At 72.9% G+C, this 57,671-nt stretch carries 40 protein-coding genes (1 of these 40 running past the window's edge); 5 read left to right on the plus strand and 35 right to left on the minus strand.

Annotated features, from left to right (window positions below; all coding sequences use genetic code 11):
- The 6 genes from AB0M83_RS30460 to AB0M83_RS30485 all read right to left on the minus strand — a co-directional run.
- Positions 1–209, minus strand: a 209-nt coding sequence (locus AB0M83_RS30460) for a hypothetical protein (protein ID WP_364521983.1), incomplete at its 3' end; no start/stop codon positions are given.
- A 35-nt stretch (positions 210–244) separates the two neighbouring features.
- The gene (locus tag AB0M83_RS30465) at positions 245–1,156 is read right to left on the minus strand and encodes an NADP-dependent oxidoreductase (RefSeq protein WP_364521985.1); all 912 of its coding nucleotides are present in this window, start codon (positions 1,154–1,156) and stop codon (positions 245–247) included.
- A 12-nt stretch (positions 1,157–1,168) separates the two neighbouring features.
- Complete coding sequence (locus tag AB0M83_RS30470) at positions 1,169–1,807, minus strand: HD domain-containing protein (protein WP_364521987.1); 639 nt, start codon at positions 1,805–1,807, stop codon at positions 1,169–1,171.
- Positions 1,804–2,526 (minus strand): alpha/beta hydrolase, encoded by a 723-nt coding sequence (locus AB0M83_RS30475; protein WP_364521988.1) that lies wholly within the window; start codon positions 2,524–2,526, stop codon positions 1,804–1,806. Before AB0M83_RS30475 ends, AB0M83_RS30470 begins: the two co-directional genes overlap by 4 nt.
- Before the next feature lie 160 nt (positions 2,527–2,686).
- Entirely contained in the window at positions 2,687–2,932 is a 246-nt protein-coding gene (locus AB0M83_RS30480) for an ATP F0F1 synthase subunit C (protein ID WP_285479013.1), read from the minus strand.
- A 264-nt stretch (positions 2,933–3,196) separates the two neighbouring features.
- Positions 3,197–3,679: a MarR family transcriptional regulator gene (locus AB0M83_RS30485; protein WP_364521990.1), complete on the minus strand. Its 483-nt coding sequence runs from the start codon at positions 3,677–3,679 to the stop codon at positions 3,197–3,199.
- 109 nt (positions 3,680–3,788) lie between these two features.
- On the opposite strand from AB0M83_RS30485, the gene AB0M83_RS30490 reads away from it, so the two are divergent.
- Positions 3,789–4,979: an FAD-dependent monooxygenase gene (locus tag AB0M83_RS30490; RefSeq protein WP_364521992.1), complete on the plus strand. Its 1,191-nt coding sequence runs from the start codon at positions 3,789–3,791 to the stop codon at positions 4,977–4,979.
- Positions 4,980–5,123: 144 nt separating this feature from the next.
- Here AB0M83_RS30490 and AB0M83_RS30495 read toward each other — a convergent pair whose 3' ends face one another.
- The 6 genes from AB0M83_RS30495 to AB0M83_RS30520 form a co-directional block, all read right to left on the minus strand.
- Positions 5,124–5,729: a hypothetical protein gene (locus AB0M83_RS30495; RefSeq protein WP_364521994.1), complete on the minus strand. Its 606-nt coding sequence runs from the start codon at positions 5,727–5,729 to the stop codon at positions 5,124–5,126.
- Between the two features lie 29 nt (positions 5,730–5,758).
- Entirely contained in the window at positions 5,759–6,898 is a 1,140-nt protein-coding gene (locus AB0M83_RS30500) for a hypothetical protein (RefSeq protein WP_364521996.1), read from the minus strand.
- Positions 6,895–7,233, minus strand: a complete 339-nt coding sequence (locus tag AB0M83_RS30505; RefSeq protein ID WP_364521998.1) for a hypothetical protein — start codon at positions 7,231–7,233, stop codon at positions 6,895–6,897. The genes AB0M83_RS30500 and AB0M83_RS30505 overlap by 4 nt, the downstream gene beginning before the upstream one ends.
- A gap of 23 nt (positions 7,234–7,256) precedes the next feature.
- Entirely contained in the window at positions 7,257–7,742 is a 486-nt protein-coding gene (locus AB0M83_RS30510; protein WP_364522000.1) for a YbaB/EbfC family nucleoid-associated protein, read from the minus strand.
- 98 nt (positions 7,743–7,840) lie between these two features.
- A complete protein-coding gene (locus AB0M83_RS30515) occupies positions 7,841–8,800 on the minus strand; it encodes a glycine betaine ABC transporter substrate-binding protein (RefSeq protein WP_364522002.1) in 960 nt (319 codons plus the stop codon).
- A gap of 20 nt (positions 8,801–8,820) precedes the next feature.
- Positions 8,821–11,268: an ABC transporter permease subunit gene (locus AB0M83_RS30520; RefSeq protein ID WP_364522004.1), complete on the minus strand. Its 2,448-nt coding sequence runs from the start codon at positions 11,266–11,268 to the stop codon at positions 8,821–8,823.
- Between the two features lie 115 nt (positions 11,269–11,383).
- On the opposite strand from AB0M83_RS30520, the gene AB0M83_RS30525 reads away from it, so the two are divergent.
- Entirely contained in the window at positions 11,384–13,222 is a 1,839-nt protein-coding gene (locus AB0M83_RS30525) for a cellulase family glycosylhydrolase (protein WP_364522063.1), read from the plus strand.
- Positions 13,223–13,265: 43 nt separating this feature from the next.
- Here AB0M83_RS30525 and AB0M83_RS30530 read toward each other — a convergent pair whose 3' ends face one another.
- Genes AB0M83_RS30530 through AB0M83_RS30540 form a run of 3 tightly spaced genes read right to left on the minus strand, consistent with a single transcriptional unit; the run spans position 13,266 to position 16,575 of the window.
- Positions 13,266–14,021, minus strand: coding sequence for a glucose 1-dehydrogenase (locus tag AB0M83_RS30530; RefSeq protein ID WP_364522006.1), 756 nt, complete (start codon positions 14,019–14,021; stop codon positions 13,266–13,268).
- Positions 14,022–14,032: 11 nt separating this feature from the next.
- Positions 14,033–15,025, minus strand: coding sequence for an LLM class flavin-dependent oxidoreductase (locus AB0M83_RS30535; protein ID WP_364522008.1), 993 nt, complete (start codon positions 15,023–15,025; stop codon positions 14,033–14,035).
- Entirely contained in the window at positions 15,022–16,575 is a 1,554-nt protein-coding gene (locus tag AB0M83_RS30540; protein ID WP_364522010.1) for a long-chain fatty acid--CoA ligase, read from the minus strand. The genes AB0M83_RS30535 and AB0M83_RS30540 overlap by 4 nt, the downstream gene beginning before the upstream one ends.
- Before the next feature lie 116 nt (positions 16,576–16,691).
- Here AB0M83_RS30540 and AB0M83_RS30545 point away from each other — a divergent pair, with 116 nt between their 5' ends.
- Positions 16,692–17,309: a TetR/AcrR family transcriptional regulator gene (locus tag AB0M83_RS30545; RefSeq protein ID WP_364522012.1), complete on the plus strand. Its 618-nt coding sequence runs from the start codon at positions 16,692–16,694 to the stop codon at positions 17,307–17,309.
- Here the strand turns inward: AB0M83_RS30545 and AB0M83_RS30550 are convergent.
- The 4 genes from AB0M83_RS30550 to AB0M83_RS30565 are packed head-to-tail and all read right to left on the minus strand — an operon-like array spanning position 17,302 to position 21,200.
- On the minus strand, positions 17,302–17,625 hold the full coding sequence (locus AB0M83_RS30550; RefSeq protein ID WP_364522014.1) for a DUF4387 domain-containing protein: 324 nt from the start codon (positions 17,623–17,625) through the stop codon (positions 17,302–17,304). The two genes, AB0M83_RS30545 and AB0M83_RS30550, sit on opposite strands and share 8 nt — an antisense overlap.
- On the minus strand, positions 17,618–18,982 hold the full coding sequence (locus AB0M83_RS30555) for an acyclic terpene utilization AtuA family protein (RefSeq protein WP_364522065.1): 1,365 nt from the start codon (positions 18,980–18,982) through the stop codon (positions 17,618–17,620). The genes AB0M83_RS30550 and AB0M83_RS30555 overlap by 8 nt, the downstream gene beginning before the upstream one ends.
- Positions 18,983–18,987: 5 nt before the next feature.
- Positions 18,988–19,938: a phosphoglycerate dehydrogenase gene (locus AB0M83_RS30560; RefSeq protein WP_364522016.1), complete on the minus strand. Its 951-nt coding sequence runs from the start codon at positions 19,936–19,938 to the stop codon at positions 18,988–18,990.
- On the minus strand, positions 19,935–21,200 hold the full coding sequence (locus AB0M83_RS30565; RefSeq protein WP_364522018.1) for an MFS transporter: 1,266 nt from the start codon (positions 21,198–21,200) through the stop codon (positions 19,935–19,937). The genes AB0M83_RS30560 and AB0M83_RS30565 overlap by 4 nt, the downstream gene beginning before the upstream one ends.
- Positions 21,201–21,302: 102 nt before the next feature.
- Here AB0M83_RS30565 and AB0M83_RS30570 point away from each other — a divergent pair, with 102 nt between their 5' ends.
- Positions 21,303–22,004 carry a GntR family transcriptional regulator gene (locus AB0M83_RS30570; protein WP_364522020.1) on the plus strand — a complete coding sequence of 234 codons (702 nt, stop codon included), beginning with the start codon at positions 21,303–21,305 and terminating at the stop codon, positions 22,002–22,004.
- Positions 22,005–22,008: 4 nt separating this feature from the next.
- On the opposite strand, the gene AB0M83_RS30575 is transcribed toward AB0M83_RS30570, so the two are convergent.
- From AB0M83_RS30575 to AB0M83_RS30585, 3 genes are read right to left on the minus strand one after another with little or no spacing between them, the layout of a single operon-like run.
- Complete coding sequence (locus AB0M83_RS30575) at positions 22,009–24,045, minus strand: hydantoinase/oxoprolinase family protein (RefSeq protein ID WP_364522022.1); 2,037 nt, start codon at positions 24,043–24,045, stop codon at positions 22,009–22,011.
- Positions 24,042–25,604, minus strand: coding sequence for a hydantoinase B/oxoprolinase family protein (locus AB0M83_RS30580; RefSeq protein ID WP_364522024.1), 1,563 nt, complete (start codon positions 25,602–25,604; stop codon positions 24,042–24,044). Before AB0M83_RS30580 ends, AB0M83_RS30575 begins: the two co-directional genes overlap by 4 nt.
- A complete protein-coding gene (locus AB0M83_RS30585; RefSeq protein ID WP_364522026.1) occupies positions 25,601–26,695 on the minus strand; it encodes a tartrate dehydrogenase in 1,095 nt (364 codons plus the stop codon). The genes AB0M83_RS30580 and AB0M83_RS30585 overlap by 4 nt, the downstream gene beginning before the upstream one ends.
- 89 nt (positions 26,696–26,784) lie before the next feature.
- Between AB0M83_RS30585 and AB0M83_RS30590 the strand changes: the two genes are divergently transcribed.
- Entirely contained in the window at positions 26,785–27,702 is a 918-nt protein-coding gene (locus AB0M83_RS30590) for a LysR family transcriptional regulator (protein ID WP_364522027.1), read from the plus strand.
- Positions 27,703–27,913: 211 nt separating this feature from the next.
- On the opposite strand, the gene AB0M83_RS30595 is transcribed toward AB0M83_RS30590, so the two are convergent.
- From AB0M83_RS30595 to AB0M83_RS30655, 13 genes are all read right to left on the minus strand, one after another.
- Entirely contained in the window at positions 27,914–28,822 is a 909-nt protein-coding gene (locus AB0M83_RS30595; protein WP_364522029.1) for a PfkB family carbohydrate kinase, read from the minus strand.
- Positions 28,819–30,291: a cytosine permease gene (locus AB0M83_RS30600; protein WP_364522031.1), complete on the minus strand. Its 1,473-nt coding sequence runs from the start codon at positions 30,289–30,291 to the stop codon at positions 28,819–28,821. The genes AB0M83_RS30595 and AB0M83_RS30600 overlap by 4 nt, the downstream gene beginning before the upstream one ends.
- Entirely contained in the window at positions 30,239–31,294 is a 1,056-nt protein-coding gene (locus AB0M83_RS30605) for an ADP-ribosylglycohydrolase family protein (protein WP_364522033.1), read from the minus strand. Before AB0M83_RS30605 ends, AB0M83_RS30600 begins: the two co-directional genes overlap by 53 nt.
- A gap of 50 nt (positions 31,295–31,344) precedes the next feature.
- Positions 31,345–31,947: a DM13 domain-containing protein gene (locus AB0M83_RS30610; protein WP_364522035.1), complete on the minus strand. Its 603-nt coding sequence runs from the start codon at positions 31,945–31,947 to the stop codon at positions 31,345–31,347.
- Positions 31,944–32,528 (minus strand): hypothetical protein, encoded by a 585-nt coding sequence (locus AB0M83_RS30615; RefSeq protein ID WP_364522037.1) that lies wholly within the window; start codon positions 32,526–32,528, stop codon positions 31,944–31,946. Before AB0M83_RS30615 ends, AB0M83_RS30610 begins: the two co-directional genes overlap by 4 nt.
- 94 nt (positions 32,529–32,622) lie before the next feature.
- Complete coding sequence (locus tag AB0M83_RS30620; RefSeq protein WP_364522039.1) at positions 32,623–33,738, minus strand: GntG family PLP-dependent aldolase; 1,116 nt, start codon at positions 33,736–33,738, stop codon at positions 32,623–32,625.
- A gap of 16 nt (positions 33,739–33,754) precedes the next feature.
- Positions 33,755–33,940: an MbtH family NRPS accessory protein gene (locus AB0M83_RS30625; protein ID WP_364522041.1), complete on the minus strand. Its 186-nt coding sequence runs from the start codon at positions 33,938–33,940 to the stop codon at positions 33,755–33,757.
- Positions 33,937–35,493 carry an argininosuccinate lyase gene (locus AB0M83_RS30630; RefSeq protein ID WP_364522043.1) on the minus strand — a complete coding sequence of 519 codons (1,557 nt, stop codon included), beginning with the start codon at positions 35,491–35,493 and terminating at the stop codon, positions 33,937–33,939. Before AB0M83_RS30630 ends, AB0M83_RS30625 begins: the two co-directional genes overlap by 4 nt.
- A 166-nt stretch (positions 35,494–35,659) precedes the next feature.
- Positions 35,660–36,904 carry an ATP-grasp domain-containing protein gene (locus AB0M83_RS30635; RefSeq protein ID WP_364522045.1) on the minus strand — a complete coding sequence of 415 codons (1,245 nt, stop codon included), beginning with the start codon at positions 36,902–36,904 and terminating at the stop codon, positions 35,660–35,662.
- On the minus strand, positions 36,856–37,890 hold the full coding sequence (locus AB0M83_RS30640) for a pyridoxal-phosphate dependent enzyme (RefSeq protein WP_364522047.1): 1,035 nt from the start codon (positions 37,888–37,890) through the stop codon (positions 36,856–36,858). Before AB0M83_RS30640 ends, AB0M83_RS30635 begins: the two co-directional genes overlap by 49 nt.
- A 5-nt stretch (positions 37,891–37,895) precedes the next feature.
- Positions 37,896–38,828, minus strand: coding sequence for a kinase (locus AB0M83_RS30645; RefSeq protein ID WP_364522049.1), 933 nt, complete (start codon positions 38,826–38,828; stop codon positions 37,896–37,898).
- Positions 38,829–38,839: 11 nt separating this feature from the next.
- On the minus strand, positions 38,840–42,826 hold the full coding sequence (locus AB0M83_RS30650) for an amino acid adenylation domain-containing protein (protein ID WP_364522051.1): 3,987 nt from the start codon (positions 42,824–42,826) through the stop codon (positions 38,840–38,842).
- A protein-coding gene (locus AB0M83_RS30655) for a non-ribosomal peptide synthase/polyketide synthase (protein WP_364522067.1) crosses the window boundary here: on the minus strand, positions 42,823–57,671 show its 3' portion. It continues 5,188 nt past the right edge of the window; the window shows 14,849 of its 20,037 coding nt (coding positions 5,189–20,037); the start codon falls outside the window, past its right edge; the stop codon is at positions 42,823–42,825. The genes AB0M83_RS30650 and AB0M83_RS30655 overlap by 4 nt, the downstream gene beginning before the upstream one ends.

Here is a 57,671-nt window from a genome sequence, read left to right on the forward strand (position 1 = left end):
GCGCGTTCGTGCGCGGCCTCCGGCGGCAGGCCACCTTCCCCCGGCGCGGCCCTCGCCTCCGAGGTCTGGTGCCCGGCGCCCGGACCGCGCTGCGCGGGCACACGCTGCGCCGGAGCGCCGCCCGCGCGTTCGTGCGCGGCCTCCGGCGGCAGGCCACCTTCCCCCGGCGCGGCGTTCGCCGTGTTCGAGGTCGTGGCCGGCTGGGGCATCGGCGTGCTCCGCCAGGTGGTCCGGGCGCGGCTCGTCAGTCCGCCGCCACCTGGATGAAGGTCTTGCCGGGGACGCGGCGGGGGCGGGCGAACGCGGCGGGCGCCTCGGCGAGCGGGCACACCTCGCCGACGAGGGGCTTGAGGCGTCCGTCCCGCACCCGTTGCGCCAGGTCCGCGAGCCGCGCGCGGTCGGGCTCGACCACGAAGAAGACGGCGCGCGCGTCCTTCGGGTGCACGGTCGGCGGCTCGGCGATGGTCACCAGGGTGCCGCCGGGGCGCACCAGCGCGGCCGACTTCGCGAGGACATCGCCGCCGAGGACGTCGAAGACCACGTCGGCCTGCTCGCCCGGCTCGGCGTCCGGCTCCTGGAAGACGTGCGCGCCGAGGCCGAGCACGAGGTCGCGGTCGCGGGCCCGGCCGCTCGCGATCACCCGGGCGCCCGCCTCCCGGGCGAGCTGGACGGCGATCGACCCCACGCCGCCGGCGGCGCCGTTGATCAGCACGGTCTGGCCCGTCGTGAGCCCGGCGTGGTCGAACAGTCCCTGCCACGCGGTCAGGCCGGAGATCGGCAGCGTCGCGGCCACGGTGTGGTCGATGTCGGCGGCCAGCGGGGCGAGGTTTCGCGCTTCGACGGCGGTGTACTCGGCCAGGGTGCCGTTGCGCGTCCAGTCGGCGAGGCCGAAGACCCGCTGGCCGACGGTGAGGCCGGTGGTGCCGTAGCCCAGCTCGACGACGACGCCGGACAACTCGTGGCCGGGAACGCTCGGTGTGCGGTCGCGGCCGGCGCGGTCGGTCCAGGTGGCCGGCCAGCCGAGTTCGCCCGGGGTGAAGCCGGCGGCGTGGACCCGCACGATGACGTCGTTTTCGGCGGCGTGCGGGTAGGGCAGTTCGGCGGGGGTCAGCCCGTTGACGCCCGCGTCGCGGTCGCTCACGGTGATGGCTTTCATGACTTCTCCCGTTCAGCTCGGCCAGGCGGAGCCGAGGACGCGTTCGACGGTCGTCGTGCGCCGGAAGCCGGGGATGAAGTGTGCGAGCACGTCGGCGTTCACGGTGCCGTTGGTGGTGTCGGGGCGGTTCTTCTGCCCCTCGAAGTAGGCGGTCAGGAACTCGTTCTTGAAGTCGTCCCGCGGGTGCGCGGCGACGATCTCCGCCACCCGGTCGGTGTCCAGCTCGCCGAGCCCGAACCCGACGACGTCGGTCAGCACGCCGAAGTGCGTGCCGGCGATCTCCGGCCCCATGCGGCCGGGAATGCCCGGCGTCGTGTGCAGCGCGATCGCCGTCCACACGGTTTCCGCGGCGGCGGCGGAGAACCCGTGCTCCAGCAGGAACTTGCGTCCGTGGTCGGCCCCGTCGACCTCGAAGCGCTGCTCCACATCGGAAAACGGCGTCGCGAGGCCGGTGTCGTGGAACATGGCCGCCAGGTAGAGCAGCTCGGGATCCGGTTCCCCGCCGAGCCGCTCGGCGTGGATCCGGCCGAAGAAGTAGACGCGGCGGGAGTGGTGGTAGACGAGCGGGCTGGTCGTCTCCCGGAGGTGCCGGGTCGCTGCGGCGACCGCCGCCGTGTCCGGGACTTCGATGCCCGCGATGACCTCGGTCATGACTTGAGCCTTTCCTCTTCGAGTTTCGCGACGAACACGTCGGGGCGGGTCAGGAACGCCTCGTGGTCTCCGGGGACGCCGATCGGCTCGACCCCGAGCCGAGCGGGGAACCGCGGGCACCAAGCGTATTCCCCCGGTGGCATGGCCAGATCGGCTTCGCCGGCGAGGTAGCTGACGGGCAGCCGAAGCGGCGGCGCGGCCATCGGCTGCTCGAAGTAGTTCATCGGCTGGGGAACGAGCAGGTCGTACAGCAGCTTCCGCGCGGGCTCGGGGGTGTTCTGGGCGAAGGCGTTCTGCCAGATCTCGTAAGGCAGGACCACCGAGTGGTCGGCCGACTCGCGGGCGAGCTGCCGGAACAGGGCCGCGTGCCCGGGCGGCACGTCGTCCACGAGCGCGACGCCGTCTTCCGGCACGAAGGCGCTGTAGAAGACGAGCCTCCGCAGGCGGTGCGGGACCCGGTGGGCCGCCCCGAAGACGGGGTAGCCACCCCAGCTGTGGCCCACCAGGGTGACGTCGGTGAGGTCGTTCCGCTCGAGGAAGCCGGCGACGAAGTCGATGGTGTCGGTGAGCCGGTACCGCCGGGGGTCGTCGCCGTCGGCGAGCCCGGGCAGGGTGAGCGCGAAGACCCGGTGTCCGCGGGCGCGCAGCCGGTGGGCGACGGGGCGCCAGGACCAGGCGCCGTGCCAGGCCCCCGGGACGAGTACGTAGGTCTCCACCATCGAGCGAACCACCTTCCTGTGGCTCCACCGCCGGCGGGCACCATCGCCACCCGGCCTGAGGTCGACGCTAGCCCGACCTTTCGTTACAGTCAAGTCATGTAACGTATCTGACGCGGCCAGTGGCGCCCGCGCGCGGGGGCACCGCACGCAGGCGCCGGCTTCACTTGGTGGACGCGATGAAGTACACGACGATGCCGATCAACGCGAGGACTTCGGTCAGCACGAAGGTCGAATAACCGATCGTCTGCAGTTTTCCTCGCGCTTCCGGCTGGCGCGCGGTACCATTGATGACGGCCGCGAAAATCAGCCCGACTCCGATTCCCGGGCCGATCGCGCCCAGTCCGTAGCCGATGGCGGCGAGACCGGGGTTGATGTTGGTGGTCTGGGCCAGAACAGCGTCGTTCATGGACATTCCCCTTCACATCGGTCCACGCACATGTTCGCGCGGAACAGCGGCTTCTCGTGTCGCAGGCAGCAGAAGAAAGGCGCCGGAAATCGGCGGGCGCGTCAGGTAGCTGGATCTCGCCGGGCAGGAGAATCGACGGGGCGGGATATCACCGGAACCGATGGTTCGAACACGGCAAGGATATCGTCGAAAAGGACGGAATGCCGCTGCACGGAACGCGTTACCGCGGTTCGCTCGCAGCGAAAACACCGGGCACGGCGAAGATCAGTCCTCTTCGGTGGCCGCCGAGAGGAACGCCGCGAGATCGTCGGTGAAGCGCAGCAGCAGGTCGTAGAAAGCCCGGCGGTCCGTCTCGGACCACCCGGACAGCGCCTCCCCGAACCAGCCGAGGATCGTGGTCACGTACCGGTCGGCCAGCTCCGCGCCGTCCGGGGTCAGCTCGACCAGGCGGGCGCGCCGGTCGTCGGGGTCGGCCAGGCCGTGCACGAGCCGCCGCCGTTCGAGCACGTGCAGGTGCCGCGTGACGTGCGGCCCGGCGACCTGCATCCGCTCCGCGATCTCGCCGACGCGCATCGCCTTCCCGGTCATGTGCAGGGCGAGGATGATCGACAGCCCGGGTCGGTCGAGGTCGACTCCGATCCGCTTCATCGCCCGCTCCCCCAGGCCGCTGCGGTTCATCAGGTTGCCCAGCTGCATGAGCCGGGGCAGCACGGAACGCAGCTCGTCGCCGGCGTCGGTGGCGGCCATCACACCCCTTAGATAGCTAACTTAGGTATATAGTTGCCTCATGCCGCGGATCTTCCCGGCATTGTCGCACCCGCCACATAGATACCTAACTTAGCTATCGGGGGTCACCATGAACACCACACCGCGCACCGCCTTGATCTCGGGCGCGAGCATCGCCGGTCCCGCACTGGCCTTCTGGCTGCGGAAGGCCGGTTTCGCCGTGACCGTCGTGGAGAAGTCGGCCACGATCCGGGACGGCGGTTACCCGATCGACGTCCGCGGCACGGCCCTGGACGCCGTCCGGCGGATGGGGATCCTCCCCCGCCTGCGGGACCTGCACATCTCCACCCGCCTGCTGACTTTCCTCGACGCCGACGGCAGCGAGATCGCCGCCCTGGAGCCCAACGCGATCATCGGCGGTGTCGAGAGCGAAGACGTCGAGATCCGCCGGGGCGACCTCACGAACACGCTGTACGACCTCGTGCGCGACGACACCGACTTCCGCTTCGGCGACAGCATCGAGACGCTGACGCAGCACGGCGACGGCGTCGACGTCACCTTCCACAGTGGCCGCCAGGAGACCTACGACCTGGTGTTCGGCGCCGACGGCCTGCACTCGGCCACCCGCGGGCTGGTCTTCGGCGACGAAGAGCGGTTCCACCACTACCTCGGCTACAGCTTCGCCGGGTTCACCATGCCCAACGACTTCGGCCTCCACCGCGAAGGGCTCTCGTGGAGCACCCCGGGCAAGGGCGCGGCGCTCTACGCGGTGCTCGAGAGCAAGGAAGTCCACGGTTTCCTGGTCTTCGCCCGCCCGAACCCGCCGATCGAGGCGTTCCGCAACCCCGACGCCCAGCGTGATCTGGTCGCCGAGACATTCGCCGGCGAAGGCTGGGAAATCCCGCGCATGGTCGAGGCGATGCGCGAGGCGGACGACCTGTTCTTCGACGTCGTCAGCCAGATCCACCTGCCCCGGTGGACGGACGGCCGCGTCGCACTGATCGGCGACGCGGGGTACGCACCGTCGTTCATGACCGGCCAGGGCACGAGCCTCGCCCTCGTCGGCGCGTACGTGCTCGGCCACGCGCTGGCCACGATCCCCGACCACGCGGCGGCCTTCGCGGCGTACGAAAGCCGGTTGCGGAACTTCGTCGAACGCAACCAGGCCCTGGTGACCGAAGGCAAGGCCACGTTGTTCCCGGCCACGGCGGAGGCGCTCGCGGAGCGGAACGCCGCGCTGAGGAAGCTCACGACGGTCCCGGCGCCCACGCCACGGCCCGAGCACTCGGCGCTCACGCTGCCGGACTTCCCGGACTGCTGAGGGCGAGCTCGGCAAAGGCGACACGCGGGGGCGCGGCGGGACCGCTTCCGGGCGACCGCGCCACCGGCGACGAATGCCCCACGGCCTTCAACGGAGCCGCGTCCGTGGGGCGGGGCGCGGGGTCGCCGTGCGGCCGGCCGCCGCTCACTCCGGCCAGCGGACCTCGTCCGGGTACGCATGGAACTGCCGCAGGTGCCGTTCTTCCGTTCGGCCCTGCAGCGGGAACGTGAACCGCGAGCCGTCCGGCCAGGTCAGCGTGCGCTTGCGGAAGCTGACCTCCGGGGCGCTCGTGCCCCGGGCCTCCCAGAGGACCTGCGGCTCGGGTGCGTCGGCCGGGTCCACGTACGTCGACCCCGTCTCGACCAGTGCGACCGACGTCGGCGAGCACACCAGCCACGGGCCCTTCGCCCGCCGGAGGCGGTCGAGCGGCTCGAGGACCTGGGCGTCCGCGGGGCCGGTCACGTGGACCGCGCGCTCGCCCTTGCCGCCGCCGCTGCCCGCCGCGCTCGCCAGGTACGCGACGAACCCCACCGCGGCGCCGATGCCGCGCGCGACGTTCCCGAACGCCCGCAGCACGGGCCGCGAACCCTCGACCGTGCCGTCTTCGCGGCGGCCGGGGACGGCGAACCGCAGGTCCGCGTCACCCAGGCGCAGCACGATCACCGGCTCCCGCCAGCGCTCGCGCATCAGCGCCTCCACGCGCTCCCGGAACCCGGGGCGCACGAGCGCGGCGTCCTTCGCGGACTCCATGCGGTCGCCGAACTCGACGGCCTTCCGGGCTAGATGTCCAAGTTCCGCCGGGTCTCCTCCGGGCTCTGGTCCCCGCCGATCGCGCTCTTGTCGAACCACGGTTCGTCCTCCTCGGGGGTGACCGCTTCCTTGCCTTCGGTGAACGCCGTCTTGCCCGCCGCGATCCCGGCCTTCACGCTCGCGCCCGCGACCAGCGGGCTCGCGCCGACCGACGTGCCGAACATCGTTGAAAGCATCCGGTTCCCGGGCGTGAGCGCCACCCCGGCCGTGTTCTCGAGCGTGTCGAGGCCGAAGCGCGACTCGCCGGCGTACCGGCCGAGCCGGAACTTCCGGGTCATCTCCACGACCTTCGTGGAGTACTTCGCGAGGAACTCGATGAACGTGTCGAGCAGCTTGCCGAACTTGCCGAGGTAGCGGGTGACCTTCTGCAGCACGCTCGCGGCCTTGGCGATCGACGCCGTCATCGCGGCGGCGACCGAGCTGCCGAAGCTGATCACCGACGCGGCCAGGGCCGGCAGCCAGATGGTGATCAGCCAGGACACCAGCTCGGTGATGATCGCCTTGATCACCTCTTCGATGACCTGCATGACCATCGACCACATCTGCAGCACCTCGGCGACCGACCCGGCCGCGGAGCCGACGCCGCGGATGCCGGAGGAAAAGTCGCCGAGCGCCTCCTTGGCCGCCTTGCCGGCTTCGTCGACCCACTCGGCCAGCGCCGTGTCGCCGGTCTGCTCGAAGTCCTCGGCGAGCGCGACGAAGCCGTGCGCGATCGAGGCGAAGTTCTCCGACGCGTGCCCGATGGCCGGCCCGTCGCCGGTGACCGCGTGCAGCGCGTCCTGCAGTGGCTGCACCAGCTCCAGCAGCATGTTCAGCCCGTGGCTCACCAGCCAGCCGATCGGGTCCATCGCGAAGGTGACCATGTCGGTCGCGGCGGCGCCGACGAACGCCGCGCCGTCCCCGACCAGCGCCTTGCCCGCCGAAGCCAGCTCCCCCACGCCGTCCGCCGAAGCCGCCTGCTGAGCGTGCTCGGCGATCGACTTGCCGGACTTGTACACGGTGCCGACGACCGGCGTGGCCTCCGCCGCGCGGTCGAGGTTCGCGCTCATGCTCTCGTCGTACGGCTGGACGTCCAGCGCGTCCGCGATGCTCCTCTTGGGCTCGGTCACTTGCCCTGGCCTCCGATCGCGTCGATCTCCGCCTCGTACCGGCCGAAGGCGATCACGCCCGCCTCTTCGGTCCCGCGGTACATCTCGGCGGCCTTGGTCATCTTGGTGGTGAGCCCGTCGACGCCGTCCTTCAGCTCGCCCAGCAGCGAACGCAGTTCGCCGAGGCGCTCGGTGTAGCCCTGCTTCGCCCAGATCCCGACGACGCCCCAGGCCGTGTCGGTCACGTCGGCGGCGTCGATCTTGGCCACGAACTTGTCCGCCTCCTGCTCGTAGAACGGCAGCTGGCGCGCGTATCCGGAGATCGCGTCGATGTTGGTCTGGATTCCGTCTGACATCGCGGAAGTTCCCTCGGTCGGTTTCAGGAGCGGCGGAGGATCGGGCCCTGGTCGAAGTCGTCGTCGTCCCCGGGCGCGGGACGGCGTCGCGGCCGCGGCGCCTCCTGCTCCGACGCGGGTTCCGGCGCCGCGGTTCCGAACGCTTCCGCCTGGGCCTGCCGGACCTGCCCGCTCACGTCCACGCCGAGCTGGTCCCCGAACGCGTCGTCGACGATGGCGGCCTGCTGCTGGGCGGCTCCGGCCACGGCCTGGCGGAGGGTGGCCATGATCCGCTGGGCGAGCTGGCCCGCTTCCAGGTGCATGGCGCCGGCGGTGAGCCGCAGGTCGGTGACGGTCCCACCGGCCCCCGCGGTGACCGTCACCGTGCCGTCCGGCGAGGTCACCGAGGTGCCGACCTGGGCGATCCGTTCCTGCATGTCGCCGACGCCGGCGAACCGGGCTTCGGCCTGGCGGACCTTCGACTGGAAGGTCTCGAACTGGGCGATCAGCTGGTCCATTTCGGCCGACATCGTCACTTCCTTCGCGGTACGGGGCTTCGCCGGATCATGACAGATCCACTGCGTCGGCGCGGCATTTCGGCGGAATGCGAAGTACCGGGCCGACCCGCTCAGCTGATGAAGCCCGCCGCCTTGAGCCAGTCGTGGGCCACCGTCGCCGGCTTCTGGCCGTCCACGCTCACCTTCTTGTTCAGGTCCGTCAGCGTCGCCGTGTCCAGCTTCGCCGCGATCGGCGTGAAGAGCTGCTCCAGCTGGGGGTACTTGCCCGCGACGCCGGACGCGATCGAGATCGCCGGGTTGTACGTCGGGAAGAAGTGCTTGTCGTCCTCCAGCACCGTCAGCTTCTGGCCGGCCACGCGCCCGTCGGTCGAGGCGACCGAGCCGAAGCCGCACGGGTCGCCCTTGCCGATGCTCGGGTACACCACCGCGTCGTTGAGCAGGTGGACCTGCGGGTCGGGCAGGGTGAACCCGTAGGTCTTGGCCAGGCCCGGGAACCCGTCGTCGCGGCTGCGGAACTCCGGGCCCATGCAGGTCGACGCCGCGGCCGGATCCCGCTTCACCAGCGCCGCGTAGTCCGAGATCGTCTTCACGCCGGTCTTGGCCACCGTCGCCGGGTTGCCCGCGATGGCGTACGTGTCGTTGGCGGGCGAGCGGGCCCACCACGTGACGCCGTTGGCGGCGTCGGCCTGCTTGACCGCGTCGTACTGCGCCTGCGGGTCGGCGATCGGCTGGGTCTGGTGGAGGTAGCTGATCCACGCGGTGCCGGTGTACTCCCAGTACAGGTCGACCGCGCCGCTGGTGAGCGCCTGGCGGACGTTGCTCGAGCCGGTGATGTTGGTCTTGTCCTGCGGGCTCGCCCCGGCCGCCTGCAGCGCGACGAGCGCGATCTGGCCGAGGAGCAGCTGCTCGTCGAACTCCTTGGAGCTGACGCGGATCTGCGCGCCGCTCAGCGCGTCGATCTTCTTGATGGATCCCTCGCCCACCTGGGCGCCGGTCTGGTCCTTGCCGATCGTGCACCCGGCGGCGAGCGCCGTGACGAAGGCGAGAACGACGGCTGTAGTGCGTCGCATGGCTTGTCCTCCTTGGGTTCTCACGTTCCGCGCGGGTGCAGGACCTCCTCCGCGACCAGGCCCAGCCAGTCGGCGAAGAGCGCCAGCGCGGCGACGACGATGCCGAAGGTCAGGCTCAGGATCGGGCGGTACAGCCCGATCCCGGCGACGAGCCCGCCGCCGAGACCGCCGCCGTCGATGAAGGTCGCGAGCGTCGCGCTCGCCACGGTGAGGACCAGCGCCGTGCGGATCCCGGCGAGGATCACCGGGACGGCCAGCGGGAGTTCGATCCGCCACAGGATCGCCGTCGTCGTCATGCCCATGCCGCGCGCGGCGTCGACGAGGGTCGGGTCGACGCCGTCGAGCCCGACCATCGTGTTGCGCAGCACCGGCAGGGTCGCGTAGACGACCAGCGCCGTCACCGCCGTCGCGGTGCCCGTGCCGATCCAGAGGGCGAGCAGCACGACGAGCCCGATCGACGGGATGGCCTGGCCGAGGTTGCCCAGGCCCAGGCCGACCGGCCGGACCCACCGGGCGCCGGGGCGGGTCAGCAGGATGCCGAGCGGGAGGGCGATGGCGAGCGTGCACACCGTCGAGATCAGCGTGAGCCGCAAGTGCGCGCCCAGTTCGGCGAAGATCTCGCCGGCGTTGAGGTAGCGCTGCTCGATCGAGTCGATCGGCTGCGCGCGCACGAGCAGGAAGAGCGCCAGCAGGGCGAGGGCGATGAGCACCGGCCGGACCAGCAGCCCGAGCCGGCGCCGGCGGGGCCGGGACGGCGTCACGCTGTCCGGAGCCGTCGCGGGCGTGCGCGCCGGCGCGGGCACTTCTCCGGCGGGCCGCAGCGCCGCGACCAGGCCGGCGACGTCGCCCACCCCCAGCGCGCGCCCGGTGCCGTCCTCGACCACGACCGCGGTGCGGCCGGTGCGCACCATCGTGTCGAGCGCGTCCCGGAGGGTGGCGCCGTGCGGAACCGACGGCAGCCCGTCCGAACCGGTCACCGGCCGGAGTTCCAGCTCCGACACCGGGATCAGCCCGAGCCGCTTGAGGTTCCGCCGCGAGCCGACGAAGGACGCGACGTAGTCGTCGGCCGGCGCGGCGAGGATCGCCTGCGGGGTGTCGTACTGCGCGATCTCCGAACGCGGGCGCAGCACGGCGATCCGGTCGCCGAGCTTGAGCGCCTCGTCGAAGTCGTGCGTGACGAACACGATCGTCTTGCGCACTTCCCGTTGCAGGCGCAGGAACTCGTCCTGCAGCCGGGCGCGCGTGATCGGGTCGGTGGAGCCGAACGGCTCGTCCATCAGCATGACCGGCGGGTCCGCGGCCATCGCCCGCGCGACGCCGACGCGCTGCTGCTGGCCGCCGGACAGCTCACGCGGGTACCGGAGGCCGTGTTCGCGGGTCAGGCCCACGACGCCGAGCAGTTCCCGCACGCGGGCGGCGACGCGGCGCCGGGTCCAGCCGAGCACGCGCGGCACCACGCCGATGTTGGCGTCCACGCGCAGGTGCGGGAACAGCCCGACCTGCTGGATCACGTACCCGGTGTGGCGCCGGTGCTCGTCGACGTCGAGCGCGGTCACGTCGGTGCCGCCGATCGTGATCGCGCCCGAGGTGGGTTCGACGAGCCGGTTGATCATCCGCATGGTCGTCGTCTTGCCGCACCCCGACTGCCCGGTCAGCACGACGATCTCGCCCGCCGGGATCCGCAGCGTGAGGCGGTCGACCGCGGGCAACGCCTGCCCGGGGTAACGCTTGCTGACCTCACGCAGCTCGATCGTCTCGCCCGCGGTGCCGGTGGTCTCCTCCGGCGCCGTTTCGGGAAGGGGGCGCGGCCGCCGCAGCGTCGTGAGCTTGCCGACCACCACGAAGGCCAGGTCGAACAGCAGCGCCAGCACGACGATCCCCAGCGTGCCGGTCAGCACCTGGTTCAGCGAGTTGACCGCGCCGAACCGGCCGAGCCCGTCGAAGATCTCGTTGCCGAGCCCGGGGCCCTTGACGTACGCGCCGATCGCCGCGATCCCGATCGTGATCTGCGTCGACACGCGGATCCCGGACAGGATCACCGGCCACGCCAGCGGCAGCCGCACGCGCCACAGCACCCGGGCGCGGCCGAGGCCCATGCCGCGCGCCGCGTCCACGACCGCGGGGTCGACGCCGCGCAGGCCGACGATCGTGTTGCGCGTGATCGGCAGCAGCGCGTAGAGCACCAAGGCGACCAGGACGTTCGTCAGCCCGAGTCCGAACGGGCCGATCAGGATGCCCAGCAGCGCGATCGACGGAATGGTCAGGAAGGCCGCGGTCGTGGTGGTCGCCAGCGAGCCGAGCCACCGCCGCCGGTAGGTGAGCAGGCCGATCGTCATCCCGGCCAGCACGGCCAGGGCCACCGCCGCGAGGGTCAGGTCCACGTGGAGGATCGCGTCGTTGACGACGTCGATCCAGTTCTCGCGGAGGTACTCGAACAGGCTCAGGACCGCGCTCCTCGGGCGTCGCAAGGCGGAAAGTCACCCCCAGCCCAACACGTTCGCGTGGTCCTGTCCACCGCCGGGTTGATCCACCTGGCCGTATCCAACTCGTGGGCAAGGTGGTTAACCTCCGGCCGTGAGGTTCCTGGGTGTCGTGCTCACCGTGCTCTCGGCCGCCGGCTTCGTGGCCGTTCCCGCCCCACCGGCGTCGGCCGCGGCCGATCCGCCGGCCTTCGCGGGACCGCTCAGCACCCGCGGGCGCTACATCGTCGACGCGAACGGCGACCGCTTCAAGCTGAAGTCGGCCAACTGGCACGGCGCGAGCGGCACGTGGACCGGGTCGGGCGACGCGGGCGACCCGGCGAACCACCACGCCGGCGAGATCGCCTACCAGACCCCGCTCGGCCTGGACCGCGCCTCGATCGACACCGTCATCGACGGGCTCGCGCAGCTGGGCCTCAACAGCGTCCGGCTGCAGTTCTCGAACGCGATGATCCACGACACGCGGGCGGTGCCGGACCTGCCGGCCAACCCCGGGCTGCACGGGCTGACGCCGTTGCAGGTCTACGACCGCGTCGTCGAGCGGCTCACCGCGCGCGGGTTCGCCGTGATCCTCAACAACCACACGACGACGTCGCGCTGGTGCTGCGGGCTCGACGGGAACGAACGCTGGAACACCGCGCAGACCGAGCAGCAGTGGCAGGACGACTGGCTGTTCATGGCCCGTCGCTACGCCGCGAACAAGCGAGTCGTCGGCGCCGACCTGTACAACGAAGTCCGCCGGAACACCTTCGACGACCCGAACTGGGGCTGGGGCAACGGCACGGACTGGCAGCGCGCGAGCCAGCAGGTCGGCGACCGCATCCTGACCGAAGCCAACCGCGACCTGCTGATCATCGTCGAGGGCATCAACTGGACCGGCCTGCCCATCGACGGCTTCGCGCACGGACGGCCCACCCTGGAACCCGCCCGCACCCTGTCGCACACGCTCGTCGACTCCGGGAAGCTGGTCTATTCCGCGCACTTCTACGCCTACACCGGCCCGAACCACTCCGGCGCGACCGGCATCGGCGAGACCCACGACCCGCGTTACCGCGACCTCTCGCCCCAGGAACTGCGGGACACCCTGTACCGGCAAGCGTTCTTCGTCGAAGCCGAAACCGGCAAGCACTACACAGCACCGCTGTGGATCAGCGAGTTCGGCGAGGGCCGCGGCACCACCGACGCCGCTTCGCGCGCGTGGTTCGAGAATTTCGTGGACTACCTCGCCCGGACCGACACCGACTTCGCCTACTGGCCCGCCGTGGGGTTCCACACGAACGGATCCGGGGACGGGTGGTCGCTGCTCGCCTGGGACGCGGCCGGCCACCGCATCGACGTCCTCGACGGGACCGACTGGCGTGGCCCGGCCTGGCGGCGGCTGGTGACCGCACCGTCGCGCACCGGGCAGGTCCAGCCGGCCGGGCACTGGTCGATGCTCAACCTGGACTACGCCGACTTCCAGGAGTCCCGCACGGTCCGCGGGCGGCCGGACTGGGACCCGGGCGCGCGCAAGGGCGCCTGCCCCGACGGCCAGCGCCTCGCCGGCCTGGCGCACACCGGCGGCCGCGGCCTCTGCACCGGCACGCTGCCGACACCGGCCGCGTACACCGCAGTCCGCGACGAGTCCTTTGTGGACACGGACTGGGCGTCGGGCTACAGCAAGGTGCAGTGCCCGCCCGACCACGCGGTGGTCGGCTACAGCCTCAAGGGCGCGGCGGTGTCCGCGGTGTTGTGCGGCCGCTCCCCCGGCCCTCTCGGCCGAGCGGGCCGCACGGTCTGGTTCGACCGTGGCGACAACCGCCCGGCCGGCGAGCCGGGTGGAGACTTCGCTTCGGGCAACTACAAGGGACAGTGCGCGCCGGGCGAGTACGTCGCCGGTGTGGCCTACACCGGCCGCATCGGTTCGAACCGCACGCCCGACGCGCTGCTCTGCCGCTCCTGAGTGACCACGGCCGGTGGGTCGCGCGGACCCACCGGCCGTTCCGTCACACCAGCGAAGCGGTCAACCCGCCGTCGAGGACGTAGTGGCTGCCCGTGACCCAGCTCGCCCGGTCGGACGCCAGGAACGCCGCGACCTCCGCGATGTCCTGCGGGGTGCCGAGGCGGCCCTGCTTCGCCGCGACGAGGTCGCCGAACGGGACCTGGGTCGCCGCCTCGAAGTCGGGGACGAGGCGCTCGACCATGGCCGTGTCGGCGAAGCCCGGGCAGACCGCGTTGACGCGGATGCCGGCCGGCCGCATCTCCACCGCCGCGACCCGGGTCAGCTGGATGACCGCCGCCTTCGTCGCGCAGTAGGAGCCGAGCAGCGGGCTGCCGCCGATGCCCGCGATCGAGGCGATGTTGACGATGTTCCCCTTCGACTCCACCAGGTGCGGGGTCGCCGCCTTCATCGCCACGAACGTGCCGCGCACGTTGACCGCGAAGATCTTGTCGAAGCTCTCCGTGGACTGCTGCAGCAGGGGCGACGCCACCTCGATCCCGGCGTTGTTGACCAGGACGTCGAGGCCGCCGAGGAGGTCGACCGCCTGCTGGATGGCCGCCTGGACCTGGGCCTCGTCGGTGACGTCGCAGTTGGCGACCCCGGCGGCGCCGATCTCGTCGGCCGCCTGCTTGGCCGCGTCGGCATCTCGGTCGCTGATCACGACCCGGGCGCCGCGTTCGGTGAACAGCGCCGCGATCGCCTTGCCGATGCCCGCGCCGGACCCGGTGACGAAGACGCGCTTTCCCTCGAGTTCGGACATGCTGGTTCCTCTCACATCGCTTCGATCTTGGGCAGGATTTCTTCCTTGATGCGCTTCAGGTCGTCCAGTGTCTTCGCCACCGGCACGCCTTGGAAGGGCGGCCACAGGAACGGCATCGTCAGCCCGGCTTCCCGGTACCGCTTGAGCCGGTCGGTGATCTGCGCCTCGGAGCCGACGAGCAGGTTGGTGCCCTTGCCCAGCGGGCTCTGGTCCACGTCCTGGTCGGTGATGACGAACCAGATCATGCTGGAGATCTCGAGGTCGTCGACCGAGCGCCGGGTGTCGAGCTCGTCGAGTTCGCGCTGGATCTCGGTGCGCCACCGCCGGATGTCGTCGGGCGAGTCCTGGATCCCGATCCAGCCCGACAGGCCGTACTTGGCGATGCGGGCGGCCGAGCGCTTCGGGTCCTTGAGGCCGCTGAAGAAGATCGGCGGGTGCGGCTTCTGCACCGGCTTGGCGCCGAACCCGGCCGGCTCGAAGTCGGCGAACTCGCCGTGGTACTCGAAGACCTCGTTGGTCCAGATGCCCTGCATGATCTCCAGGGTCTCGCGCACGTGCTTGTGCCGCTTGGGAAAGATGTGCGCGGCGCTGGCGGCGGCGAACTCCTCCGGCATCCAGCCGGAGCCGACGGCGACGTTGAGCCTGCCGCCCGAGAGGTGGTCGATGGTGGCCAGCTCCGCGGCGAGCACGCCGGGGGAACGGTACGGCGTGTCGATGATGCTCATGCCGATCCGGACCTTCGAGGTCTTCGCGGCGAGCCACGGGAGCAGCGGCATGCCCTGGAGGAACTCGCCCCGCGAGCTCACCGGGAGCTGCTTGCCCATTTCGTCCAGCATCCCGAAGGGGTACTGCATTTCGCCTCGGTCCGAGGCCTCCGGCACGATGATCCGGTCGAGCGTCCAGACGGAGTCGAAGTCGAGGTCTTCGGCGAGCGCGGTGAGGTCTTCGAGCTCCCGGACGGTCACCTTGTCCCGGAAGTTCGGCAGGTAGAGCGCGAGTTTCATGGTCGGACAGCCTCCTTGCTGGTTTGAGTGAAGGTGGAGCGGATGTCGGCTTTGAGCACCTTGCCGACTCCTGAGCGCGGCAGCTCCGGCCAGATTTCGATCTGCTTCGGCGCCTTGACGCTGCCGATGCGGTCCTTGACGAACGCGATCAGCTCGCCCGGGTCCAGCTCCCGGCCGGGCTGCAGCTGGACGACGGCGGTGACGCGTTCGCCCCACTTGTCGTCGGGCAGCCCGATCACGGCGCAGTCGCGGACGGCGTCGTGGGCCATCACCGCCTGCTCGACCTCGGCGGAGTAGACGTTGAAGCCGCCGGTGATGACCATGTCCTTGGCGCGGTCGACGATGTGGAGAAATCCTTCGTCGTCGAGGAAGCCGATGTCGCCGGTGTGGTGCCAGCCGTGCGCGGACGCCTCCGCGGTGGCTTCGGGGTTGCGGTAGTAGCCGGCCATCACGAGCGAGCCGCGCACGCAGATCTCCCCGCGCTCGCCCTTCGGGACCGGCCGTCCGTCCTCGTCGAGGATCGCTACCGTGACCAGCGGCGAAGGGCGGCCGGCCGACGACAACCGTCCCGTGTGGACGGTGCCGTCGGGTCTGCGGTGGTCGGCGGGCGACATCGTCGAGATCATCATCGGGGCTTCGGACTGGCCGAACAGCTGCGCCATCGGGCCGATGCGGGCGAGGGCTTCGGTGAGGCGGGTCGTCGACATCGGGGCCGCGCCGTACCAGAAGCACTGCAGGGACGAGAGATCCGTGTGCGCGAGCGCGTCGTGGCCGAGCACCATGTAGATCAGCGTCGGCGGCAGGAACGTGTGGGTGACGCGATGCCGCTCGATCAGCTCCAGGAAGCGGCCGACGTCGGGCTTGGCCATGATCACGACTTCCCCGCCGCGGGCGAGGATCGGGAAGCAGAGGACGCCGGCCGCGTGGGTCAGCGGGGCCAGGGCCAGGTACACGGGGCGGCCGTCGAAGGGGTAGCTCATCAGCGTGATCGCCGTCATCGCCTCGAGGTTGCGGCCGGTGAGCATGACGCCCTTGGGGCGCCCGGTGGTGCCGCCGGTGCCGACCAGGGCGACGACGTCCTCGGGTTGCGCGGCTTCGGCCGGCGGATCGTCGCGAGCCGCGTCGAGCCAGTCCGGGAAGCCCGGCGCGAAGTCGTCGCCGTCACCGAGGCGGACGAGCGTGGTCAGCTTGGGGAGTTTCGGGGCGATCTCCCGGACCAGGCCTTCGAAGGCGGGCTGGAAGATCAGGGTGGCGCAGTCGAACAGGTCCAGGAGTTCGGCGTTCTCGCCGGCGGCGTTGCGCGGGTTGATCGGGCACCACACGGCACCCGCGCGGGCGATGCCGAAGACGCAGGTGAAGGCGGTCGGATCGTTGGCCGAAAGGATGCCGACCTTGTCCCCGGGCCGCACGCCGGAGTGCCGCAGGGCGCGGGCCACGGCCTGGGCGAGCTCGACCACTTGGCCGTACGAGACGGAGTTCCCGTCGAGGGTCAGGCACGGCGCGTCCGGGTCCAGGGAGGCGCCTTTTTCCAGGTAGAAGTACAGAGACATCGTCGTCCCTCCCGAGCTCCGTCGGTCGCTGGACACGACCTTGGCCGCCGTTTGGACGAATGTCAAGATTTTCTTGGACGATTGGTCAGAGAACCGCGCGATGGTATCTTCGGCCGGTGACCAGCCCAGCCGCCGTGCGGCGCCGGACCCGGGTCGACAAGTTCGAGGACCGCCGCCGCGAACTCGCCGACGCGGCCCTGCTCGCCCTCGCCGACCTCGGCTACGCCCGCACGAGCCTGCGCACGATCGCCGAGCACACCCAGTTTTCGCACGGGCTGCTGCACTACTACTTCGCCGACAAGGTCGAGCTGATCACGTACTGCGTCCGCCGCTACAAGGAAGCGTGCGTGAAGCGCTACGAGGGCGGAGTGGGCGGGGCGGCCACCCCGTCCGCGCTGGCCGAAGCGTGCGCGGACGGGCTGGCGGCGGCGCTCGAAGAGGCGCCGCTCATGCACCGGCTCTGGTACGACCTGCGGTCGCAGTCCCTGTTCGAGGAAGCGTTCCGCGACGACGTCGCCGAAATCGACGACAGCCTGCAAGAGATGATCTGGCGCAACGTCCGCGCCTACGCCGAGCTGGCGGAGGCCGAGCCGACGTGCACGCCGCCGGAGGCGTACGCCCTCTTCGACGGGCTGTTCCAGCAAGCGTTGCAGCGGCACATCGTCGGCGCCGAGGACGCGCTCGACGACCTCCGGCGCGGCGTTCGCAAGCTGTTCCCCCGCCTCGTCAGCTGACGGCCGGGATCACCATCCGCGCCAGCGGCACGTGGTGCTGCCCCGCGTGCATGTCACGGTCCCGCAGCGAACCCTGGCTCACCGGGCGCGGGAACGAAATCTTCACCACGTTCAGCGACGGGATGCGGAAGATCCGGATCGTCTCCTCGTCGACCCGGTAGAGCGACGCGATCACGCGCTCGTTCAGGAACGTCTCGTCCGCCGCGATCCGGTAGCCGTCCGCGTCCCGCAGGAACAGCTCCATCGTCACCCAGAACGGGCCCGCGTTCTTGGACCGGACCTCGTGGGCCAGCTCAGCCAAAGTCGTGTCAGGCACGGGTCTCCCCCTCGAACTCGATCCGGAACAGCTCCAGCGGCGCGCAGTCGACGACGTGGTTCAGCACGAACTCGTACGCCGCGCCGCGCTCGACCTCCGCCGGGGACGACGGGAACGCGAAGCTCGGCAGGTAGTCCATCGCCGGGGTCGGCAGGTGCAGCATCAGCGGGTTGGCGACCTTCGCCACCGCGGTCGCCGTCGCCTGGTCGGGCGCGTTGATCAGCAGCATCACGCCCACCTCGCGCGGCGGACCGCTCTCGGGTTCGAGGTCGCCCAGGACCGCGTTGTGGCCGTACAGCCGCAGGTCGAACGCGTACTCGTCGCCGGCCAGCCCCAGTGTCTGGCCCACCCGCTGCGTGATCAGCGCGCGCATCAGCGCCGCCCACTCGTCGATGTCGGCGAGCACCAGCGGGTCGCGGATGGCCGAGAACGACATCGTTTCGTACCCGGTGATCCGCGCGCCTTCGAGCTTGATCGTGTGCTGCTCCGCGACGTGGAACCGCGACCCTTCCACCCGGACGATCCGGTCGTCGACGGCGGTGTACACCGCATCCCGGACGTCGAGCGTGCCGTCGGGTTCGCGCATCTCGAAGGGGTCCGCCGTCTCGTAGAGCATGTGGGCGGCCACCAGGATCGGCGTGCACGCAGCACCCGGGTCGAGCGGCTCGATGGTGAAGCCGTCGGCGTCGATCGTGGCCAGGACCCCGCCCGCGCGCGGGTTGTCCGTGCACTGGCCGCCGCACTCGACGATCTTGGCGGCGTGCCACGTCGGCCCGGCCGGCATGCCCTTCATGAGCGGGTAGGCGGCCGCCACCGCCGTGTCGGTGGCGCGGCCGGCCAGCACGACCTGCGCACCCGCGCGCAGCGCTTCGACGATCGGTTCGTGCCCCATCGCGCCGACGATGTGGGTGCAGCTTTCCAGGGTCTCGGCGGCCAGCTCTCCCAGCGGGGGCAACGGATGCACGCGGCCCGCGCCGAGGTGTTCCTTCAGGTCGGCCGCGTCCTGCTCGCTGTAGATCTTCGCGACCTTCAGCTCCAGGCCCTCCTCCGCCAGCACCTCGGCGGCGATCCCGGCGACCCAGTCGACGCCGGCGTCGGTCCCGCTCGTCCCGCACGAGCCCACGATCACCGGGATCCCGGCGCCGGCGGCGGCGGTGAACAGGCTGCGCAGGTCGCGCGCCACGGCCTTGGCGGTCGTCTTGGCCGTCGCCGCGCCGAGGTAGTGGGGGCCGGAGTCCGTGGACCCGCCGTCGATGCTGATGACGTCGGCGCCCAGGGCGATGCCGCGCTCGACGGTCGCGTGGTCCCAGCCCGCGCCGAGCATGCCGCTCGGCGCCAGCACTCGCACCATGTCCATGGTCCTCATTTCTCTCCGTTCACCACGTGCCGGGCCCGGCCTTCGAGGGCCGCGACCAGTTCTTCGGCGCCGCGCAGGCCCGCGGCCCGCCGCGCTTCGGCGGTCTGCCCGGCAAGGTGCGAGTAGACGACGATCCCGTCCACGCCGCGCAGCGGACTGCCGGCGGGCAACGGCTCCTCACGCACCACGTCGAGCGCCGCCCCGGCGATCCGGCCGGAGCGCACGGCCGCCACGAGCGCGTCTTCGTCGACGATCGCGCCCCGGGAAGTGTTGACCAGCACCGCGGTCGGCTTCATCCGGTCGAACGCCGCGGCGTCCAGCAGTCCCCTGGTCCGCTCGGTGAGCGAGGTGTGCACCGAGACGTAGTCCGAAATGGACAGCAGCTCGGCCAGCCCGGTGAACCGGACGTCCGGCCCCCGCAGCCCGGCCGGCACGCCCGTGGTGCAGACGACGGTCATCCCGAACGCGTGGGCCAGCGGCACGATCGCCCGCGCCGCGGAGCCGTACCCGATGAGCCCGAGCGTCGAGCCGCGCAGCTCGTGCCCGTCCTCGCGCGGCCACTTCCCCGCCGCCACACCGGAAGCCGACCGCACGAGCCGCCGCGCTCCGGCGAGCAGCAGCCCGAAGGTGTACTCGGCGACGGCGTTGGCGTTGACGCCCGGCAGGTTGCTCACGCTGATCCCCTGCCGGGCGGCGGCTTCGACGTCGATGGAGTCGTACCCGACGCCGGTCCGGACGATGACGCGCAACTTCGGCGCGCGGGCCAGCACCTCCGCCGTGAGCGGCTCATTGGCCACCAGCGCCGCGTCGATAGCGTCCAGCGCCGCGACCAGCTGCTCGGGAGCCCGCTTGCCGGCCATCGGCGAGTGCACGGTGTCCAGTCCGGCGCCGCGTAGGTACTGGTCGACCTCGTCCCCGGGGCGCAGGTAGTCGGTGGTGACCAGGACGCGGCTCACAGCACCCGCCCGTCGGTCCGGCGCCGCTGCACCACGGCGACCCGGGCCACCAGCAGCACCGCGATCGCCGTGACGAGCCCGACGTCGAGGAGCAGGAACGGCCACCCGGTCACGTCGACCATCCCGCCGACCAGCGCCGGGCCGGCGAAGCCGCCGGCCGACCAGCCGACGGTGTAGAGGCCGGTGTAGGTCCCGAGCACGCGGGCCGAGGGCGCGAGGTTCCACAGGACGACCGCCATGTTGACCATGAACGCCGAGGCGCCCGCGGCCGCCACGCACATCGCGACGACCGTCCCGGTGGGCGTCCGCACGATCGTGCCGAACACCATGGCCGCGCCGAACACGGCCATCCCGATCAGGATCACCCGCAGCCGGCCGAAGCGTTCGGCGAACAGCGCGACCGGGTACGCGGCGGCGATGAACGCGATCCCGCTGGGCAGGGTGATCCCGCCGGCGTCGCCGCGGGACAGGCCCAGGGTTTCGATGCCGTAGTTGGTGATGAGCGAGCGCGACGCGAACCACGCGCCGCCGAAGGCGAAGACGGCCAGGATCACGAGCAGCCGGCTGCGGTCGGCGTCCCGCACGAGGTCGAGCAGGACGTCGCGCATCCGCACCCGGGGCCCGGCGTCCTGTTCGGCGCGATCTTCCTCGAGCGCGGCCTGGTAGGCCGGGGACTTGCTGTCGCGCACCCGCCAGGCGAGCACGCCGACGGACACCAGCATCAGAACGGCCGGGATCGCGAAGGACAGCTTCGGGAAGTCGTCGATCAGGAAGATGCTGATCAGCGCCGCGACGATCACCGTGATACTGGAGGCGATCTTGACCGCCGCGTTGGCCCGGCCGCGCCGCTCGGGGGCGATGAAGTCCGGGAGCAGGGACTCGGCGATCGGCTTGAACGAGTTCGCGACGAGCGCGTAGCCGAACATCACGAGGACGAGCAGCGGCAGCGAAACCGCGGCGTGCGGGATGAGGACGAACAGCAGCGCCGCCACCGGCATGCCGGCCACGAGGTACGGGATCCGGCGGCCCCACGACGTCCGGGTGCCGTCCGACCGGTTGCCCATCCACGGCTGGATGAAGATGCCGAGCAGGTTGTCCATGCCCATCAGCGCGCCGATGAGCGCCGCGCTGCCGACGTGCTCGCGCAGCAGCGGGGGGACCTGCGAGTCGTAGAGGTTCCACGTCGACTCCTGCGCGAAAACCGCCAGAGCCACGAAGAACGTGATGCGTCCCGTCCGGACGCGCGGGGTGGTCAACGTCATCGTCGGCACCTCTCCCTCCATGGTGACCGCCACCGTACTTTTGCTATAGCAAGACGGTCAATAGTTGCAAGCGAGTTTTGCCATCGCCAGTAGGCTGGGCTCATGACGGGTGAGGCAGTGCAGACCGAGACGCTGGCCGACCGCGTGTACCGCGCGCTCCGCGACGCGATCACCACCGGCGAGCTGCGCCCGGGCCAGAAGGTCACCGAACGCGGGTTCGCCGAGCGGCTGTCGGTCAGCCCGACGCCGGTGCGCGAAGCCATCCGGCGGCTGGAACAGGACGGTCTCCTCGAACGGTCCGGCCCGCGGACGGTCAAGGTGGCGATGTTCGGCGGCGTCGCCGTCCAGGACCTCGCCGAGGTCGAAGTCGGCCTGCGCGGCATGGTGGCCCGCTTCGCCGCCCGCCACGCGACGCCCGAGCAGCTCGACGCGCTCGACGCGGTCCTCGACGAGGCCGACGACCTGCTCATCCTCATCAAGCAGCGCCACGAGTCCGGGCAGGACGTGGCCAAGCACGTCGGGCGGCTCTTCGACGCCATGCAGCACTTCAACGGCCTGGTCGAGTCGTGCGCCGGCAACCCGGTGCTCGTCCGCCTGCTCGACCAGACCCGGGTGTTCTCCTACCCGGAGCGGCGCTCCCGGGTGCTCGAACGCGCCAGCGTCGACGACACGTTCGGCCTGGACCGCTACACGACCCACCGCGCACTCGTGCGCGCGCTGCGGGCCGGCGACTCGGCGAAGGCCGAGGCACTGGTGCTCGAAGACGCCCGGGGCGGGCTCGGCGACCTGCTCGCCGGCCGGTGACGGCTCACGCGATGTCCACGAACAGCGTCAGGTCGTCGCCGACGCGGATGCGGCAGTCCGGCCCGAAGGAGCACGAGGACTCCCGTTCCTCGAAGACGGCCGGCCCGGTGAGTTCCGTGCCCGGCCGCAGCCGGTAGCGGTCCCAGACGGTGGCCCGCAGCCGGCTGTGACCGGGGAAGTGCACGTCCCGCTCCCCGCGCCGGGGGTCGCCTTCGGCGGGCGCGCATCCCAGCTCGACGTCGTGGCCGGGCAGCTGGGCGGAAAGACGCCAGCCGACCACCTCCACCGGCCCGTCGAGGGTCCGCCCGAAGGCTGCCCGGTACGCCTCTTCGAAAGCCTCCCGGAGGCGGCCGTCCGCGGGCACTTCGACCTCGATCTCCGAGCCCTGGCCCAGGTAGCGCAGGTCGGCCGAACGCCTCAGCCGGACGCCGTCCGCGGTGCCCAGCACGGCGGTGGCCTGCCCGGCCAGCTCGTCGTACAGGACGTCCACGCCGTCCCAGTCCACTTCGGACAAGGGCGACGGCAGGCTGCGCGACAGGTCCACCGTCGGCGCGGCGACGAGGAACCCGTAGGCGGACATCACCCCGGCGCGCATCGGGACGATCACCCGCCCGATCTTCAGCTGCTTCGCCAGGCCGTAGGCGTGCACCGGGCCCGCACCCCCGAACGCCACCAGCGCGAACCCGGCGGGGTCGCGGCCGTGCTCGGCCAGGTGCATCCGGGCGGCGGCGGCCATGCTCGCGGTGGCCACCTCGACGATGCCCGCGGCCGCGCCGGTCTCGTCCAAGCCCAGCGGGTCACCCACCTCCCGGGCGAGAGCCTTGCGCACCTCGGCGGTGCGCAGCCGCAGTTCGCCGCCGAGGAAGGCGTCCGGGCCGAGGCAGCCGAGCACGAGGTCGGCGTCCGTGACCGTCGGCTGCTCGCCGCCGCGGCCGTAGGCGACCGGCCCGGGCACCGACCCGGCACTGCGCGGGCCGACCTTGAGCAGGCCGAGCGAGTCCGGCGCGGCGATCGAGCCGCCGCCCGAGCCGATCTCGATGAGGTCCACGACGGTCAGCTTCACCGGCAGTCCCGAGCCCGGCTTGAACTTGTCGACGCGGCCCGCTTCGAAGTCGTGCTTGCGCCGCGGTTCGCCGCCGCTCACGAGGGCGATCTTGGCCGTGGTGCCGCCCATGTCGAACGACAGGACGTCCGGTTCGCCGGCCCGGCGGGCCACCGCGGCGGCGGCGATCGCGCCGGCCGCGGGCCCGGATTCGAGCAGGCGGACGGGGAACTCCTTGGCGTCGGCCAGGGTGGTGACGCCGCCGCCGGAAAGCATGACGTGCAGCGGCGCGTCGATCCCCAGCGCGGCCAGGTCGTCCCGCAAGGCGTCGAGGTAGTGCGCCACCAGCGGCTGGACGTAGGCGTTGAGGCACGCCGTGCTCGCGCGCTCGTACTCGCCGAGCACCGGGGTCACCGCGCTGGAGAGCGTCACCGGCAGGTCCGGGTGGGCCCGCGCGAGCAGGTCCCGGACCCGCCGTTCGTGCCGGTCGTCGCGGTAGGAGTGCAGCAAAGCCACAGCCACCGCTTCGACGCGGTGCGTGAGCAGGTCCCGCACCTGGGCCAGCACGGCGTCGTCGTCGAGGGGTGCCAGCTCGGTGCCGTCGGCGGTGAGGCGGCCCGGTACCCCTCGGCACAGGTGCCGCGGGACGAGCGGGGCCGCCGGGCGGGCGTGGAGGTCGGTCGTGTCGAACCGGGTCTCCCGGGCCAGCTCCAGGGTGTCCGCGAACCCTTCGGTGGTGAGCAGCCCGACGACGGCGCCGGTGCGTTCGAGCAGCGTGTTCGTCACGAGTGTCGTGCCGTGCACGACCCCGGCCACCGCGCCCGGCGGCGTGCCGGTCTCCGCGAGGAGCCGGGCGATGCCCGCGGTGATCGCGTCGTGCGGCGCGTGCGGGGTGGTCGGCAGCTTGCCGGGCCAGGTCAGGCCGCGGGCGGGGTCGTGCAGCAGCAGGTCGGTGAACGTGCCCCCGACGTCCACGCCGATCCGGACGGTCCGGCTCATCGGCCCGCCTCCGGTGCGCCGAACCCGCCGCCGCCGGCGAACGAGATGACGACCGAAGCGCCGGGCGCCAGCTGCGAGATCGACTTCAGCGGCACGCGTTCGCCGGTGTCCAGCACGGCCTGGGCCGGCGCCCCGGCGCCGCCGCCCGCGACGCCGAGCGCCGGGTGCCGTTCGCGGTCGCCGTGCAGCACCATCTGCACCGGGCGGCTCGTCGGGTTGTGCACCTCGACGTCCTGCCCGAGGCCGCCCCGCCGTCGTCCCGGGCCGCCCGACCCGGCCCGCAGCTCCTTGCGGACGAACCGCAGGGGCGACGCGGCTTCGAGGGCCTCGACGCTTCCGCTGCCGGAGTTGGTCGGGAACGCCGTCGCCGAGAGGCCGTCCTCGTGCTTCGACGCGCCCATGCCGGCGTTGGCGAAGAGCATCTGCGCGAAGGGACGGCCGGCGTCGTCGACCCCGGCGAACCGGACGCGCAGGGCGGGCGCTCCCCCGCTGTCGGCGATGACGCGGTCCGGCAGCACCGGCGCGAGCGCGCGGTAGATCGCGCAGGACAGCAGGTGCCCGGTCAGGTGCCGCGCGACGACCGGCGCCGGGAACACCGGGTTGACGATCGTGCCCTCGGGCGCGGTCACGGTGATCGCCCGGTAGGAACCCCAGTTGGTGCGCGTGGCCGGGTCGAGCAGGATCTTCAGCGGGTACACCGAGTACGCGCGGGTGTAGTTCAGCGTGGAGTTGGTCGGGAACGGGACCTGCGGGGACGTCCCGGTGTAGTCGATCCCGATGGTGTCGCCGCCGATCGTGACCGCGCACTCGATGTGCGTCGGGTGGCCTTCGACGCCGTCCGCGTCGACCCCCGCCCGGTACACGCCGTCGGGCAGCTCGCGGATCGCCGCGCGCATCGCGCCCTCGGTCATCGCGTGCACCTGGTCGGCGAAGGCCTCGAAGTCCGGCTCGCCGAAGTCCTCGAGGAACTCCCGGGCGCGCCGGCGGCCCACCGCGTGCGCGGCCGCCTGCGCCTCCAGGTCGCCCCACAGCTGGTCGGCGAGGCGGACGTTGGCCAGCAGGAGGTCCCGGACGCCGGGCTCGACCCGGCCGGCGCGGAACAGCCGCAGCGGCGGGATCAGGAGGCCTTCCGACATCAGGTCCGTGGCGCCGAGCGACGGCGTGCCGCCGATGTCGGGCGAGTGCGCGGCGGTGCCGGTGAAGGCGACGAGCTCGCCGCGGTGGAAGACCGGCGCGAGCATCGCGATGTCGGGCAGGTGCCCGGTCGCGATCCACGGGTCGTTGGTGACGACGGCGTCGCCGTCCTCCCACTCCTCGACCGGAAAACGCCGCAGCACCAGGGAAGTCAGGGAGCTCATCAAGGCCGCGAAGCCGGGGATCCCGGCCCGCGACTCGGCCATCGTGCGGCCGCGGCGGTCCATCAGGACGACGGTGTAGTCGTTGGACTCGCGGATGATCGTCGAGAACGCCGTGCGCAGCATCGTCGACGCGGCCTCGTCGGTCGCGGCGGCGAGCCGGTCCCAGCGGACCTCCAGGCCGATCGGGTCGAAGCCGCTCATGTCGGCACCCGCTCCCCGACGGCGATCCGCCCGGCGATCGCCGTGCCGAGGCCCTCGGTCGTCCCCGGGCCGCCGAGGTCGGGGGTGAGCACGGCCGGCTGCTCGTCGAGCACGCTCTCGATCGCGGCGACGATCCGCGCGGCGGCGGCCGGTTCGCCCAGGTGGTCGAGCATCATCGCGCCGCTCCAGATCTGCCCGACGGGGTTGGCGATCCCCCGCCCGGCGATGTCGGGGGCCGATCCGTGGACCGGCTCGAACAGGCTCGGCCAGGTGCGGTCCGGGTTGATGTTGGCGCTCGGGGCGATCCCGATCGTGCCGGTGCACGCGGGCCCGAGGTCGGAGAGGATGTCGCCGAAGAGGTTGCTGGCCACGACGACGTCGTAGTTCCCGGGGCTCAGCACGAACTTGGCCGCCAGGATGTCGATGTGGTCCTTGTCGGCGGTGACGTCCGGGTACCGGGCCGCCATCGCGGCCGCCCGCTCGTCCCAGTAGGGCATCGAAATGGCGATGCCGTTGCTCTTGGTCGCCCACGTCAGGTGCTTGCGCGGCCGCGCGGCGGCGAGGTCGAAGGCGTAGCGCAGCACGCGGTCCACGCCGGTGCGGGTCATCACCGTCTCCTGCAGCACGGTCTCCCGGTCGGTGCCCTCGAAGACGCGGCCGCCGATGCTGGAGTACTCGCCCTCGGTGTTCTCCCGGACGACGAGGAAGTCGATGTCCCCGGGCCCGTGGTCGCGCAGCGGGGCGCGCACGCCGCGCAGCAGCCGGACCGGCCGCAGGTTGACGTACTGGTCGAACCCGCGGCGGACCTTCAGCAGGCTGCCCCACAGCGACACGTGGTCGGGGACGACCTCCGGCCACCCGACCGCGCCGAAGAAGATCGCGTCGAAGCCGGCGAGCACCTCCCGCCAGTCCGGGGGCAGCATTTCGCCGTGCTCCAGCCAATAGCCGGCGGAGGCGAAGCCGAATTCGGTGGTCTCGAGCTCGAAGCCGTGGACGTCGGCCGCGGCGCGCAGGCAGCGCAGTCCTTCCGGGACGACCTCGCGCCCGATGCCGTCGCCGGGGATGACCGCGATGCGGTAGCGGTGCTGCACTGGACGCTCCTCGCAGTGGGGGTCCCTCCACTGTGGGCGGTGGCCGGGCGCCCGGGCAAGATCGCCGGCGGCAACCTATCCTTTCCGCCATGGAAAGACTGGACGACCTCGGCTTCTTCCACGTGGTCGCCGTCAGCGAGACGCTCACGGCCGCCGCGCGCGAGCTGGGCGTCTCGCTGCCGGTGGTCAGCAAGCGCCTGAAGGCACTGGAGCAGCGGCTCGACGTGCGCCTGGTGCACCGCGGCGCGCGCCGGCTCGCGCTCACCTCCGAAGGCCGGCTCTACGCCTCGCGCGTCGAGGCGATCCTGGATCAGGTGCGCGAGCTCGACGACCTGGTCAGCCACCGCTCCGGCGACCTGCGGGGCTCGATCGTCGTCCAGGCGACCCTCGGGCTCGGCCGTGCCCACGTCGCGCCGCTCGTCGGCGAGTTCACCGCGCTGCACCCGCGGGTGCGGATCCGGCTCCACACGTCGGCGCTGCCCCTGCGGCCGCACCGGCGCGAGTTCGACCTGGCCGTGCACGTCGGCGCGCCGCCGGACTCGACGCTGCGGATGCGCCGGCTGGCGCGCAACCGCCGCGTGCCGTGCGCCGCACCGTCCTACCTGGACCGCCGGGGCCGTCCCGAGCGGGTCGAGGACCTGGCCGGCCACGACTGCATCGTGCTGCGGGAGAACGAGGGCGACTTCGCCCTGTGGCGCTTCGGCAGCACCGCGCACCCGCGCCAGGTGCGGGTGCGCGGCAGCCTGTCGAGCGACGACGGCGACATCGTGACGGACTGGGCGCTGCAGGGCCGCGGGATCGTCATGCGCTCGGAATGGCAGGTCCGGGCCCACCTGGACAGCGGCGCCCTGGTGCGGGTGCTCCCCGGCGTGCCGACGCCGCCCGCCGACATCTACGCCCTGCTGGCCGACGACGTCCACGTGCCGCGGCGGACGAACGAGCTGATCGGGCACCTGGCCGCCCGGCTGCCGGAACGGCTCGCTTTCCCGTCGCCGCAAAGTGGTTGACCTCGGGAGCGGCCGGTACCGACCCGTCCGCCCAGACTCCGGCCGCGCCGATGCGGTGAATGACCCGTTCACCTCGCCCGACGACATGGATGACTCATTCCTGTCATCACGCGACCCACCGCCCGTGTCGATCGGCGCGGCGGACCGGATCACCCTGCCAGGCGGCGAAACGCCCGGCGCCGGCGCGGGCCCGCATACCGGCGAAGCGGTGCTACCCGCGGTCACCGAGTTCCTGCCGGCGAGCCGCCAGTAGTGCGCCGACCTCCGCGCGCGACGGGCTCGTCGCCGGGCCGTAGCGCCGGACGGCGATCGCTGCGGCCGCGTTCGCGCGTTCGGCCGCGACGAGGAGCGGCTCCCCGTGCAACAGCTCCGCCGCCAGCACCCCGGTATGGGCGTCCCCCGCGCCGTTGGTGTCCACCGGGTCGACCGGGAACCCCGGGACGCGCACGGTCACCCCGTTCTCCACGACGTCGCAGCCCGCCGCGCCGACGCGCGTGACCCGCACGGGCACGGACCCGACACCGTCCACAGTGGACATCACGGCGGCTTCGGCCGCGTTGCACGAGAGGATGTCGACGTGCGGCAGCACCGCCCGCCAGACACCCGGGGCGACGTCGGCCGCGAGCGGGCCGGGGTCCAGCAGCACCCGGTGGTCCGCCACCGACGGAAGCCAGTCGAGCAGCGCCTCCCGGTTGGACTCCCGGAGGAGGCTGTACCCGCTGACGTACACCAGGTCCTCGGGCGACAGGCGCACCCGGCGCAGGTGCTCGGCCGTGAGCGTCCCCTCGGCGCCGGTCTCGGTGATGAAGGTCCGTTCGCCGGCCGCGTCGACCAGGACGACGCACACGCCCGTGTCCGAGCCGGCCGGGAGCTGGACGAGCTCGATCCCTTCGGCGGCCAGGGCTTCCCGGACCAGGTCGCCGGACCGCCCGGTCCCGTGCTCGCCCGCGTAGACGACGGCCGCGCCGGCGCGGGCCGCGGCGGCCATCACGTTGAACCCGCCGCCCGCGGTGAAGCGGACGTCCGAGGCGAGCACGTCACCGCCCGGGGGCGGCAGCGCCTCGACCCGCATCACGAGGTCGACGACGGCCTGCCCGGTGTGGACGAGCCGGCCGGTCATCGCCGGATCCTCGCACCGCCGAGCGCGGCGTACAACCCGGAGCCCACGGCGAAGGTGACGACCCAGCCGAGGCCGTTGGTGCCGAGCCAGGTACCGGCGAGGGGCCCGGTGAACCAGGCGTCGTCGCCGGTGCCGGCCGTCGTGAACAGGTAGCCCGCGACGATGGCCGCGGCCCAGGCGAGCAGGGCGCGGGGTTCGCAGCCCGCGCGGTACCAGTACGCGCTCGTGCGGTGCACGTCCATCAGCGCCGCCGGGTCGTAGTCCCGCCGGCGCACCATGTCGACGAGGAACACCCCGACCCACGCCGTGATCGGCACCGCCAGCAGGCTGATGAACGCGATGAACGGGCCGTAGAAACCGTCGGCCACGAGCATGAAGTACAGCGAACCGAGGAACGTCACGACGATGTCGACGACCACCGCGTACACGCGCTTGAGCCGAATGCCCAGGGTCAGCGTGGTGAGGCCGGCGGAGTACACGGACAGGTGATTCGAGAGCAGCAGCCCGCCGAACGCGGCGATCAGGTACGGCACCGCCATCCAGCTCGGCAGCAGCTCGCGGATGGCCGCGACCGGGTCACCCGCCGAAGCGAGCGAGGGGTCGTCGGCCGAGACCAGGCTGCCGAGCGAGATGAGCAGTACCAGCGGGATCCCCGCGCCCGCCGCGGCGGAGGCGACGAGCGAGCCCGCCCGCACGGTGGGCGACTGGTAGCGCGACATGTCGGCGGACGCGTTGGCCCAGCCGATCCCCGTCCCGGCGGCGATGGTGCCGACGCCGGCGATCATCGCGCCGACCGGCGCCGGCGACGCGGCGAACACCTGGCCCCAGTGGATCCGGGTGACCAGGCTGACCGCGACGACCACGTTGAGCGCGCCGAAGATCCAGGTCGACCAGCGCTGCACCGCCACCAGGACCGCGTGGCCGAGCCCGGAGACCGTCACCGTGAGCAGGACGAACAGCGCCACGCCGGCGATCGTCAGCGCCGGCGACGCCTTGGCGTCCGCGTTCGCGCCGAACAGGATCGCGCACAGGGAGAGGAACGCGAACGCCGCGGTCGTCGTGTTGACCGTCTCCCAGCCGAGCCGGGACACCAGCGAGACCACGGTCGGCCCGATGTTGCCCCGGACGCCGAACACCGCGCGCGACAACGTGAGCCCGGGCGCGCCACCGCGCCGGCCGGCGATCGAGACGACGCCGACGACCGCGAACGACCCGGCGGCGCCGAGCACCGCGACGATGGCCGCCTGCCAGAACGCCAGGTGCTGCACCGCGACCAGGGTCGCGCCGAGCGGCAGCCCCAGGATGCTGATGTTCGCGGCGAACCACACCCAGAACAGCTGCATCGGGTGCCCGTGGCGCTCGCCCGCGGGCACGGGTTCGATGCCGCGGCTCTCCAGCGCTCCCGTCCGCCGCGCGCTAGTCACCGTGTCCGCGGCGTCCGGGCCGGGGACCTGAGCTGAATCGACCATCGTTACCTCGCACCTGCAGGAGGCCGTCCACGATGACGGCCAGATCGAGCCGGTTGACCGCGCGCACCTTATCGACCAGGCCGGCGGGCAGTCCGGAAATCCCGTGGTGTGCGCCGAGGATCGCCCCGCACACGGCTGCCACGGTGTCGGTGTCGCCGCCGATCCCGGCGGCGAGGGTCAGGGCCGCCACCGGGTCGTCGCCGAGTGCTTCGGCGAGCGCGAACGCGGCGACCACGGATTCCTGCGCGGCGACCGACGTCCCGATGACCCGGGTGAGCGCGTCGGCCAGCGCGGCGCGGTCCAGGCCCCGCACCCAGCCCCGCGCCCAGGCGATGCGGGCCGCGATGTCCCCGCCGGCGATCCAGTGGCCGCGCTGCGCACCCTCGGCGGCGGCGCGTTCGGCTTCCCCGAGGGAAGTCCCGAGGTCGGCACCGTCCACGCCGGACGAGACGGCGGCGGCGACCGCGGCGGCCGCGGCGATCCCCAGGCCGGTGTTGTGCGTGACGCGGCTCGCGGCGACGACGGCGTCGAGGAAGCCTTCGCCCAGCGGAGTGGCGATGCCGATGGGGGTGATCCGCATGGCGGCGCCGTTGGTGGCCCCGTCCCGGCCGGCTTCCTCGGCGGCGGCACCGGCGTCGAGGCGGTCGAGGGCCCGACGCGTCGAGGGACCGAGCAGGTCGAGCGACCCGCGCCGGATCATGTCCGCCTCCCACTCCCGCAGGGCGGTGGCGAAGGCGTGGGCGTCGATCAGGCCACCGCCGTCGATGGCGAGCCGGGCCACGAGGACGGCCTGTTCGGTGTCATCGGTGACCGACCCGGCCGGCATCCCGGGGGCGATCGGCTGCTCGGCGACGGCGTCGACGAACCCGCTGATCGGCCCGTAGGCCCGCGCGATGGCGGCGCGCGACATCGACTGCGTCGGCATGCCGAGGGCGTCGCCGATGGCGAGACCGTAGAAGGCGCCGAGCGCGCGGTCTCGCACGGAGGACGACCAAGTGGACATGTACAAACATGTACAGTCCGGGTGGACGACGTGTCAAGCCTGGTCAGCGTTCAGGCGCGCTCACCGGAGAGAGCGGCCGCGCCGAACGACACGTCGAACCGGTCGCACCAGATGCTCACGCTGGTGTAGCCGGCCAGGTCGGTGCCCGCCGGCAGCAGGTAGTTCTGGTTGCCCTTGTTGCCTTTCAACTTGCCCGCGTCGAGGTACCGGCCGTCGTCGAACAGGGCCCAGCCGTCCTTGCCCGGCTTCACCGGGGCGTCGCTCAGCCAGACGTGCACGTCCGGGCCGCTGCTCGTCACCAGGTTCTCCAGGCGCAGCACGAGCGCCCCGTCGGCGGCGCGCAGGATCCGGACGGTGCCCGCGGTCCGGTGCTCGTGGCTGATCAGCTTCCCGGTCGCGACCTCGGCCGGCGCCGCGGGCGAAGACGACGGTGCGGGCGAAGAAGACGGCGCGGCCGGCTGGGACACCGAAGGCGGGGACACCGGCTGGGACTCGGCGGCCTCGGACACGGGCGCGGCGAGCGGCAGGGACTCCTCGACCGTCTCGTCCACCCAAAGCCGCCACGGCTGGAACCAGTACAGGCCCGCCGCGACCGCGACCAGCCCCGTGACCAGGACACCGGCGACCCGGCGCCGGGTGAGCAGTCGGCTCATGCCGTTCTCCTGCCTTCCGCGGTTCGCTCGCCGGCGAGGTACACCCACGACAGCCCGGCGGCGACACCGAGCATCGTGACGACCCCGCGCGGCCAGAAGATGTGACTGTCCAAGAAGGACACGCTCGCGAGCAGGAGGACCACCCCGCCCGGCAGCGCCCACCACCCCGCGCGCAGGACCGCCGCCACGGCGATCAGGACGCTGGCCACGAGGAAGCAGGCCGCGCCGACGTGGCCCAGCAGGTCGCCGGCCGTGAACACGGCGCCGACGACCGGCGTGGCGCCGTGCTGGGCGTGGACCACCGTGCCGCCGGCGATCCCCGCGACGGCGTCGAGCCCGCCGTAGAACGCCGCGTACCCGAACGCCGCCACCCACCCGGGCCACCGGAGCCACGGCGGTGCGGAGGCCAGCAGGTACCACTGCGCCAATGCCAGCAACGGGAAGACCGGCAACAGGATGATGTGCAGCGTGGTCCACCAGGGCGCCGTGGCCGCGTCGAGCTGGGCGGGGTGCACCACGCCGAACCCGGCGAGCAGCAGCCCCGGGACGGCGACGAGGAAACCCCGCAGTGACTTGGACACCGGGCGACCCTAGCGGCGACCGGCCGGGGAACCGGCGGTCCGGCGGATTAGGAAAACCTTACGGCCGGGGCGGCACACGCCCCGGCCGTGCGGGTCACCGCACCATGGCGTCGTGGCCGAGGAGGTCGCCGAACACCGACACCGCGCGGTCCACCGCGTCGTCGTCGACGCCCGCGTGGGTCACCGCGCGGATGCGGTCGGTGCCCAGCTCCTCCACCCGGATCCCGCGCCGGCGGGCCGCCTCGATCAGCGTCCGGGTCGTGTAGCGGTCGTCGCGGACCTTGAAGAACACCATGTTCGTCAGCGGCGGGCCCGGGTCCAGCCGGACGCCCGGGATGCGCGACAGGCCGCGGGCCAGGCGCGCCGCGCGGGCGTGGTCGTCGGCCAGGCGCTCGGTCATGTCGGTCAGCGCCACGATGCCGCACGCCGCGATCATCCCGGCCTGGCGCATGCCGCCGCCGAGCATCTTGCGCATCCGCCGCGCCGCCGCGATCGTCACGCGGTCGCCCACCAGCACCGAACCGATCGGCGCGCACAACCCCTTCGACAAGCAGATCTGCACCGTGTCCGCGTGCTTGGCCACCTCCGCCGCGCTGACGCCGAGCGCCACCGCCGCGTTGAACAACCGGGCGCCGTCGAGGTGCAGCGCGACGCCGTGCGACCGGATCAGCCGGGACACCTCGCTGAGGTAGTCCAGCTGCAGGGGCAGCCCGCCGCACCGGTTCTGCGGCGTCTCCAGGCTCAGCACCGCCGGGGGCGCGATCTGCGGGTCGCTGCGGTCGACCGCGCACGCCTCGGCGATCGCCGCCGGGTCGATCGTGCCGTCGGGCAGGTTCGGCAGCGGGTCGTAGACGATGCCGCCGCACAGCGACGCGCCACCCGCTTCGTAGACGTACACGTCGGACTCGTGCCCGACGATCGCCTTGCCGCCGCGCGGGCAGTGCGCCAGCAGCGCGGTCAGGTTCGCCATCGTGCCGCTCGGCATCAGGCAGCCGGCCTGCTTGCCGAGCAGCTCGGCGGCGAGCTGCTCCAGCCGGTCCACGGTCGGGTCCTCGCCGTAGACGTCGTCGCCGAGCGGGGCGCGCGCGGCGGCCTCCAGCATCGTGGGCGTCGGCAGGGTGAAGGTGTCGCTGCGCAGCTCGACGTAGGTGTCCTTGGTGGACGGAGTCTCCGGGCGGAGGGTCGCGAGGTCGTCGGCGAAAGTGGTCACGAGGGGCTCCTGAAGGTCAGCGGGTGGCCATGCGCTCGCGGAGGCTCCGCGGGCGCATGTCGGTCCAGACGGTGTCGATGTGCGCGAGGCACTCCTCGCGGCTGCCGGTGACGCCGGCGCTCAGCCAGCCGGGCGGCAGATCCCGCCCGGCGGGCCAGATCGAGTACTGGTCTTCGTCGTTGCGGACGACGGTGAAGGTCACGGGATGCTCCGGGGGTCGATGAGGGATCGGACGGCGTCGTCGAGGCCGGCTTCGGCCTGGCTCCAGCGCCGGCGGCGTTCCTCGGCCGCGGCGCGGATCCGGGCGAACCCCGTCTCGGCCGCGGCGACGGCGGCGAGCACGGACTCGCGCGCCGGGCCGCCGCCGTGAGCCGCGTGCTGGGCGACTTCGGCCGGGTCGAGCGCGGCGAGAACGTGCTCGGGCTGCCCGGCCAGCCGGACGCGGGCGACGTCGTGCAGCTTCACCCCGGCGTCGAGGGCTTCCTTGGCGATGGCGCCGACTTCGTGGTGGGCCTGCCGGAACGGGACCCCGGCGTCGACGAGCCGTTCGGCCAGGTGCGTGGCCGCGGTCTGGCCGTCGACCGCGCGTTCGTACATGCGCTCCGGCACCGGCTCGGCGCCCTCGACGACGAGCCGCAGCAGGACGACGGCGTCGGTCGCGGCTTCGAGCGCCGACCACGCCGGGGCGACGGCTTCGGTGCCGACGGCGATGGCGTTGGTGAAGCGCGCGGTGGCCATCGCGCTCGCCGACGCGGTGAATGCGCCGAGCGGGGCGAGCGCCCGGCCCTGGACGTGTTCGAGCAGGAACGGGTTGCGCTTCTGCGGCATCATCGAGCTGGACCCGACGACGTCGTCGGCCAGCCGCAGCAGCCCGGCCTCGGCGCTGGTCCACGCCTGCAGGTCGTGCGAGACGCGGCAGAGCAGCACGCCGAGGACGGTGGCCGCGGAAAGCTGGCGCAGCACCAGGTCCCGCGACGCGACGGCGTGCAGCGAGTTCGGGATCGGGGTGGCGAAGCCGAGCAGCGCGGTGGTGCGGTGCTGGTCGACCGGCAACGAGGTGCCGCCGACCGCGCCCGCGCCGAGCGGGTTCTGGTCGATCTCCGCGCCGGCCTGCCAGACACCTTCGACGTCGCGGACGAGCGCGCTCGCGACGCCGGCGAGGTAGTGGCCGTAGGTGATCGGGACGGCGGGCTGGTGGTGGGTGTAGGCGGGCATGGTGACGCCGGCCCAGCGCCGGGCCCGGTCGAGCAGGGCGCGGCCGAGGGCGTCGGACTCGGCGAGCAGGCGTTCGTGCGGTTCGCGCAGCCGCAGCCGGACGACGGTCGCGTTGAGGTCGTTGCGCGAGCGTCCACTGTGGAGGATCCCGCCGACCTCGGCGCCGAGGGTGTCGATGAGGTGGGACTCGTAAGCGAGGTAGCGGCCGCGCGGCGCGGGGACGTCGTGCAGCGGCGCGAAGCCTTGCCACCGCAGGCTTTCGATGCCGCGGAGGAGTTCCCCGGCGCGGGCCCGGTCGACGATGCCGCGTTCGGCGAGCATGACGACGTGGGCGCGGTCGACCTGGCTGATGAGCCCGAGTTCGGCGGCGACCGGATCGGGGGCGGGGGCGGTGTCGCGGTCGAAGAGGATCTCCCGGGCCGCGGCGGAGATGGGGCTGCTGAGCCGGCCGGTCCCGCCCGGCGCGGGTGCCGGTCGTGAGTGGCAAGCCGGGTCAGCACCCGACTCGGCACTCAGGACCCCTGGCTGCGCGATGGTCATCGAGGTGCTCCTTCCGGGGTGTCCGGGTGGGGTGGGGTGGCGGGTCCGGACGCAGTGAATGACTCATTCCTTGCGCCGGATGCCGGGAATGGGTCATTCACTGCATCGCGACGGCGGTTTCCGATGAGCCCGGCTTGCGCCACCGTGGTGATGAGGAACCGCAGGGTCATCGGGCTTCTCCCTTCGGGGCGGGGACCAGGGCGGCCCGGAGCCGGTCCAGTCCGGCGGCCGCCGCCGCGCGGGCGCCGCGGGGGCGGTCGGCCACCGCGAGGACGTGCCCGGCCCGGTCGCGGTAGTCGCGGGCCGGGCGGACCACCGTGCCGTCGGGCCGGTACAACCGGCCCTCGGCGACGCCCGGCACCGTCGACGCCTTCGCCACCGCGTCCCCGGCCGCGACCACCGAGGAGGACGTGGCCGTCAGGAAGCGCAGCGACGCACACGCCCGCCGGGAAGCCCGCAGGTCCGGCGGCAGGCCCAGGACCGCCGCCACCTGCGCCGCCACCAGGTCGACGCCCGTCGACGCGCGGACCAGCTCCGGGATCATGCCGCCCGCCGGGCGCGGGTTGACCTCCATCAGCCACGGGCCGGACGGGGTCAGGCGGATCTCGACGTGGGCCGCGCCGAAGCCGAGGCCCAGCGCGGTCACCGCCGCCCGGGCCGTGTCGATCAGCGCCGTCTCGTCCAGCGGCGGCAGCGCGGCCGGGACGTCGTGGCCGACCTCGACGAAGAACGGCGCCGGCCCCAGGTGCTTGCGCACCACCGCGACCACGACGTCGCCGAACAGTTCCACCGAGTACTCCGGCCCGCTGGCGTAGGGCTCCACCAGCACCTGCGCCGGCACCGGCAGCCCGCGTTCGTTGTGCGTCACCGAAAGCAGCGCCGCCGCCTGGGTGGCCACCGCCTCCGGCGTCTCGCACCGGAGCACGCCGACGCTCCCCGACCCCTCGGCCGGCTTGAGCACCACCGGGAACTCGGCTGCCGCCGCGACGGCCTCCGCCACCGAAGTCGCCACCGTGCACGGCGTCCCGAGCACCGCCCGCTGGTGCGCCTTGTTCCGGCACTCCGTGACGGCCAAGGGATCCGGCCCGGGCAGGCCGAGCTTCGCCGCGATCCGGGCCGCCACCGGGATGAAGTACTCCGAGCTGCTGGTCACCCCGGCGACCTCGCCGGTGTCCGAATCCAGCACCGCGCACGCGTCCGACGTGTCGCACCGGACGACGCGGACGCTGTCCTCCGCCGCGTACGGGTACCGCGAAGGGTCGGCCGCGGCCAGCACCGGCTCGTACCCCAGCTCCCGGGCCTGCCGCGCGAACAGCCGCCCGGTGCCGGTGGTGTTGCTCTCGACGAGCAGCAGCGTGCCCTTCACGACGCGTCGGCCAGCGAGCGCCGGCCCCAGTTCAGCCAGGTCCACGACCCACCCGGCTCGGTCGGCGCGACGACCTCGTACGGCTCGGCCGCCCCCGTGTGCGCGAGCCCCTGCGCGCGCAGCCACTCGTCGGAGTACACCGTGTCCTGGTAGCGGTAGCCCTCGTCCGGCAGCAGCGCGACCACGGTGGCGTCCGGGTTCCGGCGCGAGAACCAGTCGGCGACCTTGAAGGACGCGCCGCTGGTCGGGCCCATGAACAGGCAGTGCCGGGCGTACAGGTCCCGCGTCGCGGCGAACGCCTCCGCCGCGCCGATCCAGTGCACCTGGTCGTAGCCGGTGTGCTCGACGTTGGGCGGGACCAGGCTGTTGCCGAGCCCGCGCAGGACGCGGGGGCCGTCGGGCTGGCCGAAGATGGCGCTGCGCTGGGTGTCGACGCCGATGAGCGTCAGGTCCGGGACGAGCATCCGCAGGAACGAGCTCGTGCCCGACGTCGACCCGCCGGAGCCGACCGCGCCGACCAGGCAGTCGGGCACGCCGATCGTCTCGGCGAGCTGCTCGGCCACCAGCGCGTACGACCGCGGGTTGTCCGGATTGCTGTACTGGCCCGGTACCCAGTGGTTCGGGTACTCCGCGCGCAGCTCCTCCAGCCGGTCGAGCCGCGCGCGCTGGAACCCGCCGACCGGGCTCGGCTCCGGGCAGATCTCGACGCGGGCGCCGAGGTGTTCGAGCCGGCGCTTCAACGGCGCGTCGATGGCCGGGTCGCCGACGATCGTGAGCGGGTAGCCGCGCAGCCGGCAGACCATGGCGAGACCGAGGCCGAAGGTGCCCGACGACGTCTCGAGCACGGTGGTGCCGGGGCCCACTTCGCCGCGTTCTTCGGCGCGGTCGAGCATGAACCGGGCGGGCAGCAGCTTCATCAAGCCGAACGCGGCGACGTGGAAGCCGGGCCGGATGCGGATGATCCGGGGCAGCTCGGTCGCTTCCACGACGGACCGGCTGACGGAGTGGCTGACGGGGGCGGCAAGGGTCATCGGACTCACCTCTCGGTTTCGAACTGCCAGGTCTCGGTCACGCCCAGGGCGGCCAGCCGCGCGGCGGCGAACTCCAGCCGGGCCGGGGTTTCGGGGTCGCCCGCGTCGAAGAGCAGGCCGGCGACGTCGCCGCTGTGGGCCACCTGGACGCCGGTGGCCCCGGCCGCGCGGGCGGCGGCGAGCACGTCGTCCAGCCCGGGAATGGGCAGGTGACGCTGGTTGAGCACGGTGCTGGCGGTGGCGACGCGGCCGAGCAGGCCCGCGTCCCCGTCGCGCACGGCCCGCCGCAGCAGGCCGCGCAACGGCCGGAACGCCTCGATCTCCCACGACGTGTAGCGCGCGGGCGGGAGCTCCAGGGTGTCGACGCCGCGCCCGCCGGGGCTGGTACCGAACCCCAGCACGGCCACCGGCATCAGCTCCCCGAGGTCCTCGATGGGCTCGCCTTCGCGGTGCGCGAAGACCACGGCCCGCCCGCCGTACATCAGCGAGTCCGACGCCGTTTCGGCCTCGACGGCCAGCGCGCCGACTTCGGCGGGCGAGAGCCGGCGGCCGGTCGCGGCGAGGACCGCGCCGATCGCCGACGTCACGTCCGCGGTCGAGGAACCGAACCCCCGGCACAGCGGGATGTCACTGGTGATGTCGAGCAGCCCGCCCGGGACCGGGTGCCCGAGCCGCCCCAGGGTGAGGTCGGCGGCGCGGCGGGCCTTGCTGCGCCACGCGGGACGCACGGTGGTGCCGGCATCGTCGGTGGGCAGGAAGGTCGCGCGGGTGCTGTAGAGCGGGCACGGCAGCGTCACCAGGCCGCGGCGGAGCCGGCCGTCGGTGACGAACACCCCTTGCAGGATCTCGCCGTGGTGGGCGTCGACGCGGAAGCTGCCCGCGCGCGGGCTGGCAACGGTGGCGGGGGCCGGTGCGGCGACCGCGAGGTCTTCGGTCATGGCGTTCTCCTTCACTCGTCGGCGGTCACGGCGAGCCCGGCCAGCACGGCCCGGGCCAGCTCCGCCACGTGCGGCGGTTCGACCATGTCCCAGTGGTGTCCCGGCACCGGTGTCACCGTGAGCTCGCCGCGCGTGCGGGCGCGCCAGCTCTCCGGCCGCACCTCCGGGCGGCCCTTCACCGGGTGGGTGCCGGTGGAGGTGATGAGGTGGATGCCGGTGTCGACGACGGCGCGGCAGCGGTAGGCCTCGACGGCGTCCTTGCCGGCGAGGTAGACGCGGGCCATCTGCTCGACGACGGCGTTGCCCGCGACTTCGGAGACCATGCCGCGGTCGCGGGCCTCGGCGAGCATCTCGTCCAAGGTGTCGGTACCCGGTGACAGCTTCAGCACGGCTTCGCCGAACCACGCCAGGGGGTCGCTGGTGTCGACCTCCGGGAGCGGGTTGCCGTAGTCGTCGACGCCGAGGACGGTCGCGTCGATGACGCACAGGTGCTCGACCGCGCGGCCCGCTTTTTCCAGCTGGGCGGCCATTTCGAAGGCCACGGACCCGCCCTGCGACCAGCCGGCCAGCCGGATCGGGCGGTCCCCGGCGACCGGCAGCAGGTCGGCGACGAACGCCGCGGCCAGCTCTTCGATGGTGTGCACCGGGTCCTCGCCGGGCGCGAACCCGGGCGCCTGCAGGCCGAACACCGGCAGCGCCGGGTCGAGTTCGGCCACCAGCTGCAGGTACGGGAACGGGCTCCCGGCGGTCGGCGGCAGCAGGAACAGCGGCACGACCCCCGCGCGGCCCGGTGAGAGCGGCACGACCAGTCCCCCGCCGCTCCCACCGGCGCGGAGGTGGTCGGCCAGCGCCCGGATCGTCGGCGCGCGGAAGACCTCGGCGAGCCCGACGGTCGCGCCCAGCTCGGCCTTGATCCGGTCGACCAGCACGACCGCCAGCAGGGAGTGCCCGCCGACGTCGAAGAAGCCGTCGGTGACGCCGACGCGGCGGCCGAGCAGGTCCTCCCACAGCTTGGCCAGCGCCATCTCCAGCTCGTCACGCGGGAGGACGCCGGACGTCGCGACCGGGGTGGCGTCCGGGGCGGGCAGCGCGACACGGTCGACCTTGCCGTTCGAGGTCAACGGCAGGGTGTCCAAAGTGGTCAGCGTCGACGGGACCATGTACTCCGGCAGCCGCCCGGACAGGTGCGCCCGCAGTGCTTCGGCGTCCACAGTAGACGGTGCGACGTACCCGGCGAGGGCGCCGTCGCGGACTACGGCGACCGCTTCGGTGACGCCGGGGCCGCCGACGAGCGCGGCCTCGATCTCGCCCAGCTCGATGCGGTAGCCGCGCACCTTGACCTGGTGGTCGGTGCGGCCGACGAACTCCAGCCGCCCGTCCGGCAGGTAGCGGGCGAGGTCGCCGCTGCGGTAGAGCCTTCCCGGACCGAAGGGATTCGGGACGTACTTCGCGGCGGTCAGGCCCGGGCTGCCCGCGAAGCCGCGCGCGACTCCCGCGCCACCCGCGTACAGCTCGCCGGTGACGCCGGCCGGGACCGGCCTCAGGTGCTCGTCCAGGAGGTAGACCTCGGTGTTCCAGATCGGCCGGCCGACGGAGATCGGCGTGGTCACGCACTCGGCCGCCGGCAGCAGGTTGATCACGTTGGCCACCGACGTCTCGGTGTGGCCGTACTCGTTGGCCACGACGACGTCCGGGGCGTGCTCGCGCCAGAACTCGAGGGCTTCGGCGGTGAGCTGCTCGCCGCCGACGACCAGGTGCGCGGCCGCGCCCGCCGCCTCGGGCTCGAGGCACCGGCGCAGCGGCTCCAGGTGGGCCGGGGTGAGCTTGACGAAGCTGAACTTGCGGCCGCTCGAAAGCACGTCCGCCAGCCCGGCGACCGGGTGCTCGTCTTCGGGGACCAGCGTCACGGTCGTGCCGCACAGCAGCGGCAGGAACAACCCGGTGACGGTGAGGTCGAAGGCGAGCGACGAGTGCACCGGGGCGCCGTCGCCCTCGTCGGCGCGGTAGGCCTGGCGGCACCAGTCGAGGTAGTGGAGCACGCCGCGGTGGCTGATCATCACGCCCTTGGGCCGGCCGGTCGAGCCGGAGGTGTAGATGACGTAGGCGAGGTTCTCGGGGTCGACGACCGGGTCCTGCCACGGCACGGGGTCGTCGGCGACCGGTTCGTCGGCGAAAACCACGACGCCGCCGAGGTTCTCGTTCGCGTACCGGCGCGTGGTGACGAGCACGCGGGCGCCGGCCTGGCGGAGCATGTACTCCTTGCGGTCCTGCGGATACGCCGGGTCCAGCGGGATGTAGTGGCCGCCCGTCTTGAGGATGGCCAGCAGGACCGGCAGCAGCAGCGGGCCGCGTTCGCACAGCACGCCGACCGGGGTCTCGACGCCGACACCATGGGCCCGCAGCCGCTGGGCCAGCCGGGTCGCGCGGGCTTCGAGGTCGGCGTAGGTCAGCTCGGCGCCGCCGCAGCGGACGGCGATCGCGGCCGGGTCGGACGCGGCCTGTTCGGTGATCCGGCCGTGCAGGGTGCCGCGCAGGTAGGGCTCGGCGGTGGCGTTCCAGGTCTCGAGCAGCAGCTTCCGCTCGTCCGCGCCGAGGACGTCCACTTCGGACAGCCGGACGCCGGGCCTGGCGGCCAGCTCGGTGAAGAGCCGGACGAAGTGCTCGCCCATGCGGTCCATCCGGGCCTGGTCGAAGAGCGCGGTCGCGTACTCGAGGACGCCTTCCACGGACCCGTCGGCCTGGCGGACGAAGGAGATCATCAGGTCGAACTTCGCCGTGCTCGAAGGCAGGTCCACCGGCGAGACGGCCAGATCTCCCAGGGAGGCTTCCCCCGACGAAGAGTCGTAGACCGCGAACATCACCTGGACCACCGGGGTGTGCGCGAGGTCGCGCTCCGGGGCGAGTTCCTGGACGAGGCGTTCGAAGGGCAGGTCTTCGTGGGCCTGGTCGGCGAGCCGGGCCACCTTGACGCGGTCGGCGAGGGTCGCGAAGTCCGGGTCGCCGGAGAGGTCGCCGCGGGCGACGACGGTGTTCACGAAGAACCCGACCATGTGCTCCAGTTCCGCCCGCGAGCGGCCGGCGACCGGGGTGCCGACGGCGATGTCGTCGCGGCCGGTGTGCCGGCCCAGCACGACGTAGGCCGCGGCGAGGAGCGTCACGAACGGGGTCGCCCCGACCGCTTTGCCCTGGTCGAGCACCGCGGAAGCGGCCGGCGCGGGGATCGTGAACCGGACCGAGGCGCCGTGCGGGTCGCGCTGGGCCGGACGCGGCCGGTCGGCGGGCAGCTCCAGGGTCTCGAGCCCGGCGAGCCGGTCCTTCCAGTACGCGAGAGCCGCGTCGTGGGCGTCCACCCGGGACTGTTCCCAGGCCGCGAAGTCCGCATAGGACAGTGCGATCGGCGGGAGTTCGGCGCCGGTGTAGAGCTTGCGCAGGTCGTCGAGGAGGATCGGCAGGGACCAGCCGTCGCAGGCGATGTGGTGGACGTTGAGCGCGAGCACGTGCCGCTGCGGCGCCTCGCGGACCAGCATGGCCCGGAACACCGGCCCGGCGGCGAGGTCGAACGGCCGGCTCACGTACTCCGCCAACACCACCTCCAGGTCGCCTTCGACCACCGGCAGCTCGACCGGACCCGGGGCGCCGATCACCTGGCGCGGCTTGTTGTCCTCCGCGACGTAGGTGGTGCGCAGGATCTCGTGCCGCGCCACCAGGGCGTCGAGGGCGCGCTGGAGTGCGGCGATGTCGAGCGTGCCCTCCAGGCGGAGCAGGAGCGGGACCGCGTACTCGGCGCTGTCCGGGTCGAGCCGGTCGAGGAACCACAGGCGCTGCTGGCCGGCCGAGAGCGGGAGCGGGGCGTCGCGGTCGGCGCGGCCGAAGGTGCGGACCGGTGCGGTGGCCCGGCCGCGCAGCCGCTTCGCGAGCACCGCGGCCCGCAGCCGCGCGGCGCGCTCGGCCTCGGTGGGCACGTCCGGGGCCTCCGGGCGGATGTCGAACGTGGTCATGCGCTGGCCTCCTCGGTGAGGGAGTCGAGGAGCTCCTGCTCGGACATGCCGGCGAGCTCGGCCTCGATCTCGGTGTGGACCACGGCGGCGAGCGCGGCGACCGTGGTGGTCTGGAAGAGCACGGGCAGGGGCAGGTCCACGCCGAACGCGGCCTGCAGCCGCATGCGGACCTTGGCGGCGAGCACGGAGTGCCCGCCCAGTGCGAAGAAGTCGTCGCCGAGGCCGACGCGGGGCACGCCCAGGACCTCGGCCCAGATGTCGGCGATCAGCTGCTCCTCGGGGCTGCGCGGGGCGACGTAGTCCGCCGTCTCTTCGGCCGGTTCCGGCAGCGCGGCGCGGTCGATCTTGCCGCTGGCGTTGACGGGCAGCGCGTCGAGCACCACGAACGCGCTCGGCACCAGGTGCTCCGGCAGGCGCTGCCCGAGGAACGCCCGCAGGTCCGCGGCCGTGACGTCGCCGGCGGCGTAGGCCACCAGGCGTTTCTGCCCGGCCGGGTCGGGCTTGGCGAGCACGACCGCCGCGGTGAGTGCCGGGTGCGCCCGCAGCGCGGACTCGACTTCGCCGAGTTCGATGCGGAAGCCGCGGATCTTGACCTGGTCGTCGGTCCGCCCCAGGAACTCCAGGTCCCCGGCGCGGGTCCGGCGGACGAGGTCGCCGGTGCGGTACATCCGCCCGCCCGCCGGATTCGCCACGAACCGGGTGGCCGTCAGTCCGGGACGGCCGAGGTAGCCGCGGGCCAGGCCCGGGCTCGCGACGTACAGCTCCCCCGCCACGCCCGGCGGCACCGGCTGGAGCCGGTCGTCCAGGACGTAGGCCTGCGTGTGCCGCAGCGCACGGCCGATGGTGACCGCCTCGCCCACCACCAGGGGTGGCGAGACGGTGGACACGACCGTGGCTTCGGTCGGGCCGTACATGTTGAGCATCCGGCGCCCCGGCGCCCACTTCGCGACCAGTTCCGGCGGGCAGACGTCGCCGCCGACCACGACCGTCCGGAAGTCCGGCAGGTCCGGATCTTCGACGGTGGCCAGGGCCGCGGGCGGGATCAGCGCGTGCGTCACGCGCCCTTCCGCGAGGACGTCCCGCAGCTGGTCGCCGAGCAGCGGCCCCGGCGGGGTGACGACCAGCGCGGCGCCCGTCATCAGCGACGCGCACAGTTCGAGGATCGACGCGTCGAAGCTCGGCGACACGTACTGCAGCACGCGGTCGCCCGGGCCGACCTGGTAGGCCTCGATGGTGTTCGCCACCAGCGTGCCGAGGCCGGCGTGGCTGACGACGACCCCCTTCGGCCGTCCCGTGGAGCCCGACGTGTAGATCACGTACGCCGCGTTCTCCGCCTCGACTTCGACGTCCAGCGGACCGTCATCCATTGTGGACACTGGGAGTTCCCTGAGCGTGACCACCGGGTTGGCGTCGTCGAGCATGTAGCGGATGCGCTCCTCCGGGTAGCCCGGGTCGATCGGGAGGAAGGCCGCCCCGGTCTTGACGACCGCCAGCTGCGCGACGACCAGGTCCGCCGAGCGCGGCAGCAGCAGCGCGACCACCTTCTCCGGTCCCGCCCCGCGGCTCCGCAGGATGCGAGCCACGCGGTTGGCCGCCTTGTCCAGCTCGGCGTAGGTGAGCGAGTCCGGTCCGGCGAGCACGGCCGGGGCATCGGGATCGCGCCGCACCTGGGCCTCGATCAACTCGGCGAACGTCCCGCCGGGAGCGTGGTCGCCGAGCGGGGTGAGCTCGGCCGCGTCCAGCATCGGCACGCGGTCCACGGGACGCTGCGGTTCGGCAGCGAACCCGGCCAGGAGCCGGATATACCGCTCGGCGAACCCGGCGACCGTGTCTTCGTCGAACAGCGCGACCGGGTATTCGAGGACGCCGTCGACCGCGCCGGAGGGCTGCTCGCGCAGCACCATGGCGAGGTCGAACTTGGCCGCGCCGGTCTCGACGCCCAGCGGCTCGCAGTCCAGCTCGCCGAGCTCCCAGCCGCCTTCGGACACCGTCTGCAGCGCGAACATCAGCTGCACCAAGGGGTTGCGGCTCGGGTCGCGGTCGGGCCGCAGCTCGGCGACGACCCGGTCGAACGGGACTTCCTGGTGGCTGAAGGAGTTCAGCGCCGTCTCGCGGACGCGCTCCAGCAGCTCGGTGAAGCCGGGCGAGCCGGTCAGGTCGGCCCGCAGGGCGAGGGTGTTGACGAACTGGCCGATCAGCCGCTCGGTGTCCGGGTGGTCCCGGCCGGCGACCGGGCTGCCGACCGCGAACTCGCGCAGCCCGGTGTGGCGGGAGACGAGCACCTGGAACCCGGCGAGCAGCGTCATGAACAGGCTGGCCCGCGCCTCGGCACCCAGCTCGCCGAGCCGGTTCGCCAGCTCCGCCGGGACGCTGAACCCGTACCGCGCGCCACGCGGGTCGCGTATCGGCGGCCGTGGCCGGTCGGCCGGCAGCTGCACGAACTGCGGCACCCCGGCGAGCTGCGTCCGCCAGAACTCGACGTCCGCTTCGGTGGGCTGGGACCAGGTCGCGACGTCGGCGTACTGGACCGGCAACGGCGGCAAGCCGACGCCGGCGTAGAGGTCGCGCAGCTCCTCGGCGAGGAGGCCTTCGGACCAGCCGTCGAGGACGATGTGGTGCGCCGAGAGGACCAGGACGTGGTCGTGCTCGGCCAGCCGTCCGAGCGCCGCGGCGAACACCGGCCCGGTCGCGAGGTCGATGCCCCGCACCTCCAGGAACGGGGTGATCTCCTCGATCTCGGTGACGGGCAGCGGGACCGGCCCGGCCGGGTCGACGACCTGCCTCGGCTCGCCGTCGATCTCGACGAACCGGGTCCGCAGGATTTCGTGCCGCTCGACGAGCTTGGTCAACGCCGCCGCGAGGGCGTCGACGTCGAGGGGCCCGCGGAGGCGGACCGCGTTCGGCACCAGGTACTCCGCGCTGGACGGCGCCATCCGGTCGGCCAGCCACATGCCGACCTGCACCCCGGCCAGCGGCGCGGGGCCGCCGGGCCGCTTCGGGATGGCCTCGAACTCCCGCTTGGTGGCGCGGGCGACGGCGTCGGCGAGTTCCGCGACCGTCGGCGAGTCGAAGATGAGCCGGATCGGGATGTCCGCGGAGAGCCGTTTGCGCAGCTCGGCGACCACCCGCACGCCCAGCAGGGAGTGCCCGCCGAGGTCGAAGAAGTTGTCGTCCGCACCCACTCGCTCGACGCCGAGGACGTTTTGCAGCACTTCGGCGACCAGCTCCGCGACCCGGCCTTCCGGAGCGCGGTACTCGGCTCCCGCGGCGGCAGGCGCGGGCAGCGCCTTGCGGTCGATCTTGCCGCTGGTCGTGGTCGGGAACTCCGGCAGCACGCTGAGCGCCGTCGGCACGAGGTAGACGGGCAGGCGTTCGCGCAGTTGCTCGCGAACCTCGGACTCGGTGAGCGTCACGCCGGCCTGCGCGGTGACGTACCCGGCGAGGCGCTTGTCCCCCGGCGACGGCTGCCACACCGTCACGGCCGCTTCGCGGACACCCGGCAGTTCCAGGAGCACCTGCTCGACCTCGCCGGGCTCGACGCGGATGCCGCGGATCTTGACCTGCGAGTCCTGGCGGCCGAGGAAGGTCAGCGCGCCGTCGGGGGTGCGCAGGCCGCGGTCGCCGGTGCGGTAGAGCCGCTCGCCGGGGTCGAAGGGGCTGGGCAGGAACGCCGTCGCCGTCTTGCCCGGGTCGCCGAGGTAGCCCCGCGCGAGGCCGACGCCGCCGATGAACAGGTCACCGGGGACGCCGACCGGGACCGGCCGGAGGTGCTCGTCGAGGACGTGGATCTGGTTGTTGGCGATCGGCGAGCCGACGCTGACCGAACCCGCGCCGTCGAGGTCGGAGCGGAGGCACTCGCGCATGGTCGAGTCGATCGACACTTCGGTGGCGCCCCACTGGTTGTGCAGCGTGGCGGTTTCGCCCAAGCGGTCGAAGAACAGCTTCAGCAGTTCCGGCTGCAGGGCCTCGCCGCTGGTGATGACGTTGCGCAGCGGCTTGAGCGCGGCCCGGTCGGCCGGCGTCAGCTGCTCCAGGAACAGCGTCAGCATGCTCGGCACGAACTGCAGGTTGACGACCCGGTGCCGGATCGCCCCGGCCAGGATCGCGGCCGGGTCGCGGTGCAGGCCCGGCGGGATCAGCGCGACCCGGCCGCCGACGATGAGCGGCCACAGGCATTCGACGGCGGCGTCGTCGAAGACGAGGGTTGTCTTCTGCAGGACGGCCTCGCCCGGCTGGAGCCGGTAGGTGTCCTGGTGCCAGCGCAGGCGGTTGACCCAGCCGCGGTGGGTGCTCGCGACACCCTTCGGCTTGCCGGTGGAGCCGGAGGTGTAGTAGATGGACACCAGGTTGTCGGGGTGCGTCGTATCGGTCGGACAGGGCACTTCACCGTCCAGATCGGACACTTCGAGGAAGGTGACGTCGCTGCTTTCCGGCGTTGAAGCGCCCGCGTTGACCAGGCAGACAGGCGAGTTCGCGTCGCCGAGGATGCCGAGGACCCGGGGTTCGGGCGCGTCGGTCTCGATCGGGACGAACGCGCCGCCGGCCTTGAGGATCGCGACCAGGCCGACGATCAGGTCGATCGAGCGGTCCATCCGCAGCCCGACCGGGACGTCCGGGCCGACACCGTGTCCGGCCAGCCGCGCGGCGAGGACTCCGGCACGACGGTCCAGCTCGGCGTAGTCGATGTGGTCGTCTTCGTATTCGACGGCGGTCGCGTGCGGGGTTTTCGCTGCTTGCCCGGAGATGAGGTGGTGCAGGCAGACGCTCTCGTCGTAGGCGACCTGGGTGTCGTTGACGCCGTGGACGAGGTGGGCACGCTCGGTTTCGCTCAGCAGGTCCAGCTCACCGACCGGGGTCCCGGGCGCGTCGGCGATCCTCTCGAGCAGTGTCGTGAAGTGGCCGGCGAGGCGCTCGATCGTCGTGCGGTCGAACAGCGCGGTCGGGTACTCGAAGATGCCGGTCAGGGCACCGTCCGTGTCCTGGGCGAGGGCGAGTTCGAGGTCGAACTTGCTGACCCGGGTGTCGACGGCGAGCTTCTCGACGGTCAGGCCTGGCAGCGCCCAGCCGGCCGCGTCGTTGTTCTGCAGGGCGAACACGATCTGCACCAGCGGCGTGCGGGTGAGGTCGCGCTGCGGGCGCAGGAGCTCGACGATCCGGTCGAACGGGACGTCGTCGTGGTCGAACGCGGCCAGGGTGCTCGCGCGGACCCGGCGCAGGAGGTCCGTGAACGCCGGGTCGCCGGTCAGGTCCGCGCGCAGCGGCACGGTGTTGACGAAGTGCCCGACCAGCGGCTCGGTCTGCGGGTGGGCGCGGCCGGACACCGGGGTGCCGACGGCGAAGTCCCGCAGGGCGGTGTACCGGCCGATCAGCACTTCGAAGGCCGCGAGCACGGTCATGAAGAGGCTCGCGCCGTGCTCGGCACCCAGAGCGGCCAGCTTGCCGACTGTCGTCGCGGGCACGTGCACCGGGGTCTTGGCCCCGGCGATGTCCCTCGTCAGGGGACGCGGGCGATCCGCGGGCAGCTCGACGACGTGCGGCATGCCGTCGAGGGCGTGGCGCCAGAAGGCGAGCCCGGCCTCGTCGGAGGCGTTGGCCTGCCACGCGGCGACGTCGCCGAACTGCACCGGCAGCGCGGCGGGCCGGATCCCGGCGTAGTGGTCACGCAGCTCCTGCGCCAGGACGCCCATGGACCACCCATCGGCGACGATGTGGTGCAGGAGCAGCACCAGGACGTGGTCGCGCTCCGACACGCGGGCCAGCGCGGCGCGGAAGACGGGACCGTGCTCGAGGTCGAGCGGAGTGTCCACTTGGGAGCGGACGAAGGCCTCGACGTCGGTCACCTCGGTGGCCGGGAGCGGCACCGGGCGCACCGGGTCGACCACCTGGACCGGTTCGCCGTCCACCTCCACGAAACGGCTGCGCAGCACCTCGTGCCGGGCCGCCACCGCCGACAGCGCGCCGGCCAGGGCCTCCACGTCGAGGTCGCCGCCGATCCGCAGCGCCAGCGGGACCAGGTACTCCGGCGAGCCCGGGGCGAGCCGCTCGGCGAACCAAAGTCCGCGCTGCACCGGCGAAAGCGGCGTGCGGGCCCCGGCTTCGCGGACCGGGATCGGCTCGAAGTCGGCGGTCGACGCGTCCGGCACGAGCCGGGCCAGCGCCGCGATCGTCGGGGCCTCGAACAGCGCCCGCACTCCCAGCCGGACGCCGAACTCGGTGCGCATCCGGCCGGTCACCTTCGCGGCCAGCAGCGAGTGGCCGCCCAGCGCGAAGAAGTTGTCCGCCACGCCCGGTGCGGGAACCCCGAGGACGTCGGCCCAGATCGCGGCGAGCGCGGTCTCCACCGGGGTGCGCGGCTCGACGTGCCCGGCGACGACCCGCTGCGGCGCGGGCAACGCGGCCCGGTCCAGCTTGCCGTTCGCCGTCCGGGGCAGCTCTTCGAGGGGCACGATCACCGACGGCACCAGGTACTCCGGCAGCCGCGCGGCCGCGTGATCGGCCAGCACCGCGGGGTCGGCGGTCCCGACGACGTACGCCACCAGCAGCCCGTCCCGGACCACGACCGCGGCCTGCGTGACGCCGTCGTGCCCGGCGAGCACGGCCTGCACCTCGCCCGGCTCGACGCGGAAGCCGCGGATCTTCACCTGGTCGTCGGCGCGGCCGGCGTACTCGAGGACACCGGAAGCGTTCCACCGCGCGAGGTCGCCGGTGCGGTACATCCGCTCCCCCGCCGCGAACGGCGACGCGACGAACCGCCCGGCGGTCGCCCCGGGCTGCCCGAGGTAGCCGTGCGCCGTGCCGACGCCGGCCAGGTACAGCTCGCCGACCACGCCGGCGGGCACCGGCTGCATGAGGGCGTCGAGGACGTACGCGTGCTTGCCGGTGACCGGCCGCCCGATCGGCACCGGGCCGTCGACCGCCGTGACCGGGTGGAACGTGCTGAAGCCCATGGTCTCGGCCGGGCCGTACCCGTTGACCACCGCGACGTGCGGGTACGACCGCAGCACCTTCGCCAGGTGCGCGGGCGACGCCGCCTCGCCGCCGGTCATCGCGCGGCGGACCGTCGCGAACACCGCCGGGTGCTCGTCGACCAGGAAGTTGAACAAGCTCGCCGAGACGTCCAAGACCGTGACGCCGTGCGTCACGACCAGGTCCTCGATCAGCGCCGGCTCGGGCCGCTGGCCGGGCTGCAGCACGACGGTGCCGCCGCCCAGCAGCGGGCCGAGCAGCTGCGTGCCGAACGCGTCCCACGACACCGGCGCGCACTGCAGCCAGACGTCGTCCGGGCCGAACCCGGCGTAGTCCTGGCCGGTCAGCGTGCCGACGACCGCGCGGTGCGGTGCGGCGACCGCCTTCGGGACGCCGGTGGAGCCGGAGGTGAACATGACCACGGCGAGGTCGTCCGGGCTGCCGCTCAGGCCGAGGACGCCGCCGTCGCGGACGGCGATCGCGGCCGCGTCGGCGACGACGTCGATCCGGCGCCAGGGCAGCTCGCGCCCGTCGGTGAGGACAACCGCTGCCGACGTCCGCCGCAGCGCGCCGAGGAGGCGTTCGGCTGGGAAGTCCGTGTCCAGCACGGTGTAGGCGGCGCCGGCCTTGAGCACGGCGAGCAGTGCGACGGCCAGCCGCGGCGATCGTCCGATGTGGACACCGACCAGGTCGCCCCGGCGGACACCCTCGGCGACCAGGTGCCGGGCGAGCCGGTTGGCCTCGACGTCGAGCTGCCGATAGGTGAGCGAAGTGCCCTCGAAGACCAGCGCGGTCGCGTCGGGAGCCCACTGCGCCTGCCGTTCGACCAGCTCGTGCAGCCGCATCGCCGGGGCGGTGACCTCGGTCGTGCCCTGAGCCCGCAGTGCCGCGCGTTCTTCCGCCGTGAGCAGGTCGAGGTCGGTGACCGGGACGTCCGGGGTGGCGACGGCGGCGGTGAGGAACCGCGCGAACCGCTCGGCGATCGAGGAAGCCGTGGCCGCGTCGAACAGGTCGGCCGCGTACTCCAGCTGACCGGTCAGCCCGGCCGGGGTGCCGTCAGCGGCGTGGTTCTCCTCGATGCCCGCGGTCAGGTCGAACTTGGCGACGTCGCGCCGGACCGTGACGCCCTCGATGGCCAGGCCGGGCAGGCTCAGCCGCGCGGTGGCGTTGTTCTGCAGCACCAGCATCACCTGGAACAGCGGGTGCCGCGCGGCCGAGCGCGCCGGGTTCAGCTCCTCGACGACCCGCTCGAACGGGACGTCGGCGTGCGCCAGCGCGGCCAGCCCGGCGTCGCGGACGCGTTCGAGGAGCTGCCGGAAAGTCGGCCGCCCGGAGACGTCGGTGCGCAGGACCAGGGTGTTGACGAAGAAGCCGGCGAGATCGTCGAGCGCGGTGTCGCCGCGGCCGGCGACGGCGGTGCCCAGCGGGACGTCGTCGCCCGCGCCGAGCCGCGCCAGCAAAGCCGCGAACCCGGCCTGCAGCGCCATGAACAGCGTCCCGCCGCTGCCCCGGGCCAGGCCGGCCAGGGCCGCGTGGACGTCCGCGCCGAGCGCGAACTCCACCGAGCCACCGCGGTGGCTCGCGACGGCCGGGCGGACCCGGTCGGCGGGCAGCACCAGCTCCTCGGGCGCGCCGGCGAGGGTGTCGCGCCAGAACGCGAGCTGGCCGGCGACCTCCGGTTCGCCGAGGACTTCGCGCTGCCACAGCGTGTAGTCCGCGTACTGCACCGGCAACGGCGCCCAGCCCGGAGCCTCGCCGTCGAGGCGGGCGGCGTAGGCGGCGGCCAGGTCGCGCCACAGCGGCGCGGCCGACCAGCCGTCGGACGCGATGTGGTGCAGCACCAGCAGCAGCACGTGGTCGTCGGCGGCGACCTCGACGAGGTGCGCCCGGATCGGCAGCTCGGACCGCAGGTCGAACACGTGCGCCGCGGCCTCCGCGAGAACGTCCGGCAAGGAGTCCTCAGTGGACTCGGCGAGCGTCCACGGCACCTCGAAAGCGGTCAGGATCTCCTGCCACGGCTCGCCTTCATCCGAGGGGAACACCGTGCGCAGCGACTCGTGCCGCTCGACGACGTCGGCCAGCGCCGCTCGCAGCGCGGGCACGTCGAGGGAGCCGCGCAGGCGCAGCGCCCGCGGGACGTCGTAGCCGGCGTTGGCCTCCTCGGCCTGGTCGACGAACCACAGTCGCTGCTGCGCGAACGACAGCGGCAGCCGCTCGGGCCGCTCGCGGCGGGTCACCGGCGGACGGGCCGGGGCCGCGTCGCCGAGGATCTCGGCGAGCCCGGCGACGGCCGGGGTGCGGAACAGGTCGCGGTTGCCCAGCTCGACCCCGAGCACGGAGCGGACGCGGCCGATCAGCCGCGCGGCCAGCAGCGAATGTCCGCCCAGCTCGAAGAAGCCGTCGTCCAGGCCGACCTCGGGCAGCCCGAGGACCTCGGCAAAAAGTCCACAGAGGACGTTCTCGGTCACCGTCCGGGGCCGTCGTCGCGAACCTGCCGCGAAGTCCGGCGCGGGCAGCGCGCGGCGGTCCAGCTTGCCGTTCGCGGTCCGGGGCAGCTCGGTCAGCGGCACGATCGCCGACGGCACCAGGTAGTCGGGCAGCCGGTCGGCCAGGTACGCCCGCAGTGCGGCGGGTTCGGCCGAGCCGACGACGTACCCGATCAGCCGCCCGTCGCGGACGACGACCGCGGCCTGCCCGACCCCGTCGTGGCGGGCCAGCACCGCCCGGACTTCGCCGGGTTCGACGCGGAAGCCGCGGACCTTGACCTGGTCGTCGGCGCGGCCGACGTACTCGAGGACGCCGTCGGCGCGCCACCGGACCAGGTCGCCGGTGCGGTACATCCGCTCCCCCGGCAGATGAGGCGACGCCACGAACCGCTCGGCGGTCGCGCCGGGGAGACCGCGGTAGCCGTCGGCCAGGCCGTGGCCCGCGAGGTACAGCTCGCCCGTGACACCGGGCGCGACCAGAGCGAGGTGCGCGTCGAGGACGTAGGCGCGCTTGCTCGCCACCGGCCGGCCGATCGGGATGGCGACACCGCCGAGGTCGGCTTCGGTGATCGGGTGGAACGTCGTGTAACCCATGCTCTCGGCCGGGCCGTAGCCGTTGATCAGCTGGACGTCCGGGTACTCGCGCAGCGCCTTCGTGACGTGCTCGACGGACGCCGGCTCGCCGCCGGTCATGGCGCGGCGCAAGACCGTGAAGACCTGTGGTTCCTGATCCAGGAGGTAGTTGAACAGGCTCGCCGAAGCGTGCAGGACGGTGACGCCGTGCTCGACGACCAGTGCGGCGATGCGGTCCGGCTCGGGGTTCTGGCCGGGCTGCAGGACCGTCCGGCCGCCGTAGAGCAGCGCGCCGAACAGCTGCAGCGCGAAGCCGTCCCACGACACCGGGGCGCACTGGAGCCACACCTGGTCCGCGTCGAAGGTGGCGTAGTCCTGGCCCATGGTCGCGACGACGCCGCGGTGCGAGGTGGCGACGCCCTTGGGCACGCCGGTGGAGCCGGAGGTGAACATGACGCAGGCCAGGTCGGCCGGGGTCAGCTCGACGTCCGGGTTCGTCGTGTCCGGGTGGTCCGGCACGGCCGTCAGCACTCGCTTCACGCCGGCCTGGTCGGTGACGGCGGCCAGCCGCTCGGGCGGGTAGCTCGGGTCCAGCAGGGTGTAGGCGGCCCCGGACTTGAGCACGCCGAGCACCGCGGCGGCGAAGTCGAAGCCGCGGTCCAGCAGGACCCCCACGACCTCGCCGCGCCGGACGCCGTCGTCCAGGAGGTGGTGGGCGACCTGGTTGGCGCGGGCGTTCAGCTCGCCGTAGGTCAGCGGCTCGCCCTCGAACAGGATCGCGACGGCCTCGGGGTCCTGGCGTTCGACGATCGTGTGCAGGCAGTCCTCGGGGGCGGCGCTCACCCGGACGGCGTTGCCCGCGGTCAGCACGAGGTCGCGTTCGTCGGTGGTGAGCACGTCGTACGCCGTCACCGGCTTCGCGGGTGCGTCGGCGATCTGCCCCAGCAACCGCACGAACGCCGTCGCCAGGCGCTCGGCCGTGGCGGCGTCGAACAGCGCGGTGGCGTACTCGAAGGCACCGGTGATCCCGCCGCCGGTGCCGTGCTCCTCGAGCGCCGCGGTGAGGTCGAACTTGGCGACCGCCCGGGCCACCTCGTACGGCTCGGTGTCCACTCCGGACAGTGCGGGCGTGGCACTGTCCTGCTGCAGCACGAGCATCACCTGGAACAGCGGGTGCCGGGCCGCCGAGCGCGCCGGGTTCAGCTCCTCCACCAGTCGCTCGAACGGGACGTCGTCGTGCTCGAAGGCGCTCAGGTCGGCTTCCCGGACGCGGTCCAGCAGCTCGGTGAACGTCGGCGCGCCGCTGACGTCGGTGCGCAGGACGAGGGTGTTGACGAAGAACCCGACGAGGTCGTCGAGGACCGGGTCGGGCCGGCCGGCGACCGGGGTGCCGATGGGGACGTCGTCCCCCGCGCCGAACCGCGCCAGCAGCGTCGCGAGAGCGGCCTGCAAGACCATGAACAGGGTCGCCCGCTGCCCGGCCGCCAGCTCCAGGAGCCGCGCGTGCAGCTCGGCCGGGATCGCGACGGCGGCCGACCCGCCGGTGTGGTCCGCGGTGGCGGGCCGGACGCGGTCGTAGGGCAGCGCCAGTTCCTCGGGCAGGCCGGCGAGCGCGTCCGTCCAGTAGGCGAGGTCGGTGTCGAGTTCTCGGTGCCACAGCGTGTAGTCCGCGTATTGCACGGGCAGCGGTGTCCACTCCGGAGCGTCGCCGTCGAGCCGGGCCGCGTAGGCGTCGGCGAGGTCGCGCAGCAGGACCGGGATCGACCAGCCGTCCCCGGCGATGTGGTGGGTCAGCACGAGGAGGACGTGCTCGTCGCCCTCGGTGAACAGCCACGACCGCACCGGCGGCGCGGCGGCCAGGTCGAACGGCGTCCGCGCGGCCTCGGCGACCGAGCCGGTGCCGACCTCGAACGGCACCACGAACTCGTCCAGGACCACCTGGTACGGCCCGGACTCGTCCTCGGCGTAGTACGTGCGCAGAGCTTCGTGGCGACCGGCCACATCGGACAGTGCCGCCCCCAGCGCGGGTACGTCGACGTTGCCGCGCAACCGCAGGGCGATCGGCATGTGGTACGCCGTGTCGTCGCGGTCCATCCGCGCCAGGAACCACAGGCGTTCCTGGCCGGGCGCCAGCGGCAGCCGCTCCGGCCGCTCGCGCCGGGTGATCGCCGGGCGAGCCGCGACGGCGTCACCCAGGCTCTCACACAACCCGGCCACGGTCGGGTTCGCGAACAGCGCCCGCACGGTGACGTCGAGGCCCAGCACCGCGCGGATCCGCCCGGCGAGCCGGGTGGCCAGCAGCGAGTGGCCGCCCAGGTCGAAGAACCCGTCGTCGACGCCGACCTCGGGCACGCCGAGGACCTCGGCGAACAGCTCGCACAGCGCGTGCTCTCGGGTCGTCCGAGGGAGGCGGCCGGCGCCGCTTTCGACCGCCGGCGCCGGCAGGGCCTGGCGGTCGAGCTTGCCGTTCGGCGTCCGGGGCAGCTCGCCGAGCAGCACGAACGCCGACGGCACCATGTACCCGGGCAGCGCGGCGGCCAGGTGCCGGCGCAGCTCCTCGACCTCGACCGGCGAGGCGGGCACGACGTAGGCGACCAGGCGCTTGTCACCGGGCCGGTCCTCGCGGACGACGACCGCGCGCAGTGCGACCGCCGGGTGCGCGGCCAGCACGGTCTCGATCTCGCCCAGCTCGATGCGGAAGCCGCGGATCTTGACCTGGTGGTCGACGCGGCCGAGGAAGCGGATTTCGCCGTCCCGGCGGCGGGCGACCAGGTCGCCGGTGCGGTACATCCGCTCCCCCGGCAGATGAGGCGACGCGACGAACCGGTCCGCGGTCAGGTCCGGGCGGCCGAGGTAGCCGCGCACGACGCCGTCCCCGGCGAGGTACAGCTCGCCCGGCACACCCGGCGGCACCGGCCGCAGGGCGCGGTCCAGCACGTGGACCTGCGTGTTCGCGATCGGCGTGCCGATGGTCGGCGCGCCCTCGCCGACGCGGGCGGTGGTCGACCAGATCGTCGTCTCGGTGGGGCCGTACATGTTGGTCACCGACGCGGCCCGTGCCCGCAGCGCGACGGCCAGGTCGTCCGGCAGGGCCTCGCCGCCGACGAGGACGTGCACACTCGAGAGGTCGACGGGTTCGACCAGCAGTGCGTGGAAGAGACTCGGCGTGGCCTGCAGGAACGTGACGCCGTCCTCGGCGAGCGCGGCCAGGGCGCGGGTGTCGCGCACGGCGTCGCGGCTCGCGAGGACGACGGTCGCCCCGGCCAGCAGCGGCGCGAAGATCTCCAGGCCGGCGATGTCGAACCCGACGGTCGTGACCGCCAGGAGCCGGTCGCCGGGGGCGATGCCGAACCGGCCGACCATGTCGAGCAGGAAGTTCAGCAGCGGCCGGCGCGGGACGACGACACCCTTGGGGCGGCCGGTCGACCCGGACGTGAAGATCACATACGCGGGGTTGTCCGGGGACGCGGTGTGCTCCAGGTTTTCGGCCGAACCCTCGAAGACGAGGTCGTCGGGGGTGAGCACCAGGGCCGGGTCGGCGTCCTCCAGCATCATCGCGATGCGGTCGGCCGGGTAGTCCAGGTCGAGGGCGAGGTAGCCGGCGCCGGTCTTGAGCACGGCGAGCAGGGCGACGACCAGGTGCTCGTCGCGGGGCAGGGCGAGGGCGACGTACCGCTCGGGCCCGGCGCCGCGCTCGGCCAGGCGGCGGGCGAGCTGGTTGGCGCGTGCGTTGAGCTCGGCGTAGGTGAGCGTCGTGGCGCCGAACTCCAGCGCGGGCGCGTCCGGCGTGGCCGCGGCCTGGGTCTCGAACAGTTCGATCACCGACGTGTCCGGCAGTGGTCGGGCCGTCTCGGTGTTGGCGGTCTCGATGGCCGTCCGCTCGGCGGCCGACAGCAGGTCCACTGTGGACAGAGCAACATCGGGCGTCGTGACGGCGGTGGTGAGCAGCCGGACGAACCGGTCGGCGAGGTCGGCCGCGGTACCTTCGTCCAGGAGGTCGGTCGCGTACTCCAGGTACCCGCCGATCCCGGCCGGCGTGCCGTCGGTGCCGGTGGTCTCCTCCAGGTTGAGGGTGAGGTCGAACTTCGCCGTCGCGGTGGCCACCGGCACGTCCGCCGCGGCCAGGCCGGGCAGGGCCAGGTTCGCCGCGACGTTGTTCTGCAGGGCCAGCATCACCTGGAACAGCGGGTGCCGCGCGGTCGAGCGGGCCGGGTTCAGCCGCTCGACGACCCGCTCGAACGGGACGTCGGCGTGGTCGAACGCCGCGAGCGAGCGCTCCCGGACCCGGCGCACGAGCTCGGTGAAGCTCGGGTCGCCGCTGAGGTCCGTGCGCAGCACCAGGGTCGTGACGAAGTAGCCGACGAGGTCGTCGAGCGCGGCGTCCGGCCGGCCCGCCGACGGGGTGCCGACGGCGATGTCGTCCCCGGCGCCGACCCGGGACAGCAGGGCCGCGAACCCGGCCTGCAGCACCATGAACAGGGTCGCGTGCTCGCCGCGGGCGAGGCGCAGGAGCCGGGCGTGCAGATCGGCGTCGAGGGTGACCGGGAGGGTCGCGCCCCGGTGGCTCGCGACCGGCGGGCGCGGGTGGTCGAAGGGCAGGGAGATCTCGTCGGGCAGCCCGGCGAGGGTGTCGGCCCAGTAGTCCAGGGAGTCGTCGGTCGAGTCTTGTTGCCACAGCGCGTAGTCCGCGTACTGCACCGGCAGCGGTGTCCACTTCGGAGCGTCGCCGACAGCGCGGGCGGTGTAGGCGGCCGACAGGTCGCGCAGGAGCGGGCCGAAGGACCAGCCGTCGGCGGCGATGTGGTGGGTGACGAGCACCA

The organism is Amycolatopsis sp. NPDC051106, from assembly GCF_040682775.1.
GTDB lineage: Bacteria > Actinomycetota > Actinomycetes > Mycobacteriales > Pseudonocardiaceae > Amycolatopsis.

What these genes read in the sequence shown, in the direction of transcription:
- AB0M83_RS30605 (WP_364522033.1), bottom strand. Translation starts at nt 31,294, where the DNA reads ATGTCCACTTGGTCGTCCTCCGTGCGAGACCGCGCGCTCGGCGCCTTC.
- AB0M83_RS30610 (WP_364522035.1), bottom strand. Translation starts at nt 31,947, where the DNA reads ATGAGCCGACTGCTCACCCGGCGCCGGGTCGCCGGTGTCCTGGTCACG.
- AB0M83_RS30480 (WP_285479013.1), bottom strand. Translation starts at nt 2,932, where the DNA reads ATGAACGACGCTGTTCTGGCCCAGACCACCAACATCAACCCCGGTCTC.
- AB0M83_RS30570 (WP_364522020.1), top strand. Translation starts at nt 21,303, where the DNA reads ATGACGGGTGAGGCAGTGCAGACCGAGACGCTGGCCGACCGCGTGTAC.
- AB0M83_RS30530 (WP_364522006.1), bottom strand. Translation starts at nt 14,021, where the DNA reads ATGTCCGAACTCGAGGGAAAGCGCGTCTTCGTCACCGGGTCCGGCGCG.
- AB0M83_RS30590 (WP_364522027.1), top strand. Translation starts at nt 26,785, where the DNA reads ATGGAAAGACTGGACGACCTCGGCTTCTTCCACGTGGTCGCCGTCAGC.
- AB0M83_RS30565 (WP_364522018.1), bottom strand. Translation starts at nt 21,200, where the DNA reads ATGACGTTGACCACCCCGCGCGTCCGGACGGGACGCATCACGTTCTTC.
- AB0M83_RS30495 (WP_364521994.1), bottom strand. Translation starts at nt 5,729, where the DNA reads ATGGAGTCCGCGAAGGACGCCGCGCTCGTGCGCCCCGGGTTCCGGGAG.
- AB0M83_RS30630 (WP_364522043.1), bottom strand. Translation starts at nt 35,493, where the DNA reads ATGACCATCGCGCAGCCAGGGGTCCTGAGTGCCGAGTCGGGTGCTGAC.
- AB0M83_RS30645 (WP_364522049.1), bottom strand. Translation starts at nt 38,828, where the DNA reads ATGACCGAAGACCTCGCGGTCGCCGCACCGGCCCCCGCCACCGTTGCC.
- AB0M83_RS30475 (WP_364521988.1), bottom strand. Translation starts at nt 2,526, where the DNA reads ATGGTGGAGACCTACGTACTCGTCCCGGGGGCCTGGCACGGCGCCTGG.
- AB0M83_RS30515 (WP_364522002.1), bottom strand. Translation starts at nt 8,800, where the DNA reads ATGCGACGCACTACAGCCGTCGTTCTCGCCTTCGTCACGGCGCTCGCC.
- AB0M83_RS30485 (WP_364521990.1), bottom strand. Translation starts at nt 3,679, where the DNA reads ATGGCCGCCACCGACGCCGGCGACGAGCTGCGTTCCGTGCTGCCCCGG.
- AB0M83_RS30465 (WP_364521985.1), bottom strand. Translation starts at nt 1,156, where the DNA reads ATGAAAGCCATCACCGTGAGCGACCGCGACGCGGGCGTCAACGGGCTG.
- AB0M83_RS30595 (WP_364522029.1), bottom strand. Translation starts at nt 28,822, where the DNA reads ATGACCGGCCGGCTCGTCCACACCGGGCAGGCCGTCGTCGACCTCGTG.
- AB0M83_RS30505 (WP_364521998.1), bottom strand. Translation starts at nt 7,233, where the DNA reads ATGTCAGACGGAATCCAGACCAACATCGACGCGATCTCCGGATACGCG.
- AB0M83_RS30535 (WP_364522008.1), bottom strand. Translation starts at nt 15,025, where the DNA reads ATGAAACTCGCGCTCTACCTGCCGAACTTCCGGGACAAGGTGACCGTC.
- AB0M83_RS30470 (WP_364521987.1), bottom strand. Translation starts at nt 1,807, where the DNA reads ATGACCGAGGTCATCGCGGGCATCGAAGTCCCGGACACGGCGGCGGTC.
- AB0M83_RS30540 (WP_364522010.1), bottom strand. Translation starts at nt 16,575, where the DNA reads ATGTCTCTGTACTTCTACCTGGAAAAAGGCGCCTCCCTGGACCCGGAC.
- AB0M83_RS30575 (WP_364522022.1), bottom strand. Translation starts at nt 24,045, where the DNA reads ATGAGCCGGACCGTCCGGATCGGCGTGGACGTCGGGGGCACGTTCACC.
- AB0M83_RS30600 (WP_364522031.1), bottom strand. Translation starts at nt 30,291, where the DNA reads ATGGTCGATTCAGCTCAGGTCCCCGGCCCGGACGCCGCGGACACGGTG.
- AB0M83_RS30580 (WP_364522024.1), bottom strand. Translation starts at nt 25,604, where the DNA reads ATGAGCGGCTTCGACCCGATCGGCCTGGAGGTCCGCTGGGACCGGCTC.
- AB0M83_RS30490 (WP_364521992.1), top strand. Translation starts at nt 3,789, where the DNA reads ATGAACACCACACCGCGCACCGCCTTGATCTCGGGCGCGAGCATCGCC.
- AB0M83_RS30555 (WP_364522065.1), bottom strand. Translation starts at nt 18,982, where the DNA reads ATGGACATGGTGCGAGTGCTGGCGCCGAGCGGCATGCTCGGCGCGGGC.
- AB0M83_RS30650 (WP_364522051.1), bottom strand. Translation starts at nt 42,826, where the DNA reads ATGACCACGTTCGACATCCGCCCGGAGGCCCCGGACGTGCCCACCGAG.
- AB0M83_RS30510 (WP_364522000.1), bottom strand. Translation starts at nt 7,742, where the DNA reads ATGTCGGCCGAAATGGACCAGCTGATCGCCCAGTTCGAGACCTTCCAG.
- AB0M83_RS30640 (WP_364522047.1), bottom strand. Translation starts at nt 37,890, where the DNA reads ATGACCCTTGCCGCCCCCGTCAGCCACTCCGTCAGCCGGTCCGTCGTG.